The 57671-nt window shown below is 47.4% G+C and carries 53 protein-coding genes and 1 riboswitch (2 of these 54 only partly in view); of the genes, 38 read left to right on the forward strand and 15 right to left on the reverse strand.

Translation table 11 applies throughout. The features are described 5' to 3' along the window. On the forward strand, positions 1–254 hold the end of the coding sequence (locus tag CWI78_RS10850; RefSeq protein ID WP_126782829.1) for a TetR/AcrR family transcriptional regulator. It extends 337 nt beyond the left edge of the window; only the last 254 of its 591 coding nucleotides appear in the window; the start codon falls outside the window, past its left edge; it ends in the stop codon at positions 252–254. On the opposite strand, the gene CWI78_RS10855 is transcribed toward CWI78_RS10850, so the two are convergent. Next, positions 238–1425 (reverse strand): cyanate transporter, encoded by a 1188-nt coding sequence (locus tag CWI78_RS10855; protein WP_244213121.1) that lies wholly within the window; start codon positions 1423–1425, stop codon positions 238–240. The genes CWI78_RS10850 and CWI78_RS10855 overlap by 17 nt on opposite strands. Before the next feature lie 136 nt (positions 1426–1561). On the opposite strand from CWI78_RS10855, the gene gmk reads away from it, so the two are divergent. From gmk to CWI78_RS10875, 4 genes are all read left to right on the forward strand, one after another. Continuing rightward, positions 1562–2197 (forward strand): guanylate kinase, encoded by a 636-nt coding sequence (gene gmk / locus CWI78_RS10860; protein ID WP_126782831.1) that lies wholly within the window; start codon positions 1562–1564, stop codon positions 2195–2197. Positions 2198–2262: 65 nt separating this feature from the next. After that, a complete protein-coding gene (gene rpoZ, locus CWI78_RS10865; RefSeq protein ID WP_011235607.1) occupies positions 2263–2532 on the forward strand; it encodes a DNA-directed RNA polymerase subunit omega in 270 nt (89 codons plus the stop codon). A 103-nt stretch (positions 2533–2635) separates the two neighbouring features. Further along, positions 2636–4741: a bifunctional GTP diphosphokinase/guanosine-3',5'-bis pyrophosphate 3'-pyrophosphohydrolase gene (gene spoT, locus CWI78_RS10870; protein ID WP_126782832.1), complete on the forward strand. Its 2106-nt coding sequence runs from the start codon at positions 2636–2638 to the stop codon at positions 4739–4741. A gap of 1 nt (position 4742) precedes the next feature. Next, positions 4743–5135: a RidA family protein gene (locus CWI78_RS10875; protein ID WP_126782833.1), complete on the forward strand. Its 393-nt coding sequence runs from the start codon at positions 4743–4745 to the stop codon at positions 5133–5135. Here CWI78_RS10875 and CWI78_RS10880 read toward each other — a convergent pair whose 3' ends face one another. Further along, a complete protein-coding gene (locus tag CWI78_RS10880) occupies positions 5136–6476 on the reverse strand; it encodes a Na+/H+ antiporter NhaC family protein (RefSeq protein WP_126782834.1) in 1341 nt (446 codons plus the stop codon). 124 nt (positions 6477–6600) lie between these two features. Between CWI78_RS10880 and CWI78_RS10885 the strand changes: the two genes are divergently transcribed. Then, positions 6601–8130 carry a bifunctional GNAT family N-acetyltransferase/carbon-nitrogen hydrolase family protein gene (locus CWI78_RS10885; protein ID WP_126782835.1) on the forward strand — a complete coding sequence of 510 codons (1530 nt, stop codon included), beginning with the start codon at positions 6601–6603 and terminating at the stop codon, positions 8128–8130. A 7-nt stretch (positions 8131–8137) separates the two neighbouring features. Here CWI78_RS10885 and CWI78_RS10890 read toward each other — a convergent pair whose 3' ends face one another. After that, positions 8138–9346 carry an EAL and HDOD domain-containing protein gene (locus CWI78_RS10890; RefSeq protein ID WP_126782836.1) on the reverse strand — a complete coding sequence of 403 codons (1209 nt, stop codon included), beginning with the start codon at positions 9344–9346 and terminating at the stop codon, positions 8138–8140. Between the two features lie 96 nt (positions 9347–9442). Here CWI78_RS10890 and trmH point away from each other — a divergent pair, with 96 nt between their 5' ends. Genes trmH through hemB form a run of 11 tightly spaced genes read left to right on the forward strand, consistent with a single transcriptional unit; the run spans position 9443 to position 20187 of the window. Next, entirely contained in the window at positions 9443–10126 is a 684-nt protein-coding gene (gene trmH / locus CWI78_RS10895) for a tRNA (guanosine(18)-2'-O)-methyltransferase TrmH (protein ID WP_126782837.1), read from the forward strand. Between the two features lie 9 nt (positions 10127–10135). Next, on the forward strand, positions 10136–12217 hold the full coding sequence (gene recG / locus CWI78_RS10900) for an ATP-dependent DNA helicase RecG (protein WP_126782838.1): 2082 nt from the start codon (positions 10136–10138) through the stop codon (positions 12215–12217). A 41-nt stretch (positions 12218–12258) separates the two neighbouring features. Beyond that, positions 12259–13014, forward strand: a complete 756-nt coding sequence (gene ubiE, locus CWI78_RS10905; protein ID WP_126782839.1) for a bifunctional demethylmenaquinone methyltransferase/2-methoxy-6-polyprenyl-1,4-benzoquinol methylase UbiE — start codon at positions 12259–12261, stop codon at positions 13012–13014. Further along, entirely contained in the window at positions 13014–13619 is a 606-nt protein-coding gene (locus CWI78_RS10910; protein ID WP_126782840.1) for a ubiquinone biosynthesis accessory factor UbiJ, read from the forward strand. Before ubiE ends, CWI78_RS10910 begins: the two co-directional genes overlap by 1 nt. A gap of 2 nt (positions 13620–13621) precedes the next feature. Beyond that, complete coding sequence (ubiB, locus tag CWI78_RS10915) at positions 13622–15283, forward strand: ubiquinone biosynthesis regulatory protein kinase UbiB (RefSeq protein WP_208642051.1); 1662 nt, start codon at positions 13622–13624, stop codon at positions 15281–15283. Positions 15284–15303: 20 nt separating this feature from the next. Further along, positions 15304–15528: a twin-arginine translocase TatA/TatE family subunit gene (tatA, locus tag CWI78_RS10920; RefSeq protein WP_126782842.1), complete on the forward strand. Its 225-nt coding sequence runs from the start codon at positions 15304–15306 to the stop codon at positions 15526–15528. Further along, the gene (gene tatB / locus CWI78_RS10925) at positions 15529–15879 is read left to right on the forward strand and encodes a Sec-independent protein translocase protein TatB (protein ID WP_126782843.1); all 351 of its coding nucleotides are present in this window, start codon (positions 15529–15531) and stop codon (positions 15877–15879) included. It begins immediately after the preceding gene. Beyond that, positions 15876–16610 (forward strand): twin-arginine translocase subunit TatC, encoded by a 735-nt coding sequence (tatC, locus tag CWI78_RS10930; protein WP_126782844.1) that lies wholly within the window; start codon positions 15876–15878, stop codon positions 16608–16610. Before tatB ends, tatC begins: the two co-directional genes overlap by 4 nt. Then, a complete protein-coding gene (locus CWI78_RS10935) occupies positions 16600–17391 on the forward strand; it encodes a TatD family hydrolase (RefSeq protein WP_126782845.1) in 792 nt (263 codons plus the stop codon). Before tatC ends, CWI78_RS10935 begins: the two co-directional genes overlap by 11 nt. Next, positions 17384–19162, forward strand: coding sequence for a sensor domain-containing diguanylate cyclase (locus CWI78_RS10940; RefSeq protein WP_244213122.1), 1779 nt, complete (start codon positions 17384–17386; stop codon positions 19160–19162). The genes CWI78_RS10935 and CWI78_RS10940 overlap by 8 nt, the downstream gene beginning before the upstream one ends. A gap of 17 nt (positions 19163–19179) precedes the next feature. Beyond that, entirely contained in the window at positions 19180–20187 is a 1008-nt protein-coding gene (gene hemB / locus CWI78_RS10945; protein WP_126782846.1) for a porphobilinogen synthase, read from the forward strand. On the opposite strand, the gene CWI78_RS10950 is transcribed toward hemB, so the two are convergent. Together CWI78_RS10950 and rhlB are read right to left on the reverse strand one after the other, a co-directional pair. After that, positions 20184–21110 carry a Ppx/GppA family phosphatase gene (locus CWI78_RS10950; RefSeq protein ID WP_126782847.1) on the reverse strand — a complete coding sequence of 309 codons (927 nt, stop codon included), beginning with the start codon at positions 21108–21110 and terminating at the stop codon, positions 20184–20186. The two genes, hemB and CWI78_RS10950, sit on opposite strands and share 4 nt — an antisense overlap. A 1-nt stretch (position 21111) precedes the next feature. Then, positions 21112–22389: an ATP-dependent RNA helicase RhlB gene (rhlB, locus tag CWI78_RS10955; RefSeq protein ID WP_126782848.1), complete on the reverse strand. Its 1278-nt coding sequence runs from the start codon at positions 22387–22389 to the stop codon at positions 21112–21114. A 91-nt stretch (positions 22390–22480) separates the two neighbouring features. Between rhlB and trxA the strand changes: the two genes are divergently transcribed. The 9 genes from trxA to CWI78_RS11000 all read left to right on the forward strand — a co-directional run bounded on the left by trxA (position 22481) and on the right by CWI78_RS11000 (position 31804). Then, entirely contained in the window at positions 22481–22807 is a 327-nt protein-coding gene (gene trxA / locus CWI78_RS10960; RefSeq protein ID WP_126782849.1) for a thioredoxin TrxA, read from the forward strand. A gap of 249 nt (positions 22808–23056) precedes the next feature. Then, on the forward strand, positions 23057–24325 hold the full coding sequence (gene rho / locus CWI78_RS10965; RefSeq protein WP_011235587.1) for a transcription termination factor Rho: 1269 nt from the start codon (positions 23057–23059) through the stop codon (positions 24323–24325). Positions 24326–24332: 7 nt separating this feature from the next. Then, positions 24333–25805 carry a 4-hydroxy-3-polyprenylbenzoate decarboxylase gene (gene ubiD / locus CWI78_RS10970; protein ID WP_126782850.1) on the forward strand — a complete coding sequence of 491 codons (1473 nt, stop codon included), beginning with the start codon at positions 24333–24335 and terminating at the stop codon, positions 25803–25805. Further along, a complete protein-coding gene (gene fre / locus CWI78_RS10975; RefSeq protein WP_126782851.1) occupies positions 25806–26507 on the forward strand; it encodes an NAD(P)H-flavin reductase in 702 nt (233 codons plus the stop codon). It begins immediately after the preceding gene. Positions 26508–26557: 50 nt separating this feature from the next. Then, positions 26558–26656: riboswitch (TPP riboswitch) on the forward strand. 49 nt (positions 26657–26705) lie between these two features. Then, positions 26706–28835, forward strand: a complete 2130-nt coding sequence (locus CWI78_RS10980) for a TonB-dependent receptor (protein WP_126782852.1) — start codon at positions 26706–26708, stop codon at positions 28833–28835. A gap of 11 nt (positions 28836–28846) precedes the next feature. Next, positions 28847–29104, forward strand: coding sequence for a YkoF family thiamine/hydroxymethylpyrimidine-binding protein (locus CWI78_RS10985; RefSeq protein ID WP_011235583.1), 258 nt, complete (start codon positions 28847–28849; stop codon positions 29102–29104). Next, positions 29097–29723 carry a nicotinamide riboside transporter PnuC gene (gene pnuC, locus CWI78_RS10990; RefSeq protein ID WP_126782853.1) on the forward strand — a complete coding sequence of 209 codons (627 nt, stop codon included), beginning with the start codon at positions 29097–29099 and terminating at the stop codon, positions 29721–29723. The genes CWI78_RS10985 and pnuC overlap by 8 nt, the downstream gene beginning before the upstream one ends. Next, positions 29720–30463 (forward strand): phosphotransferase, encoded by a 744-nt coding sequence (locus CWI78_RS10995; protein ID WP_126782854.1) that lies wholly within the window; start codon positions 29720–29722, stop codon positions 30461–30463. Before pnuC ends, CWI78_RS10995 begins: the two co-directional genes overlap by 4 nt. 15 nt (positions 30464–30478) lie before the next feature. Then, positions 30479–31804, forward strand: coding sequence for an MFS transporter (locus CWI78_RS11000; RefSeq protein WP_126782855.1), 1326 nt, complete (start codon positions 30479–30481; stop codon positions 31802–31804). 14 nt (positions 31805–31818) lie between these two features. Here the strand turns inward: CWI78_RS11000 and CWI78_RS11005 are convergent, their stop codons facing one another. After that, positions 31819–32016, reverse strand: a complete 198-nt coding sequence (locus tag CWI78_RS11005; protein ID WP_126782856.1) for a DUF3185 family protein — start codon at positions 32014–32016, stop codon at positions 31819–31821. Positions 32017–32193: 177 nt separating this feature from the next. On the opposite strand from CWI78_RS11005, the gene CWI78_RS11010 reads away from it, so the two are divergent. Then, positions 32194–34650: a TonB-dependent receptor plug domain-containing protein gene (locus tag CWI78_RS11010; RefSeq protein ID WP_126782857.1), complete on the forward strand. Its 2457-nt coding sequence runs from the start codon at positions 32194–32196 to the stop codon at positions 34648–34650. 55 nt (positions 34651–34705) lie between these two features. Here the strand turns inward: CWI78_RS11010 and CWI78_RS11015 are convergent, their stop codons facing one another. Both CWI78_RS11015 and trhO read right to left on the reverse strand, forming a co-directional pair. Then, complete coding sequence (locus CWI78_RS11015) at positions 34706–35182, reverse strand: Dps family protein (RefSeq protein WP_126782858.1); 477 nt, start codon at positions 35180–35182, stop codon at positions 34706–34708. Positions 35183–35328: 146 nt separating this feature from the next. Next, positions 35329–36252 (reverse strand): oxygen-dependent tRNA uridine(34) hydroxylase TrhO, encoded by a 924-nt coding sequence (gene trhO / locus CWI78_RS11020; protein WP_126782859.1) that lies wholly within the window; start codon positions 36250–36252, stop codon positions 35329–35331. Between the two features lie 133 nt (positions 36253–36385). Here trhO and CWI78_RS11025 point away from each other — a divergent pair, with 133 nt between their 5' ends. Further along, on the forward strand, positions 36386–37144 hold the full coding sequence (locus CWI78_RS11025; protein WP_126782860.1) for a sulfite exporter TauE/SafE family protein: 759 nt from the start codon (positions 36386–36388) through the stop codon (positions 37142–37144). Here the strand turns inward: CWI78_RS11025 and CWI78_RS11030 are convergent. Next, positions 37073–38107, reverse strand: a complete 1035-nt coding sequence (locus CWI78_RS11030; RefSeq protein WP_126782861.1) for a CNNM domain-containing protein — start codon at positions 38105–38107, stop codon at positions 37073–37075. The genes CWI78_RS11025 and CWI78_RS11030 overlap by 72 nt on opposite strands. 15 nt (positions 38108–38122) lie before the next feature. Continuing rightward, a complete protein-coding gene (locus CWI78_RS11035) occupies positions 38123–38707 on the reverse strand; it encodes a YqaA family protein (RefSeq protein WP_126782862.1) in 585 nt (194 codons plus the stop codon). A gap of 133 nt (positions 38708–38840) precedes the next feature. Between CWI78_RS11035 and hemH the strand changes: the two genes are divergently transcribed. The 4 genes from hemH to CWI78_RS11055 are packed head-to-tail and all read left to right on the forward strand — an operon-like array spanning position 38841 to position 43684. Continuing rightward, positions 38841–39935, forward strand: a complete 1095-nt coding sequence (gene hemH / locus CWI78_RS11040) for a ferrochelatase (RefSeq protein ID WP_126782863.1) — start codon at positions 38841–38843, stop codon at positions 39933–39935. A 44-nt stretch (positions 39936–39979) separates the two neighbouring features. Then, a complete protein-coding gene (locus CWI78_RS11045) occupies positions 39980–40450 on the forward strand; it encodes a retropepsin-like aspartic protease family protein (RefSeq protein WP_244213123.1) in 471 nt (156 codons plus the stop codon). Positions 40451–40472: 22 nt separating this feature from the next. Continuing rightward, entirely contained in the window at positions 40473–40982 is a 510-nt protein-coding gene (locus CWI78_RS11050) for a type VI secretion system-associated protein TagO (RefSeq protein WP_126782865.1), read from the forward strand. A 26-nt stretch (positions 40983–41008) separates the two neighbouring features. Beyond that, positions 41009–43684: a bifunctional diguanylate cyclase/phosphodiesterase gene (locus CWI78_RS11055; RefSeq protein WP_126782866.1), complete on the forward strand. Its 2676-nt coding sequence runs from the start codon at positions 41009–41011 to the stop codon at positions 43682–43684. A gap of 2 nt (positions 43685–43686) precedes the next feature. On the opposite strand, the gene CWI78_RS11060 is transcribed toward CWI78_RS11055, so the two are convergent. Then, positions 43687–44316 carry a peroxiredoxin gene (locus tag CWI78_RS11060; protein ID WP_126782867.1) on the reverse strand — a complete coding sequence of 210 codons (630 nt, stop codon included), beginning with the start codon at positions 44314–44316 and terminating at the stop codon, positions 43687–43689. 127 nt (positions 44317–44443) lie between these two features. Between CWI78_RS11060 and CWI78_RS11065 the strand changes: the two genes are divergently transcribed. The 4 genes from CWI78_RS11065 to gdhA all read left to right on the forward strand — a co-directional run bounded on the left by CWI78_RS11065 (position 44444) and on the right by gdhA (position 50740). After that, the gene (locus CWI78_RS11065) at positions 44444–44887 is read left to right on the forward strand and encodes a YaiI/YqxD family protein (RefSeq protein ID WP_126782868.1); all 444 of its coding nucleotides are present in this window, start codon (positions 44444–44446) and stop codon (positions 44885–44887) included. Positions 44888–44889: 2 nt separating this feature from the next. Continuing rightward, positions 44890–46086, forward strand: a complete 1197-nt coding sequence (locus CWI78_RS11070) for a GGDEF domain-containing protein (protein WP_126782869.1) — start codon at positions 44890–44892, stop codon at positions 46084–46086. Between the two features lie 191 nt (positions 46087–46277). Beyond that, positions 46278–49250, forward strand: coding sequence for a TonB-dependent receptor (locus CWI78_RS11075; protein ID WP_126782870.1), 2973 nt, complete (start codon positions 46278–46280; stop codon positions 49248–49250). Between the two features lie 137 nt (positions 49251–49387). Next, positions 49388–50740, forward strand: coding sequence for an NADP-specific glutamate dehydrogenase (gdhA, locus tag CWI78_RS11080; protein WP_126782871.1), 1353 nt, complete (start codon positions 49388–49390; stop codon positions 50738–50740). A 2-nt stretch (positions 50741–50742) separates the two neighbouring features. Here the strand turns inward: gdhA and CWI78_RS11085 are convergent, their stop codons facing one another. Then, on the reverse strand, positions 50743–52359 hold the full coding sequence (locus CWI78_RS11085; RefSeq protein ID WP_126782872.1) for a serine hydrolase domain-containing protein: 1617 nt from the start codon (positions 52357–52359) through the stop codon (positions 50743–50745). Between the two features lie 21 nt (positions 52360–52380). After that, positions 52381–55254: an insulinase family protein gene (locus CWI78_RS11090; protein WP_126782873.1), complete on the reverse strand. Its 2874-nt coding sequence runs from the start codon at positions 55252–55254 to the stop codon at positions 52381–52383. A gap of 143 nt (positions 55255–55397) precedes the next feature. On the opposite strand from CWI78_RS11090, the gene CWI78_RS11095 reads away from it, so the two are divergent. Together CWI78_RS11095 and CWI78_RS11100 are read left to right on the forward strand one after the other, a co-directional pair. Further along, positions 55398–56072 (forward strand): hypothetical protein, encoded by a 675-nt coding sequence (locus CWI78_RS11095; protein ID WP_126782874.1) that lies wholly within the window; start codon positions 55398–55400, stop codon positions 56070–56072. 86 nt (positions 56073–56158) lie between these two features. After that, positions 56159–56497, forward strand: a complete 339-nt coding sequence (locus CWI78_RS11100) for a YnfA family protein (protein WP_126782875.1) — start codon at positions 56159–56161, stop codon at positions 56495–56497. Here CWI78_RS11100 and CWI78_RS11105 read toward each other — a convergent pair. Beyond that, entirely contained in the window at positions 56494–57009 is a 516-nt protein-coding gene (locus tag CWI78_RS11105) for an SRPBCC domain-containing protein (protein ID WP_126782876.1), read from the reverse strand. The two genes, CWI78_RS11100 and CWI78_RS11105, sit on opposite strands and share 4 nt — an antisense overlap. 23 nt (positions 57010–57032) lie before the next feature. Beyond that, positions 57033–57671: the 3' portion of a pirin family protein gene (locus CWI78_RS11110; RefSeq protein WP_126782877.1), read on the reverse strand. Its footprint extends 282 nt past the window's final position; 639 of the gene's 921 nt are visible here — the last part of the coding sequence; the start codon falls outside the window, past its right edge; the stop codon is at positions 57033–57035.

Below are 57671 nucleotides of genomic sequence, written 5' to 3' on the forward strand. Positions count from 1 at the left end.
TTACGCCAGAAGATAAAGCGTTTAGCGATCCTGTTCGCAGTTACCTGCAAGAATTTGAGCAGCTCTTTACTGACGCATTTGAATTAGCACAGCAGCGAGGAGAAGTGGGTCGCTCTCAATCGCCTGAACGTCTTGCGCGCTTATTGCAAACAAATGTTATTGGTTTGCGTACCATGGTCAGAAGAGATATTCCTCAGGAACAACTGGCGAACTTAGCCGACGATATTATTGCGAGGATTATTCCTGCAAGTTAAATAAGCCTTTGTAACTCTTGGGGTCAAAACGCCAGGTAATCAGCAGAATCAATAAGCCGACAAGAATGTGTAATTGCCAGCCCAGACTGTAGTTGCCTGAAACGTCTCTGAACCAGCCGGTTAAAAGCGGCATGAGACTGGCAAACATAAAGCCAATACCCTGCATAAACGAAACCAGGCGTCCGGCTTGTACTGGGTTGTCGATATGATCCAGTGCCATGACAATACACAGCGGGAAGGCGCCGCCTAAACCGAAACCACAGAGTGCTGACCAGAGCCAGGGCGCTTCTGTGGGAAACCAGCTTAACCCCGCAAAGCCTATCATTTGCGTAAGAACAGCAAGTATTAACCAGAACCGTCTGTCTTGTGTTCGTGATAAGGCGGGCAGCAACAAAGCGCCAATAACCTGAACTAATGAAAATAGCGCCAATAAGTTCCCGGCTTTTTGGGCTGGCCAGTCAAATTCTGCGTAGAAAGGCGCTATCCAGGCGATAAACCCTGCATAACCTGCATTGACCAAGGCGAAATAAATGCCTAACAGCCACGCCCGGGGATAACGGTGAGCGCGCAATAGCAGGTGTCTTGGAGGGATACTGGCTACCGGCACCCGGTTAAAAGGGAGGTACCAAATGACCAGTACCAGTAGAGCTAACAGGGACCAACTGCCCAGAGCCTGGAATCGTTCCGGCAGCAAGTTTGCGGCCCAGGGGGTGGCAACAGCACCGAGTGCAGCGCCGCCCATCAGTGCAGCAGACCAAAGACCAGTGACCATGCCTAAGCGGTTCAGATATTTTTGTTTGGTCAGCTCAGGGATCACAATATGGAGCAGTGCAATACCAACCCCTCCAACCAGAGCACTACTAATTAAGCTTATATTTGTCGGCTCAAATAAGCGTGTTACCAGGCCTGCGCAAAGCACAAGCAAACCAAGACCTATGCCCTGCTTATAACCTAACGCCGTGGTTACCCGACCAGCGAATAAAGCCATTAAACCAATCATTAAAATGGGCAGTGTGGTCAGTAGCGAAACTTCACTAAAAGACAGTTTGGTAATGGTTTGTAATTCGTCGGTAAGAGGCCCTACCGAGGTTAGCAGCGGACGGAGATTCAGCCCCAGCAAGACCAGCACCAACAGGCCGAAAAGTAAGGGGAGTTTTGATGGTTTCGCCACAGGCGCTGATGAAGTCTGCAAATGAGTACCGCAAGTTTGTAAAAGCCATACTCTACTCAATTTTCATCGCGGTGTGAAACCGTGTTATTATTTCGCGCCAACAGTGATCGTCCGTTTCATAAAAAGAGAACCCGTTATGACCGCGTCTCCGGTGTTAGGGAATTTGTTTATCATTGCGGCCCCCAGTGGCGCAGGCAAGTCGAGCCTGATACGGGCTTTGTTGGAAAAACACCCTGATCAATCTATGCAGGTATCTGTATCGTCGACCACGCGTGCTCCGCGTCCGGGTGAAGTCCAGGGTGTCCATTATCACTTCCTCAGTACTGACGAGTTTGAACAGCGTATTGATGCAGGTGAGTTTTACGAATGGGCGCGTGTATTCGGCAATTATTATGGTACCTCTCGTAAAGTCGTCGAGTCTTTATTGGCAGAGGGCAAGGATGTGTTTCTGGATATTGACTGGCAGGGTGCTCAGCAAGTTCGTGAACACCACCCTGAAGTGCGCTCGGTTTTTATTGTCCCTCCCAGCCTGGAAGTTCTGGAAGAGCGGCTGCGTATTCGTGGACAGGACTCCGATCAGGTTATTGCTGAACGTATGGCAAAGGCTCAGGCAGAAATGTCGCATTATCATGAGTTTGACTACTTACTGGTCAACGATGATTTTGAGAGTACGCTGGCCTCGCTGGAGCATATTGTTTTAGCGCAGCGGCAAAAAATGCCGCATCAACAAGTAAGATATTCAAAGGTATTGAAGGAATTGCTTGGATCATAGGGCTTAATTCCGTATAATTCTTAGCCTTTCGAAAAATACGACTCACGCTTTATTGGGAGTAAACCATGGCTCGCGTAACTGTAGAAGATGCTGTAGACCGTGTTGGTAACCGTTTTGATTTGATTTTGTTAGCCTCACGACGCGCGCGTCAATTGGCTAATGGTAAAGAGCCACTAGTTGAAACAAAAAACGAAAAACCAACTGTTATTGCTTTGCGTGAAATTGAGCAAGGTTTAATCGATAATGAACGTCTGGATATTGAAGATCAGGCGGCTCAAAAGCAGCAGGATGCTGAAGAACTGCGTGCGGTAGACGCGCTGCGCGGTATCGAATAAAAATTTCTTTTCGCCAACGGCACCACTGCCGTTGGCAATTCTGTCAAATCCCCTTATTCTGAAAGTATATTCATAAGTCCGGTGTGACCCGGGGAGTTAACTGGTGTACTTATTTGAAGGCTTAAAGGCTCAAGTTAGTGAGTATCTTCCGTCTGAGCAGGTGGAACGTATTCGTGATGCCTTTGTTGTAGCAAACGAAGCCCACAGTTCGCAAAAACGCAGCAGTGGTGAGCCTTATATTACTCACCCGGTTGCGGTTGCCAGTCTGCTTGCTGATATGAGGCTGGACTGTGAAACGCTGATGGCAGCCCTACTGCACGATGTGATTGAAGATACCGAAACCAGCCGGGAAGACTTAGCCGAGCGCTTTGGTGCTACCGTTGCCAGCTTGGTGGAGGGTGTGTCTAAACTGGATAAACTGCAGTTTAACTCCAAAGAAGAGGCCCAGGCCGAAAACTATCGCAAGATGATTATGGCGATGGTGCAGGATATTCGGGTTATTTTGATTAAACTGGCTGACCGCACCCACAACATGCGAACTATTCAGCATCTCCGCCCCGACAAACGTCGCCGTATCGCCCGCGAAACATTAGAAATTTATGCCCCTTTAGCCCACCGCCTGGGTATGCACGATATTAAAAACGAATTAGAGCAACTGGGCTTCTGGGCGCTGTACCCCTGGCGTGGAAAATTGCTGGAGTCGGAAGTAAAGCGCGCCCGTGGTAACCGTCGTGAGTTTACTGAACGTGTGCAAAGCGAAATTAACTCCCGACTTGACGGTAATAATATTAAAGCGCGGGTATTCGGCCGTGAAAAGCATCTGCACAGTATTTACCGGAAAATGCAGGCCAAAGAAGTTAAGTTTGAGCAGGTCATGGACATTTATGCGTTCCGGGTCATTGTTGACAGTGTGGATACCTGCTACCGGGTACTGGGGGCGCTGCACAATTTGTATAAGCCCATTGAAACGCGGTTTAAAGACTACATTGCGATTCCTAAGTCAAATGGCTATCAGTCTTTGCATACCTCGTTAAAAGGCCCGCACGGCGTGCCGGTCGAAATTCAGATCCGCACCGAAGAGATGGATCTGATGGCAGACCGGGGCGTCGCAGCGCATTGGATGTACAAACAATCGGATGACTCGAGTACCACCGCTCAGGTAAGAGCCCGTAAGTGGATGCAGAGCCTGTTAGAGTTGCAACAAAGTGCAGGTAATTCCTTTGAGTTTATTGAAAGCGTTAAATCTGATTTATTCCCCGATGAAATATACGTATTCAGCCCTGACGGGCGTATTACCGAGTTGCCTCAGGGGGCAACCGCGGTAGACTTTGCTTACGCGGTTCATACCGATGTTGGTAACACCTGTATTGGAGCGAGAGTTAATCATCGTACTTATTCGTTAAGCAAGCCGCTGGAAACCGGACAAACGGTTGAGATAAAAACCGCACCGAATTCTCGGCCCAATATTGCCTGGCTCAACTTTGTGGTAACGGGCAAGGCCCGCGCTAAAATTCGTCAGTACCTGAAAAGTCAGGAAGCTGACGAAGCGCAACAGCTAGGTGAGCGTTTGCTGCGTTCCGCCTTAGGCCAGGTGAGTTACGACGAGATACCAGAGTCGGAATTTAACCGGGTGTTGCAGGAAACAAAAATGGATACCCGTGAGAACCTGCTAAAGCAAATTGGCTTAGGTAACATGATGTCGATTGCCATTGCGAAGCGTTTACTGGGTGATTTACAACCGATAAAAGATGACAATGCATCGCAAAAAAGTTTATCAATAAAAGGGGCTGAAGGCCTGCTGGTAAGTTTCGCTAAGTGCTGCCGGCCTATTCCGGGTGATGATATTATTGCCCATGTGAGTCCCGGGAAGGGTTTGGTCATTCACCGTCGCGAATGCAAAAACGTGCGCGGACACGAAGATGACCCGGGCCGTTACTTCCCGGTTGAGTGGGATAACAAACCGGAAGCTGAATTTATTTCAGAAATTCGCATTGAAATTGTCAATAACCAGGGTGTATTGGCGAAGTTAACCTCGTCAATTGCAACCACGGGTTGTAATATTGATGGTCTGCAGACCGAAGAAATTGATGCCAACATTTATTTCATTGATGTGGCTTTAACGATAAAAAACCGTAAACATTTAGCGGATGTGATACGTCATATTCGTAAAATGCCGGATGTTCAGCGCGTGACGCGCTTAAGGAAGTAATATGTCTAAAGTAATTATTTCAACGGATAAAGCGCCCGCAGCTATCGGCACTTATTCGCAAGCGGTAAAAATTGGTACCACCGTTTACCTTTCGGGGCAGATCCCTCTGGTTCCTGAAACCATGGAGTTGGTCAGTGAAGACTTTACTGCTCAGGCTGAGCAGGTTTTTAAAAACCTGACGGCAGTCTGTGAAGCCTCCGGTGCTGAGCTACAGGATATGGTCAAGCTGCAGATTTATCTGACCGACCTGGGCCAGTTCGCGATTGTGAATGAAGTGATGGCAAAACACTTCAGACAGCCATACCCGGCTCGCGCGGCTATCGGCGTGAAGCAATTACCGAAAGGCGCGCAGATTGAAATTGACGGTATTATGGAATTACCTAGTACCAATTAATTAAGCCGATGCTGGTGTCGGCTCTCTGTCCTCCAGAGGGCGACGCCAGATGATAATGGCAATAGCTACGGCTGCCAGAATAAAACAATACCCCGTATGCAGACTGACCGATAACGGTGAAATTTTAAAGCTGGCCCCCATGAGCAAAGCTTGCGCCCCATAGGGTAATGCACCTTGTACGACGCAGGCAAAAATATCCAGTAAGCTGGCGCTTTGGCGCGGCGCTAAATTCCCCACTTTTGCCAGACGCTTGCTGACCTCACCGGCTAATAAAATGCTGACCGTGTTGTTAGCAACACAGAAGTTCGTCAGAGCAGTCAGTGCGGCTACCCCAATGGCGGAAGCGCGTTGCTTGTGTTTACTCACTTTGTTGGCTGCGCTTTCGACAAAAGCGGCTAAGAAAGCTAGCCCGCCCTGCTGGCGAATTAATGCCGATAAACCACCAATGAGCAATGACAGCAAGAAAATTTCCTGCATGCTGCCAAAGCCTTCGTAAATATCCTGACTGAAAGTGACCCACTCATAGCCGACGGTGAACATGCCAAAAGCGGCCGCTAAAACAATACCAAGGCCCAGTACAGCAAATACGTTAAGCCCCATCACCGCCAGTACAATAATGGCGAAGTAAGGCAACGACAGCCACAGGTTGGCTTCCGGTATTTCTAACGGTACCTGACTGGTATCGTAAGTAATTAACCAAATAACGGTGAAAATAGCGGCGGGTATCGCAATTTTTAAGTTGGCGCGAAACTTATCCCGCATGGTACAACCCTGTGTACGAGTTGCGGCAATAGTGGTATCAGAGATGATGGATAAGTTATCACCAAACATGGCACCACTGACTAAAACTCCGGCCAACAACGGCAGGCTGATATCGGTTGCTTCGCCAATACCCAGAACGACTGGCGCCAGTGCAGCTAATGTGCCCATAGAAGTTCCCATCGCTGTGGAGATAACACCCGCTATGATGAACAGTCCGGGTAACAGAAAAGACGGGGGGATAATGTTCAGGCCTAAAGCTACCATGGCGTCCACACCGCCGGTGGCTTCTGCTACCGTGGAAAAGGCACCGGCCAATAAATAAATTAAACACATGGTAATGATGTTGTTGTCGCCGACACCACCCACGAAAGTCTCAATGCGTTCTTCAAAAGCTTGCTTACTGAGCAGAATGCCCAGCACTATCGCTGGTAGAATCGCAACCGGGCTGGGCAATTGGTAAAACGCGTATTCGACCCCTTCACTTTGAAAGTACAGCCCGGTTCCTAAGAACAAAACTAAGAATAACGCTAGAGGTAACAGCGCTTTAGCGCTAGCCGGTTGTGGCGAAGCATTGGTCATGTGTCAGCCTTATTATTTTTTTATTTGGACGTCCAGAAGTTTATACAGCTAATTATCCTGATGCAACCTTATTCCAATTACGTGTAGACTGTCGACTAAGTTGTTTTAGATCAGGATAGAGATAATGAGCCCCGATGAACTGCATTTGCAAATACGAAATTTGCGGCTGGAAGATTACGAACAGTTAAAAGCGCTAATGGACGCTGTTTATAGAGATATAGGCGGTTCCTGGAGTCAGTTTACGATAGAAAAGCTGATAAAGGATTTTTCCGAAGGCCAGTTTTGTCTGGAGGATAATGGCCGTATTGTCGGGGTCGCGTTAACGGTTAAGGTTGAGTACACCAAGTTCTCTAACCCTCACGCTTATGACGACTTAATTGGTCACAGAGAAGCGATTCTGAATAACAAAAAAGGCGATGCGCTCTACGGTCTGGATGTGTTAATTCACCCTGAGTACCGAGGCTACCGTCTGGGCCGTCGTTTGTACGATGCACGTAAAGAGTTATGCCGTCAGGCCAATTTACGAGCCATTTTAGCCGGTGGGCGCATTGTTAATTACCACAAGTATTCTAACGAACTGACGCCAAGCCAATACTTGGATAAAGTGCAGCGGCGTGAAATTTATGACCCGATTTTGACCTTCCAGCTGGCCAACGATTTCAGTGTAAAGCGTCTGTTGGGTAAGTATTTGCCGGAGGATGAAAAGTCACGTGGGTTTGCGACTTTGCTGGAATGGAATAATTTTCTCTACGAACCTTCGGACAACATTCTCACCACCCGAATTCAAAACGTTCGTGTCGGTGCTGTACAGTGGCAAATGCGCTCGGTCGAATCGGTGGAAGAGTTGCTGAAACAAGTGGAATACTTTGTTGACGCCCTGTCGGGTTACCAAAGTGACTTTGCAGTATTTCCGGAGTTTTTCAACGCACCGTTGATGGGCTTAACCGATCAGAGTCAGCAGATGGATGCGATTCGTTTTCTGGCTGGGTACACCGAGCTGTTCAAACGTGAAATGTCGCAAATGGCCGTTAGTTACAACGTTAATATCATTACCGGCTCTATGCCAGTTCAGGATGGCGACACGATTTATAACGTATCGTATTTGTGCCGCCGCGATGGCTCGGTAGAAGAACAGTACAAGCTGCATATTACTCCGCACGAAAAGCGCGACTGGGTTATCGAAGGCGGCAATGAAGTTAAGGTTTTTGATACCGATGCCGGACGTATTGGCATTTTAATTTGTTATGACGTGGAGTTTCCTGAACTTGGCCGCATAATGGCAGATGAGGGTCTGGAAATTTTGTTTGTTCCATTCTGGACGGATACCCGCAATGCCTATTTACGCGTGCGCCATTGTGCTCAGGCTCGTGCGGTAGAGAACGAATGCTATGTGGTGATTTGTGGGAGTGTCGGCAACTTACCTGAAGTGGAAAGTCTGGATGTGCAATATGCGCAGTCGGCCGTATTCTCACCTTCGGACTTCGCCTTCCCGCATGACGCGATTATGTCGGAAACCACTCCGAATACTGAAATGCTGATGTTCTCCGACTTGAACCTGGATGAATTACGTTATTTACATCATGAAGGCTCGGTTACGAATAAAAAAGACCGTCGTACTGATATTTATGAAGTATCACGCAAGCTTTCAGGCTAAGGCTATTCTAGAATAGCGCTAAACGGCACCATTGGCTGGCATCAATGTAGAGCTGGCCAATATCGGTGCCGTTTAATTTCTGTTTTAAAGGGTGTTTATCCAGCGCATCCCACTCTCCGCGTTCATAAATTTCAGTCATTTGCAGCAAGTAACCCCAGACCCCTTCGCGGTGTTTCAAAGCTTTGGTTATTTCTGAAGAGAGTGGTAATTGCTTGAGGAGATCATCCATCGATACCCCCAGTATAATATCCAGTAACGAGAGCATGCCGGTCAAAAAAGCACTGGATCGGTGTTTTTCATTTAGGATTGCTGTGGTGACTAACTCCATAAAGCGGGCACGGGTAACCGACTTAATGGTGAGTTCTTCGGGTTGTCCTGACGAGACATTCGCTAACACAACCAAGGTCACAAAGCGGCGAATTTCTCCGTCGCCTAAATAAACTAAAGCGTGCTGAATATTCTCAATTTTCTTTCGGCCGCCATAAAGTGCGCTGTTAACCAGTTTCAGCAAGCTGTATGTCAGCGACAAATCCTGCTCGATGATCTCTCGTATGGTGGTTAAGTTGAGCTCCTTTTTATGAACCTCAGATAACAGTGTCAGCATGCTAATACGGTTAGGTGCCAATGACTTCTGTTGCACGACTTGCGGCTTTTCGAAGAAAAAGCCCTGAAAATAATCAAAGCCTAACTCCAGACAGCGTTCAAACTCATCGTGAGTTTCGACTCGCTCAGCTAACAGGGGAACCCCTTTATCTTTGAAAAATCGTATTTTGTCTTCAAGGTCCAGCCCTTGCTCCTGAATATCAACTTTGACCATGTTGATCATGGGAATAACCGGATCCCATTGTCCGTCAAAGTCGTGATCGTCCAGCGCAATACGGTAACCTTTAGCGGTGGTCGCGTTGCAGGCCTCAAGCAGAGGTGCGTCGACGCCGACGGTCTCCAGCAACTCGACCCAGACCGTTCGGGCATTTAAAAAAGAAGGGAAATCGTTTAACAAAGTGCGGGCGTGAAAATTGATAAAGGCCTGCTTGCCCATGCAAAGCGTCTGAATATCACCCAGTAAGTGTTGCTCCAGAAGCAGTTTGGAAGTGGCTTCATTTGGATCAATATTAGGAAAGCTATTGGCCGTGCTGTCCCGGAAAAGTAGCTCGTAACCATAAACTTTCTGGTCTCTGGTCAATATGGGTTGTCGTGCAATGTAGGAGTACGACATTGTTATTCTTGTCTTCCTTGATGAGGCATAGGGTTAGTTCTGACCGATTCTCTCGGGTATACTGCTTATATCTAGTCCTATTTTTATAAAAAAGCAATGAGTCCTGAACGATATCAACGAATTAATCAAATGTTGGATAAACGCCAGCCAGACCTGACCGTTGTCATGGAAAATGTGCACAAAAACCATAATTTGTCTGCGGTGGTTCGCTCAGCAGATGCGATAGGTGTGCACGAAATGCACGCGATATGGTTGACCAAAAAGGCGCGTTTGTCGGGTGGTACCGCATTGGGCAGTCAAAATTGGGTAAAAATCCATAATCACAAAACCGTTGGCGAGGCGCTGGCGGCCACTCAGGGGCAAGGCATGCAGGTGGTGGTGACTCACTTATCAGAGCACTCTGTCGACTTTCGCGAGGTTGACTATACCAAACCGACCGCCATTTTACTTGGCCAGGAAAAGTATGGAGTAACCGACGAGGCGCTGGATATTGCTGATCATCATGTGATGATTCCTATGGTGGGCATGGTACAGTCACTGAATGTATCTGTTGCTGGTGCGGTAATGCTGTATGAAGCTCAGCGTCAGCGCGAACTGGCGGGCTTGTACGACAAAGCACAGGTCAGTGCTCAAGAGCGACACAGAGTGTTGTTTGAAGGTGGTCATCCGATTTATGCCAAGGCGTGCAAGCGCAAGAATATGCCTTACCCGGAGCTGGATGAAAATGGACAAATTGTCGCTGATGAAGCCTGGTGGCTGGCGATGCGCGCAAAGAATTAAGGAGCAAAGGTGGCGGTAAAAGGGCTGCAGCACATTCCACTGACGGTACTTAAAGGTGTCGGCGATAAGGTGGCGGTTAAGCTGCGCAAGTTGGGCTTAGCCTCTGTCAGTGATGCACTGTTGCATCTGCCGCTGCGATACGAAGATCGCACGCAGGTGACTGATGTCGCAAATTTGCGTATGGGTGCGGCCACCAACGTGTTGGTGACGGTGCGACACGCCGATATTAAGTACGGCCGTAAACGCATGCTGATTTGTCAGGCCAGCGACGAAACCGGTAGTATCAGTTTGCGCTTTTTTCAGTTTAGCGCGGCTCAGTTGAAACAGTTTGCGCAAGGCACGCAGTTATTAGCCTTTGGTGAAGTACGTCGCGGCATGACAGGTTGGGAAATAATTCACCCGGAATACCGCGTGGTTAAAGCTAATGAGCCACTGAATATGCAAGAAACCCTGACACCGGTCTACCCAATGACAGAAGGTGTGACCCAGGGGCTATTGCGTAAGATTGTTGAGCAAGCACTGACGTACCTTCAGCCCGGATCTTTACCTGAACTGTTGCCTGAAAACCTAAGGCCCCATCAACTCTCCCTCGAACAAGCCATTTTAACCTTACACCGGCCGCCGGTCGATGTTCCTCTTGAACAGTTGGAGCAAGGCGATCATCCGGCGCAGCAGCGGCTGGCATCGGAAGAGCTTATTGCGCATCAACTGAGTTTGCTGCAACTACGCCAATCCCGACAGGCTCAGGCGGGTTTCACCATAAAGGGAAATGGCGCATTACAACAGTCGTTTTTGCAGCAACTCCCCTTTTCCCCTACCGGTGCTCAAGAAAGAGTTGTAGAAGAAATTACAGCGGATATGGCGCAGGGCCAGCCAATGATGCGCTTGGTGCAGGGGGATGTTGGCTCGGGAAAAACACTGGTTGCAGCGCTGAGTGCCTTGGCCGCGATTGAAGCCGGATACCAGGTCGCCCTAATGGCGCCGACTGAGCTACTGTCTGAACAACACGCCATTACTTTCAGTCAGTGGCTGATGCCATTGGGTATTCATGTGGCTTGGTTGAGCGGCAAGTCTAAAGGTAAGTCCCGTCAGGAATTACTGGAACAGTTAAAGCAAGGAGAAATTCAATTACTGGTTGGCACTCACGCGTTGTTTCAGGCAGATGTAGAATATCAGCGCCTGGCATTGGTTATTATTGATGAACAACACCGCTTTGGTGTGCATCAACGGTTACAACTGCGCGAAAAAGGCGTCCAGGCCGGTGTGCATCCGCATCAATTGATTATGACCGCAACGCCCATCCCGCGAACCTTAGCTATGACGGCTTATGCCGACCTTGCTACGTCGGTAATTGACGAATTGCCGCCAGGTCGAACACCGGTTACGACGGTTGCCATTCCGGACACCCGACGGGCACAAATAGTAGAGCGTGTGCGCGAGGTTTGTGCAACCGAAGGGCGTCAGGCTTACTGGGTGTGTACGCTTATTGAAGAATCAGACGTACTTGAATGTCAGGCGGCGGAAGACACCGCCAACGATCTGCAAGAGCAACTCCCGGGTTTAAGCATTGGACTGGTGCATGGCCGGCTTAAGCACGAGCAGAAAGAACAAGTCATGCAGGCGTTTAAATGCGGCGATATTGATTTACTGGTGGCCACAACGGTCATAGAGGTTGGGGTGGATGTTCCTAATGCGTCGCTGATGATCATTGAAAACCCGGAGCGGTTGGGCTTAGCTCAGCTGCACCAGTTGCGTGGTCGGGTTGGCCGGGGCTCGGTTGCCAGTCATTGCGTGCTGCTGTATCACAGTCCGTTGTCGCAAACGGCGCAGCAGCGGCTGGGCGTTTTACGAGAAAGTAACGACGGTTTCGTGATTGCGCAGCGAGATTTAGAAATTCGGGGCCCGGGTGAATTGCTAGGCCATCGGCAGACTGGATTAGCGGAATTGAAAGTGGCTGATTTAGAGCGCGATGAAGCGCTAATACCGGAAGCCCAAAATATAGCTCAGCACGTATTAGAGCACTACCCACAAAGCGCAGAGGCGCTAATCGAGCGTTGGTTACCACGTCGTGACCACTATGCTCAGGTGTGATCATCAAGTACACTAGTACAAAATCAGTTCGGGATAGTTGAATGAACGATAAAAACGAAGAGTCCATTGATTTCGGGTACCAAAAAGTTGCCCGCAGTCAGAAGAAAAGTTTGGTCGCCGATGTCTTTCAGTCGGTAGCGGCAAAATACGATGTCATGAACGACTTAATGTCGTTTGGCATTCATCGTTTATGGAAGCGTTACACTATTGATTGCAGTGGTGTTCGCCGCGGTATGAAGGTATTGGATATTGCCGGCGGAACCGGTGATTTAACCGCACAGTTTTCACGTCGTGTTGGTTCAGAGGGTGAGGTGGTACTGGCTGATATTAACGACGCCATGCTAAAAGTGGGGCGAGATAAACTGCGCGACAGCGGCGTTATCGGTAATGTTCGTTATGTACAGGCGGATGCCGAAGAACTGCCGTTTGATGACAATACGTTTGACGTTATTACTATTGCTTTTGGCTTGCGTAATGTCACCGACAAAGACAAAGCACTGCGCTCTATGCTGCGGGTATTGAAACCGGGTGGGCGCGTGTTGATTCTTGAATTTTCTAAGCCGGTATCGGCTACGTTGAATCAGGTGTACGACTTTTATTCGTTCAACATTTTGCCAAAAATGGGGCAGGTGGTTGCTAACGACTCTGACAGTTACCAGTATTTGGCGGAATCTATCCGCATGCACCCGGACCAGGAAACATTGAAGTCAATGATGAGTGCTGCTGGTTACGAGAAAGTCGACTACCAGAATATGACCGGCGGCGTGGTTGCACTGCACAGAGGGTATAAGTTCTGATGACGCTATTACCGCTTATTCCCATCTTGTTGGTCGAGAAGTTAGCAAACAATCTGCTGCATCGAGACCCGGAGTCAGCCGAGCGTCTGCGGCGTCTGGACGGGAAACGGCTGCGTTTCCATCTGAAAGAGTTACCTTTTGAAGTGACCGTGAGCGTAGACACCCACGGTGTGCAACTGAGTACTTCCGATGACAGCGAAGTGGACTGCCGTATTGCAACGGAGATGGGGGTGCTGCCTGAACTGCAGGACACAGCCAATCTGACGCGGCTGATCAAAGCGGATTTACTGGATATTGATGGTGACCCCATGCTGGCGCAACAAGTCGTCAGCTTGTTCAAATCACTAAACGTTGATTGGGAAGCTGAGCTAGCTAAAACCATTGGGGATGCTCCGGCCTACTGGCTGGGTAAACTGTGGCGCCGTAGCCGCGAACAGGTGAAGACACGATGGCAACAGCAGCAGCGCTGGGTGCATGGGGTGTTGACCGAAGAGAAGAAACTATTACCGGTAAGAGCTGAATTTGACCAGTTTAAAACCGATTTACAACAGCTGCGGGCTCAAATTGAGCGCCTTGAACGCCAGTGCCGTGAGAAGAAGGGTTAATGATGCGGACGCGTCGCTTTTACAAAATCACCAAAACACTACTGAGTTATGGTTTAGATGATCTTATCCCTGTGCGTTGGTTGCCCTGGACTATTCGTTTAGGCCGCCACGCTGTGTTCTGGATGCCCAATAAGCATAAAGACAAACCTGCCGGTGTGCGTTTAAGACTGGCGCTTGAAGAGCTCGGTCCGGTATGGGTTAAGTTTGGCCAAATGCTCTCAACCCGCCGCGACTTATTACCGCCTGATATTGCGATTGAGTTGGCACGCCTGCAAGACAAAGTGCCTCCTTTCGACGGGCATGCCGCACAGCGTATTATCGAAAAATCTCTAGGGTTGCAGAGTATTGATGACTGTTTTACCGATTTTGACACAACGCCTTTAGCCTCAGCTTCAATTGCTCAGGTGCACACCGGTAAACTGAAAAAAAGAGACGGTGAGTTAACGGATATCGTCATAAAGGTTATTCGTCCGGATATTCGAGAAACCATTAACGCGGATTTAGAATTGATGGAAACGCTGGCTTCGGTTGCAGCTAATCACTTGCCTGACGGGAGGCGATTAAAACCTAAAGAGGTCGTTAAAGAGTACCGAAAAACACTATTGGATGAGTTAGACTTAATGCGTGAAGCTGGCAATGCGATACAGCTAAAACGCAATTTTGAAAACTCAGATATGCTTTATATCCCGGTTGTTTACAGTGACTACAGTCGTCACAACGTGATGGTGATGGAGCGTATTGATGGTATTCCGGTGAGTGACATTGCTACTCTGCAAGCTCGTGGCGTGGATATGAAGAAGCTGGCTGAGCGGGGCGTTGAGGTGTTTTTTACCCAGGTGTTCCGCGACAGTTTTTTCCACGCAGACATGCATCCGGGTAATATTTTTGTGGCGAAAGATGACCCACGAAACCCGCGTTATATTGGCATTGATTTTGGTATTGTCGGAACCCTTAACCGTGACGACAAACGCTATTTAGCGGAAAACTTTCTGGCCTTTTTTAACCGCGATTACCGCAAAGTTGCCGAGCTGCATGTTGATTCAGGTTGGGTACCCAAGCATACCAATATTGAAGAGTTCGAGTCTGCCATAAGAACGGTTTGTGAGCCTATTTTTGAAAAGCCGTTGGCGGAGATCTCGTTCGGGCATGTTCTGATTAATTTGTTTAATACAGCCCGCCGTTTTGAGATGGAAGTTCAGCCGCAGTTGGTTTTACTGCAAAAAACCTTATTGTACATTGAAGGGTTAGGTCGTCAGCTGTACCCGGAGCTGGACTTGTGGAAAACCGCGAAGCCATTTCTAGAACGCTGGATGAATGAACAATTAGGCTGGCGCGCTATCGTTAGGTCAGTCAAAGAAAACGCGCCTTATTGGGCTGAGAAACTGCCTGAGATGCCGATGATGCTATATGAAAACCTGCGTCAGCAACATAATATTGATGAACGCGAAAGGCAGTTGCGAAAGCAGCAGTTGTTAACACAGAAGCAAGCCTCAACCTCTTTGTTCTGGACAGTATTAACCGGCAGTGGCTTAATTTGTACGACATTGCTTTGGAACCAGGCCGAATTATCTGAGGTTACCATTGGTTCGGGGATTATTACTGTTTTGTTGGGGATTATGGCCTGGCGAACCCGACCTAAAACCACACATAGTGAACTTATTTAACTCAAACGGTAGGAAATAAAATGGGTGTATCACCTTGGCAGTTACTCATATTGTTGGTCATTGTTGTCTTGCTGTTCGGCACCAAACGTCTTCGTAACCTGGGCTCCGACTTAGGTAATGCGGTAAAAGGCTTTAAAAAATCAATGGGTGACGAAACCGACAGTAAAGATAAAGACGATGATTCGCTGCAACACAAAGAAGAACATGACGACCAGTCAGATTCGGATAAGTCCGGGAAGTCGTAAATGTTTGATATTGGTTTCTGGGAGTTATTGCTTATAGCGATAGTTGGCTTGCTGGTACTCGGCCCCGAGCGCCTGCCCTCAGCCCTTCGTGGCTTGCAGAGAACCGTTTCCGGTATCAAACAGTATTCTCAGAAAGTGCAGAGTGAACTTGATCATGAACTGCGCATAAAAGAGTTGCACGAGCATTTAAAGAAAGCTGAAAGTCAGGATTTAGAGAACTTAAGCCCCGAGTTGCAACGTTCTTTGGTGGAGCTAAGAAGTGCCGCAGCCGATGTTCAGCGCCCTTATTCTAAGCCAGCTTCCGAGTCTGAAGAGAAGCCTAAAACGAACACGGATAAAGGTGCCGAATGAGTGATTCACCTTTACTGGATCATTTACTCGAATTGAGAAACCGACTATTACGCTCGGTGCTGGTTATTTTAGTCGTGTTTGCTGCATTGGCTTATTTTGCTAATGACATTTACCATTTTGTTGCACAACCTTTGCTCAGTAACATGCCGCTCGGCACGCAAATGATAGCGACAGACGTCGCAGCCCCTTTTTTCACTCCCTTTAAATTAACTTTGGTCGTGGCGTTGGCGTTGGCCGTTCCTTATTTGCTGTGGCAAGTCTGGGGATTTATTGCCCCCGGTTTATATGGGCGCGAAAAACGCTTGGTCATTCCGCTTTTGGCCACCAGTACACTGCTTTTTTATGCAGGGATAGCCTTTGCCTACTTTGTGGTTTTGCCCATTGCTATGGCGTTTTTTACCGGTGCAGCACCAGAAGGTGTCACAGTAGCCACCGATATATCTCGTTACCTCGACTTTGTTTTAGCCATTTTCGTCGCTTTTGGTATTGCGTTTGAAACACCAGTTGCCATTATGTTGCTTATTTGGACCGGAACCTGTAGTCGAGAGTCGCTAGCGAAAAAACGGCCTTATATTATCGTTGGCGCCTTTGCTATAGGAATGTTGTTAACGCCTCCGGATGTTATTTCTCAAACTTTGCTGGCAATACCCATGTGGCTGTTGTTTGAGTTAGGCTTACAAGTCAGTCGTTGGTATACGCCGGGTGAAAAGGAAGAGGACGATGTGGTTTGATGCGGGCGTCAATCTAACCAATAAGCGATTGCTGAAAGACCTGGATGGCGTCATGCTGAGGGCCCAACAGGCAGAAGTGCGGAAGCAACTGATCATATCAACCTCTATTGAGGAAGCCGAACAGGCGCTTGAGTTGTGTCAGCAATATCCTGAGCAATTGGTGATGACGGTGGGTATTCACCCTCATGATGCCGGTGAAGCGCCTGCCGATTACAAACAAAAGCTAAAAGAGTTAGCCCAGCATCCTGCCGTGGTTGCTATTGGGGAGTGTGGTCTGGATTTTAATCGTAACTATTCTCCCCGATCAGCGCAGGAAGACGTGTTTATTAAGCAAATTGAGCTGGCTAATGAGTTAGATTTGCCGTTATATTTGCACGAACGCGATGCAATTGAGCGACAAATTACATTACTGAACCAGTATTGCCTGGACTCTACCCCATGCCTAACTCATTGTTTTACTGGTGGTGCCGAGGCTCTCGCCCGCTATTCTGAGCGCGGCCACTGGTTTGGTATTACCGGGTGGGTATGTGATGACCGACGTAATCAGGAGTTAGTAGCGGCGTTGCCTAATTTGCCGCTCGACAGACTGGTGCTGGAAACCGATGCGCCGTTTTTGTTGCCCAGAGGGGTTAAGCCGCGCCCTAAAATGAATGAGCCGCGACTGTTACCTGCGGTTGGTGAAACCTTAGCGGGTTACCTGAATCTATCAACAGAGACGTTGGCAGAGTTAACTCGTGAAAATGCAGAACGCTTTTTTAGACTGGGAGAACGCAGTGACTAAAGCTTTTTCGCTTAAGGTGTTGATATGGTTAGCGACAGCTTTCACTGTCCTATTCATGCTAGCGCCTGCGGCTCAGGCGCAACTGTTGCCGACAAGCCAGTCGAAACTTGCAATTGAATACACTCACAGTGAAGAAAAACTGGATTTGGAAACCGCCAGAAATTTATCCGTTGCCCAGTGGTCACCGTTGGAAACGGATCGTGCATCCTTTGGTTACACCCGTGATGAGTACTGGTTCCGCTTTAAACTTGAAAGCAAACCCTACGACCGTATTTTGCATATTGCTTACCCGCTATTAGATGAGCTGACTATTTACCTGATTCAGTCTGAAGGGGTGAAAACCTATCATATGGGTGACACCATCCCCTTTAGTGAGAGACCGATACCGACTTCAGAGTTTGCCGTACCTCTATCCGAAAATACCAGCGGCGAGATTTATATCAAAGCAAACACGCAGAGCTCAATGCGGTTGCCCATAGCGGTAAGAACCGAAGTTGGCTTTTTTGAAACCCAGATGAATCGCCGTATTGCTGAAGGGATCTACTTTGGCGTTTTGCTCTGTATGGCCGTTTATAACCTGTTTGGGTTTATTGCTTCCCGTGAACCGGAGTTTGGGGTTTATTCGCTTTATACTTTATTTTTTGCCGGACTGATGTTGTCGTTAGAAGGGCTTGGGTTTCATTATTTATGGCCTAACTCTTTGTATTTGCAAGAAAAAGGAATTCCCATATTTGGGAGTTTAACGTTCTTAACGGCCGCCTTGTTTGCTTACCAGTTACTGGAATTAAAGCGCTACCGATATACCTGGGGCCGAGGACTGATGGTCATGGCTTTTCTTTCGGCTATCAGTTTGTTAATTGCCATTTTCGCGAGCTATCGAATCAGCATCCATGTTTTACTGAGCATGGCAGTACCCGGATGTTTGTTTCTGCTACTTGTTGGCGCCTATCTGTGGCGCAAAGGATTTTTGTACGCCCGCATTTTCACGTTAGCCTGGTGTAGTCTATTAGTGTCTGTTGTTGCCAACTCGCTGGGTTACCTTGGTGTTATCGATAGCATGTTCATTCAGCGCCACGCCATTATGATTGGCTCGGGTATTGAGATTCTCCTGTTATCCTGGGTACTGGCGGTGCGTTACAGCGAACAACGTAAAGAACGGCTGGAGGCAGAGCAGCGGCATAATCGCGAACTGGAAGAAAGCGTTGATGAACGCACGTTTGAGTTGCAGGTGGCTTTGCGGGAGCTGCAGGACGTGAATACTGAACTGGAGCAGAAGAACACAGAAGACCCACTAACCGGGCTTTATAATCGTCGTTACTTCCAGCAACACCTGGAGCGTGAATTAAGACGAACCTTACGTCGCGAGTTACCGCTGGCGTTGTTAATGATAGACGTTGATCACTTTAAACCGGTTAACGACACTCACGGGCATTTAGCCGGCGATCAAATTTTGCAACAGCTGGCCAGCTTAATGCAAAAACACGCGAAAAGAGCCGCTGATATTGTTTGTCGGTACGGCGGTGAAGAGTTTGCCATCATTCTTCCGGAAACCGACGTTGCAGATGCTGAAGTTTTTGCGGCGCAGTTACTTGAGCAAATTCGGGAAACCGAGTTTGAAACCGATGCCGGTTTGCTTAAGATCACATTAAGTATCGGGGTTATCTCCACCAGTGTACGTATTTTCGATAATGTTGATGAACTCTTTAAAGCCGCCGATGATGCGTTGTACGCAGCAAAACATGAAGGCCGTGACAGAATTGCGGTGCAGTAACTAATCAGGAGTCAAAAATGACAATCCAGGGTACTTTTCCGGGCAGACGCCTGCGACGTTTACGCCGCCACGATTTTAGCCGACGGCTTGTGGCGGAAAACCAGTTAAGCGTTGATGATCTCATTTATCCTATGTTTGTGTTGGAAGGTGAAAATCAGCGCGAACAGGTCAGCTCAATGCCTGGGGTTGAGCGTGTCAGTATCGATTTATTGCTCCTGGAGTGCAAGGAGCTGGTTGGTTTGGGCATTCCGATGGTCGCGTTGTTTCCGGTTACTCCCGCATCGGCAAAGTCAGAGTTGGCAGAGGCTGCCTATGACGATAATGGATTAGCACAGCGTGCGGTAAAAGCGATAAAAGCGAAGTTTCCTGAACTGGGTGTTATGACCGACGTTGCTCTGGATCCGTTCACGACTCATGGCCAGGACGGCATTATCGATGACAGCGGTTATGTACAGAACGATATTACGACCGATATTTTAGTCAAGCAGGCCTTGTCTCATGCGCGCGCAGGCGCTGACGTTGTGGCGCCGTCGGATATGATGGACGGTCGCATCGGTGCGATTCGAAGTGCACTGGAATCTGAAGGCTTTATTAACACACAAATTATGGCGTACTCAGCTAAATACGCCAGTGCGTTTTACGGGCCATTCCGCGATGCTGTCGGCTCTTCCGGAAACCTGAAGGGTGGCAACAAAAAGACCTATCAGATGGACCCGGCAAACTCAGATGAGGCTTTGCAGGAAATAGCACTGGATATCCAGGAAGGTGCCGATATGGTGATGGTAAAACCAGGGATGCCGTATTTGGATGTTGTGCGCCGGGTAAAAGATAACTTTGGTGTACCAACGTTTGCTTATCAGGTGAGTGGTGAATACGCCATGTTACAGGCCGCGATTGCTAATGGCTGGCTGGGACAGGACGTTATTGAAGAGAGCTTGTTAAGTTTTAAGCGTGCAGGTGCAGACGGTATTCTCAGTTACTTCGCAAAAGCGGTTGCTGAACGTTTGGCTGAGAAAAAACGTTAAGCCGTGATTTCATTAGCCAGCTGTGCGAGTAAGCCCTCGCGCAGCGCACCCGTAGTCACCTCAAATTTATCGACGTTAAGTGTTTTCAGTACGGCAAATAGTATGGTGATTCCACCAACTAAGACAGCGCGACGATCATCCCGTAACCCGGAAAAATTAAGACGTTCAACTTTCCCTTGTTCAATACAGCGTTGAATCAGTTTGCCTAACCACTGGCTGGTGAGTATTTGCTGCCCTTCTGCTGCCGCAATCTCACTAACCGCGCGAAAGGTACCGGATGCACCCAGCACTCTTAACCAGCCATGCTGTTGGTAATCATTAACGTGCGGCGACAGCAATTGCTCAGCCGACCGAATGGCTTGGTCAATGCTGTTGCTGTCAATGTGACCCTGCTTAAAGAAGCGATTTTGGAAAACCACACAGCCCATATCAAGGCTGTTGAGTATGTTAGCCTGCGATCCGTTACCGGCAATCACTTCAGTGCTGGCGCCACCAATATCAATGACCAGGACTTTGTCCCGGCATTGGGAGGCACTGCAAACGCCAGCGTAAATTAATTCAGCTTCACGTTCACCGGTAATGATTTCTATAGGAGAGCCCAGTACAGTTTCAAACTTTTCAAGAAGTTGGGCTTGATTACTGGCTTTACGCAACGCAGCGGTTGCCACCGCTTTAACTGCATGAGGCTGAAAGCGTTCGAGCTCATTTGAAAATAAGTTCAGGCAGTTAACCCCGCGTGAAATGGCGGCATCATCAATGCTGTCATTATCGTCCAGACCATCAGCTAGACGAACCTTCTGCTTATGGCGGGCAATAATACGGGGTTTAGGAAAGAACCCGGTCATTGAAACTTCTGCCATCAACAGGTGAAAACTGTTGGATCCCATGTCGATGGCAGCAAGTTTGCGCTTTTTGGCTGGCATATTACGACGCGTTGCGCGGAGGTCCCGAGCGACGGCCGCGAGGTTTACCCTTGCCTCCGCCTGAGTTATGACGACGACGGCGCTGAATTGGACGCGGACGTCGTAAATCAGAAAGCAAAGCATCGCCATCGTATTTGGTGACCGGAATGGTGTGACCAATGTAGTCTTCGATAGCCGGTAAGTTGTATACGTACTCTTCGCACGCCAGGCTTATTGCAGCGCCACTGGCACCGGCACGCCCGGTACGGCCAATGCGGTGCACATAGTCTTCGCAGTCATCTGGCAAGTCAAAGTTATACACGTGCGTCACTTCAGGAATATGCAGACCACGTGCGGCAACATCGGTGGCAACGAGAAAGTCGAGTTTACCTTCAGCGAAGTCTTCCAGAATGCGTAAGCGCTTTTTCTGCGGAACATCACCGGTTAATAACCCGGCTCTGTGTTCATTCGCAACCAGCCAGCCGTGTACTTTTTCGCAACCGTGCTTAGTGTTAGCAAAAACAATGGCTTTATCCGGCCAGTCTTCCTCGATAAGCGTAAGCAATAACGGAAACTTCTCTGGTTTAGAAGGGTAGAACAGCTCCTCGGTTACTCGTGTTGCCGTTTTTTGCGACGGTTCCACTTCGAGCTTCGTTGGTGCATTCATGTGCTCGTAAGCCAACTCCTGAACACGATAAGACAAGGTGGCTGAAAACAGCAGGTTTAAGCGCTTGGTCGGCTCCGGCATTTTCTGTAGCAGGTAGCGAATGTCATCAATAAAGCCAAGATCAAACATGCGGTCAGCTTCGTCCAGCACCACGACTTCGATATCGTTGAGACTGAATAAACCTTGTTTATAAAAGTCGATAAGGCGACCTGTGGTGCCGACCAGTATGTCTGGTTGCGCAGCCAGTTGTTCCTTTTGACCTTCGTAGCCTTCGCCGCCGTAGATAACGCCCATTTTCAACCCGCAATACTTAATTAGGGCCTCGGCGTCGTGCGCTATCTGAATAGCCAGTTCGCGAGTCGGAGCCATAATGAGTGCGCGCGGCCCTGATTCGGTTTTTTCGGACGACTCGTTCTGCATTAAGCGGTTGAAAGTAGCCAGCAGAAATGCCAAGGTTTTGCCTGTACCTGTCTGGGCTTGACCAGCAACATCGCGCTCAGAGAGAGCAACGGGCAGACTTAACGCCTGAATTGGAGTACAATACTCAAATCCGGCACTGGATATTGCTTGCTGGATTTTGGGATGAAGCGCCAAATCAGCAAAGCGAGTTTCAGTAAGATGTGTTTTAGTCATAAGTTATAAGCATATCAGTTTGCGCTTGTATTCAAAAACAGAAATAATACTATTCTAATATTTCCACGCGAAGAAAGTAGCGGAGAGTACCATGAGTGACGCAATAGTTCAGCTAAGTGATGACAGTTTTGATGCTGATGTCATTAATTCCGATAAACCCGTATTAGTCGACTTTTGGGCTGAGTGGTGTGGACCATGTAAAATGGTTGCGCCTATTCTTGATGACATTGCCAGTGAATACGCTGACAAATTGGTTATTGGTAAGCTGAACGTCGACCATAATGAACAGACACCACCTAAGTACAATATTCGTGGTATTCCAACCTTATTGTTATTTAAAGGCGGAGAGGTTGTTGGAACCAAAGTGGGGGCATTATCCCGCGCTCAATTGACCGAGTTTTTAGACCAGCACATTTAATGATGATCAAAAAACGGCGTGTTATGCGCCGTTTTTGTTGAGAAAACTGGACGAATCGCTTTTTTGGTGATAACTTCTGCTCATTAACTGTTCATACGGGTTCACCAACGCCACCGGTTAGCCTGTTTTTAAATGAAACGTCTGTTTCTGGTTTCGCACTTCGCGGATTCCGAATGTTCCAATTGTTTTACTTTCTAGAGTCAAATTAAAAAAGGCTTTGTGTTCAATCGATAACTCGAAAACCCTCCTATGAATCTAACAGAACTTAAAGATAAACCCGTAAACGAGCTCGTTCAGCTCGCGGACTCAATGGGCCTTGAGAATATGGCCCGCTTGCGTAAGCAAGACATCATTTTCGCTATTTTAAAAGCGCATGCTAAAAGTGGTGAAGACATTCATGGCGGCGGAGTGCTGGAAATTTTGCAGGATGGCTTTGGCTTCTTGCGTTCAGCCGACTCGTCTTACCTTGCTGGCCCGGACGACATTTACGTTTCGCCAAGTCAAATTCGTCGCTTTAACCTGCGTACGGGTGACACTATCGGCGGGAAAATTCGCCCACCGAAAGACAGTGAACGTTATTTTGCCCTGCTGAAAATTCGCGAAGTTAACTTCGACAAGCCTGAAAACTCCCGCAATAAAATCTTATTTGAAAACTTAACGCCGCTACACGCGGAAGAGCGTTTTCACTTAGAGCGTGGTAACGGCAGTAAAGAAGATATCACTGCACGAGTACTGGATTTATCAGCGCCTATCGGTAAAGGACAGCGTGGCCTTATTGTTGCACCACCCAAGGCCGGTAAAACGTTATTGCTGCAAAATATTGCGACTTCTATCGCGGCAAACCACCCGGATGCGGAACTGATCGTTCTGTTGATTGATGAGCGCCCGGAAGAAGTCACCGAAATGCACCGGTTGGTGCATGGTGAAGTGGTTGCTTCTACCTTTGATGAACCTGCCAGCCGCCACGTTCAGGTAGCGGAAATGGTCATTGAAAAAGCGAAACGTCTGGTTGAGCACAAAAAAGACGTAGTGATTTTGCTGGACTCAATTACTCGCCTTGCCCGCGCTTATAACACCGTGATTCCAAGCTCCGGTAAAGTGTTAACCGGTGGTGTGGATGCTAACGCCTTGCACAAACCGAAGCGTTTCTTTGGTGCAGCCCGTAATGTAGAAGAAGGTGGTAGTTTAACCATTATTGCAACCGCGCTTATTGATACCGGCTCGAAGATGGACGAAGTTATCTACGAAGAGTTTAAAGGTACCGGCAACATGGAGCTGCACCTGAATCGTAAGTTGGCTGAGCGCCGTGTGTTCCCGGCCATTGATTTCAACCGTTCAGGTACGCGTCGTGAAGAGTTACTGACTACGCCGGACGAGCTGCAAAAAATGTGGATCCTGCGCAAAATCATGCACCCAATGGGCGAAGTTGAAGCCATGGAGTTCCTGATTGACCGTCTGCAGATGACCAAAACCAATGACGAATTCTTCGAATCGATGAAACGTCAGCGCAACAGCTAATTCATCTATGAAATATCAAGATTTGCGTGATTTCATTGCGCTCCTGGAGGAGCGCGGTGAACTTAAACGCATCCAGCAAGAAATCGATCCCTACCTGGAAATTACTGAAATATCAGACCGCACATTAAAAGCCGAAGGCCCTGCCTTACTGTTTGAAAACGTGAAAGGCCATGATATGCCGGTATTAGCTAACCTGTTTGGTACGCCAGAGCGGGTGGCTTTAGGTATGGGCCAGGAGTCGGTCACCGCTTTACGGGATGTGGGTAAGTTACTGGCGTTTTTAAAAGAGCCGGAGCCTCCCAAAGGTTTTCGTGACGCACTAAATCTGCTGCCTAAGTACAAAAAAGTGCTGAGCATGTCGCCAAAAAGCATTAAAAAGGCGCCGTGTCAGCAAGTGGTGATGAGTGGCGACGAAGTTGATTTACAAAAACTGCCTATTCAGCACTGCTGGCCTGGTGACGTTGCACCGTTAATCACCTGGGGTTTGACCGTTACTCGTGGTCCGCATAAAGAGCGCCAGAACTTAGGCATTTACCGCCAGCAACTCTTAGGCCCTAATAAACTGATCATGCGTTGGTTATCACACCGCGGCGGTGCGTTGGACTTTCAAGAATGGTGTCAGCAGCATCCGGGCGAGAAGTTCCCGGTCTCAGTGGCTTTGGGTGCTGACCCTGCCACTATTTTAGGTGCGGTAACACCGGTACCCGATAGCTTATCAGAGTACGCCTTTGCCGGTTTGCTGCGCGACAGCAAAACCGAAGTAACACAGTGCCTCAGTAATGACTTGCAAGTACCAGCGCATGCTGAAATTATTCTGGAAGGTTACATAGAACCGGGCGAAATGGCACCGGAAGGGCCCTATGGCGACCATACCGGGTACTATAACGAAGTGGATGAGTTTCCGGTGTTTACTGTGACTCATGTTACCCATCGCAAAGACCCTATTTACCACAGCACCTATACCGGACGTCCACCGGACGAACCTGCCGTGCTGGGTGTTGCTTTAAACGAAGTTTTTATTCCTTTGCTGCAAAAGCAATTTCCGGAAATTGTCGATTTTTATTTGCCACCGGAAGGCTGCTCGTACCGTTTGGCCGTAGTCACTATGAAGAAGCAGTACCCGGGTCATGCAAAGCGCGTAATGATGGGTGTCTGGTCTTTCTTGCGTCAGTTTATGTACACCAAGTTTGTGATTGTGTGTGACGACGATGTAAATGCGCGTGACTGGAAAGATGTTATCTGGGCTATGACAACCCGGATGGATCCGGCACGTGATACGACCCTGGTCGAAAATACGCCAATTGATTACCTCGACTTTGCGTCACCGGTTTCCGGACTGGGCTCCAAGATGGGAATGGACGCCACCAATAAATGGCCGGGTGAAACCGACCGTGAGTGGGGCGAACCCATTGTCATGAGTGACGAGGTAAAACAGCGTGTTGACGAGCTGTGGGACGAACTGAATATTATGGAGTCGTGAATGAGTCAACAAATGACCTGTAAAGCTGAAATTTCGCGCCAGTTGGCGGATGCTGTGTGGGAAGTGCGTTTGCAACTACCTCAGCCGGTTGAGTTTAAAGCAGGCCAGTACCTTATGGTGGTGATGGGTGAACGCGATAAACGGCCTTTCAGTATTGCGTCGTGCCCGTCCAATAAAAGTGAGTGGTTACTTCATATTGGCGCTACGCCGGACAACAGTTATGCAATGGAAGTGTTGGATAAAGTGCGTGCCGATGGGGAATTAGAAATTGATGGGCCGGATGGTATTGCTTTTTACCGTCAGGAAAACACTCAGCCGGCAGTGTTAATTGCTGGTGGCACCGGTTTCTCTTACACCTATTCTATCTTGCAGCAACATTTACGGTTGTCGCCAGAGCGGCCTCTGACACTTTACTGGGGTGCAAAAAGCTTAAGCGACCTGTATTTGCATGACGAACTGGAACGCTTAGCAAGCCAGTACGAGCACTTTGATTATCACCCGGTGGTCGAAGACGCGGATAACAACTGGGCTTATTCTATTGGTTTAGTGCACCATGCGGTTATGGCTCGTGAGCAAAGTCTGCCGGAGTGTGAAATATACATGGCTGGGCGCTTTGAAATGATACGCGTTATTCGCGACGATTTTGTTGCTAAAGACGTACCGTTAGAAAACCTTTACGGCGACGCTCTGTCCTTTATTTAATTGCACTGAAAGTAAATTTGTTTAACTAACAAGCTGCGTTATACTGACGCCGCTTTACCAAGGGGTGCCGGCAACGGCTGAGATGCATTAGCGAACCCTTAAAACCTGATCCGGTTAATACTGGCGTAGGGATGGTAGAAAACCCGTCTAATACAGCCTTACCGGATCGTTTCTGACTTTGTTTTGAGGAAATGATCCATGAAAATAATCAATTCATACTTAGCAGCCAGCATTGCCGCTGCGTTATCCAGTGTTCCCGCTTTTGCCTTTGCAGCAGAGGACACACAGGATATAAAAGACATCGAAATTATTGAAGTGAGTGGTGACTTTCATCGCCGCACCTTAAATGAAACCACCAGCAGTGTTTCCATTATCGATAAAGACGCCATGCAGCAGCGTCACTCACAGCATTTACAAGACACTCTGAATAGTTTGGCCAACGTGAATTTCTCGGGTGGTACTTCCACGGCTCGTTTTATTCAAATTCGTGGTATTGGCGAACGCTCTCAGTTTGTTGATCCTGTAACGCCCTCGGTCGGTTTGATAATTGATGGTATTGATTACAGCGGATTAGGCAGTGCCGCGTCGCTTTTCGATATCGATCACGTGGAAGTGTTTCGCGGTCCGCAAAGTGGACGTTTTGGCGTGAACGCTATGGCCGGTTTATTGTTGCTGGACAGCACCGCACCGAGCAGCGACTTTAACGGCCAGTTTAAGCTATCAGCAGGCAACTATTCTGAAGCGATGGGCGGCCTTGCTATGGGTGGAAACCTCGGGGTATTAGGTAATGCCCGCTTCTCGGTCAGCCAGTTTCAGCAAGACGGCTATATGGAAAATACCTACCTTAACCGCGATGACACTGAACAGCGTGACGAGCTAAGTGCCCGCTTCAAGCTGGATACCGAGCTCAGTAAAGACTGGCTGCTGCAAACGGTTCTGCATTATAACGATGTGGATAACGGTTACGATGCTTTCAGTCTGGATAATACCCGCGAAACCTTGTCCGATGAACCCGGTTTTGACCGCTTAGAAAGTCAGGCGTTGCGCCTGCAGCTCAGTTACCTGGGTTTTGACAACAGCCGTCTGGAAATGTCTGTTAACTATCTGGATGCAGACACCGGCTACGCTTACGACGAAGACTGGACTTATGAAGGTATCGCTCCGGGCTGGGAATACTCGGCTTTTGACGCGTACTTCCGTGACCGTGACGACAAAACTGCCGAAGTTCGCTGGGTATCCGACGAGCCCGAAAGCCTGTTTGGTATTGATAGCGAATGGGTTTTAGGTTTGTACTATTACGACAAGTCGGTACAGCTGACACGTGACTATTTCAACTGGGACTTAGGCCAGCCAAGTATTTTCAGCAGCGACTATGATAGCAATCACGCTGCCATTTATGGTGAGCTTACTCAGCACTGGAGTGACCGGGTTAGCACTATAACTGGCTTGCGGGTAGAGCGTTACGACAATGACTACCTGGACAGTCGCGGTATTACCGCTGAACCTGAAGACACCATGGTGGGTGGTAATTTCAGTGTCCGCTATCAGGCGTCTGACGACAGTTACCTGTACGCGACTCTGGCGCGCGGATACAAAGCCGGTGGCGTTAATGGTGAAGCTTTAGGGAAAGCCGAAGATCAGGGGCTGGAAGAGTTAGAAAACTACTTACTAGACCGCTCGACCTTTGCCCCGGAAACGCTGTGGAGTACCGAGTTTGGCGTTAAAGGTAGCAGTGCCGATGGCCGTTTAACTTCAAGAGTGAGCGCGTTTTACCATTGGCGTGACGATGTTCAGCTCAAGGGTTGGGTAAACCGCGATCAATCCTTTGTTGGCTATATCGAGAACGCCGCAGAAGGCACAGGCTATGGCCTGGAAGCTGAAATTCGTAACCAGTTTACGGATTGGCTGGCGGTTTTTGCTTCGGCCAGCTGGTTAAAAACCGAAATTGAAGGCTTTGTCACCGAAGACGGCACCGATATGACCGGGCGGGAGCAAGCGCAGGCGCCTAATTACCAGTTGAATATTGGCTTTGAGGGTTGGTTAAGCGAGAACTTCCAGTGGGTGATTCAGGCCGATGCGAAAGACGAGTTCTATTTCTCTGACTCGCATAACCAGAAAGCGGACAGCATGGCAGTGCTGCACCTTGCGCTAAACTCTCATTATCAGGACTGGCACTTTAGCTTATGGGGTCGTAATTTAACGGATGAAGACTACGAAACTCGCGGTTTTTACTTTGGTAATGACCCGCGTAAGGAATATGTGCCGGAAACGTACGTTCAGTATGGTGAGCCACGTCGTTTTGGCATCACTGTCAGTAAATCGTTTTAAGGGAGCTTAATATGCAAGTTTCAGTAGAAATGTCGCTGTACCCACTGGCTGAAAATTATCTGGATACCATTAAAGATTTTATTGAGCGTTTAAATCAGCATTCAGAACTAACGGTTCTGACCAACACCATGAGTACGCAAGTATTTGGTGAAATGCAGGACGTTATGCGCATTCTGGGTGAAGAAATGGAGCTGCTTTTCCAGAATGTGCCTTCGAATGTTCTGGTTTGTAAGTTTATTAACAAAGACTTAAGGCCGGATAATGCCTGAGTCTTTGCTCGAATCCTGGCTTGAGCAGTTGATGGTCAGCTCCCCCTGGGAGCTGACGGCTTTAGTCATGGCTTTGGGGTATTTAGTGCTGGCGGCGCATCAGCGCCAGTGGTGCTGGGCTGCGGCGGCGGTCAGCTGTACTATTTACGCTGTCTTGTTCTGGCAAGGTAAGTTGTATATGGAATCTCTTCTGCAGACGATATACATTGCTTTGGCTGGGTATGGTTGGTGGCAATGGCAGCGTCAGCAAAGTGCAGCAAAGGAGAGCCCTGATGGCGCGAAATACCCGCTTCGCTGGCATCTGTTGCAATGGGCGTGGTTGGTTCCTCTGGCTGCAGGCATTGCTTATTTACTCTCGGTTTATACCGACGCAGACGCGGTATGGCTCGATACTTACACCACAATATTCAGTTTGCTGGCTACCTGGCTGGTGACCAAAAAAGCCTATGAAACCTGGTGGTACTGGCTGGTTATAGACAGTGTTTACGTTTATTTGTACGCCAGCAAAGGCTTTGTTGCCACCGCATTATTGTTTGTGGTGTATCTGATACTGGTGGTTTATGCCATGTGGCGCTGGCGTCACGATACTTCGTTGAAATCTGTGAGTGAAACCGGGTGATTGGTAAACCACGTGAAATACAGGTTTTAACTTCCGGACAGTCCAATCACACCTTAAGGGTCACAACGGACACCGAAGACTACGTCTTAAAACGCTGGCAACATGAACGGCTATTTGCTGTTGATAGAGAACTCGAAGTGACTGTGCAAGAGCAACTGGCAAAGAGTGCTCTTGCTCCAGAAGTTATTGACCACCACCTGGAGCAAGGGTGGCTTTTGCAGCCTTACTATCAGGCGCCGTCTTTGCAACAAGTCACTTTATCCCCTTTGATGAAAGCCTCTGTATTGGCTGAAATGCTGTCGAAAATTCATCATACGCGTATTGAAATTCCTGTCTGGTCAATGGCAGCACGAGTCGAGCATTATTTACAACAGTTGCAGTTGCTGGACTCATCGTTAGCTTCCAATATGCGCGCTGAATTGTTACCTATGCAGCCCCTTTTAGAGGACTGGCTTAGCTATCCGGTGTTATGCCATAACGATTTGTCCATGCATCATATTTTAATGACGGCTCCGATACGAGTGATCGACTGGGAGTATGCAGGTATCGGCCATCCTTTGTTTGATATTGCCAGTACGATAAAAATTAATAAGCTGAGTCATGAAATGATTAAGCGTTTAATTACGGACTACGAAAAACTGACTCACTATCAAGTTGACCCTGCTCGTTTGACGCAGTGGTGCGAGTTTGTGGAATGGCTGAATAAAGTATGGCAGCATTTGTTTCGACACACCTCTTAAAGTGAACCTATTACCATGACGGATAAGAAACTGACCGAGCGCGTTTACGGCTATTTAGCGGAAGACGAAGATGCTCGTGTATGCAAAGACATTCCTGAGTCTGCGTGCAGTGAGCAACCGCGATCTTTTGTTTTGATGTTGTTGTCGTTAACTCTGACAAAACTTGGTGACAGCCTGGTCAGTGCGCGCCTGGTCTTGCCCTGGATGCTGAGTACGCTTGGCGCCCCTGCGATATTCATTAGTGCGCTGGTACCGCTACGCGAATCGTTAGCTCTGTTACCTCAGCTTTTTGTTGCTCAAAAGCTTCGTGAACAGCCTGTACGAAAATGGTTTTGGGTTGCTGGCAGTATCGGGCAGGCACTGTCACTGTTTGCCATGTTGTTTGCGGTAGCGACCTTAGATGGCGACATATTGGGTTGGTCCGTCGTTACCCTGCTGGCGCTGTTTAGTTTGTCACGGGGCATTTGTTCTGTCGCCAACAAAGATGTGACCGGAAAAACGGTGTCTAAAACTCGGCGTGGACGAATGTCCGGTATTGCCGCTTCTGCTGCCGGACTACTGACTCTGTTAACCGCACTGGTTATTATTTTTTCCCCTGAAATGGAAGGTCAGCGGTGGCTGTTTGTCGGGTTGTTGGGAGCTGGAGTTGTACTTTGGCTCCTCGCCGCTGCGTTATATGCAGGAATTCCCGAGGTTGCAGGTGCGACTGAGGGGGGCGGTAATGCGTTAACGGAAGCATTGAAGTCAATGTCACTGTTATGGCGCAATAAGCAATTTGGGCATTTTGTGATTTCACGGGCGTTATTGGTCGCTGCCGCTTTTGCTATTCCTTATATTGTGGTGTTGATTCAGCGCGAAGGTGAGTCTGAACTGACCAGCCTGGGTAGTTTAATGCTGGCAAGTGGACTCGCTGGTTTGTTGGCAGGACGTTTCTGGGGGCGTTGGTCAGATTCTGCCAGTCATCATGTGATGGCGGCGGCCTCCGTCATGTCAACGCTGGTCATCTCGGCTGCGCTGGCGCTTTATTACTGGATACCCGAGGCACTGGGCGCGCAATGGATTGCGGCATTACTGTTATTCATTTCGGCGGTTGCGCATCACGGAGCACGAGTTGGCAGAAAAACGTATCTGGTCGATATGGCAACGCAAGAAAACCGGGCGCAACTCACCGCGGTGTCTAATACCGTAATGGGGGTTGTACTTTTAGCGGGCTTATTACTGGGCTGGGTTGATTCTTCTCATGGGGTTGCTGCTGTTTTATGGGTGCTGGGAGCGATTGGCGTACTTGCTACTTTTACAGCGTTAAGATTGCCAGACGTATCAGGTGACACGTCTGGCTAATCAGACTTACTACTTTATTTTCCGCGAATAACCGCGTAAAGACCAACAATGACGGCGGCAACACCACCAATTAAATACCAAATGGTGTTGTCAGTTGGTTCGTTTGTTGCCACTTCTGATACGCTAGAGGCTAATGATTGCGAGGCTTCATAAGAAAAATATAATAAAATAACGCCCACAACTAATAGAACAATACCTACGATACGATTCATACAGTCTTCCTTTTTTGTGTTAACAACTTATCAATATAAAGCAGTGAGCAGGATCTTCAAGTTTCCTTACTAATTTTTGATTTATGTCATCTGATATATTCCCAAACGAAAAAATGTCGGTAATTGTTAAAAGGCGGGTCGCGTTTAAAACGAAAATAACAAAAGTAAGGCAAAACTATGAGCAGAGCATCTTTCAAGTTGGGGTATCTAGCGCTGTCATTATCTGCAGCGTTTGCGGTACCGAACACCGTCTTAGCTCAACAAGCGGACGTTAATGCAGAATCTGATGAATCGATGGAGCGCATCGTAACACTGGGCTCACGGGTCAACGGTCGCACGGCGACCGAATCGGCGTCGCCTATTGATATTATCTCTGCAGAACAACTGGTTAACACAGGGGCAACAGAATTAGGTAAAGCTCTGCAAATGAGTGCGCCTTCTTTTAACTTTTCCAGTACGACCATTTCGGATGGCTCTGACATTATTCGTCCAGCGACGCTACGCGGGCTTAACCCCGATCAGGTATTGGTTTTGGTTAACGGCAAGCGTCGTCATCAGCAGGCCCTGGTGAATGTTCAGGAGACTATTGGTAAAGGTTCTGCGGGTTACGATATTAATGCTATTCCTATCACTGCCGTTGAGCGTGTTGAAATTTTGCGTGATGGTGCGGCTGCTCAATATGGTTCTGACGCTATAGCCGGCGTTATCAATATCACGCTGAAAAGCTCTGATGGCGGCAGCATTTCTGCTGAGGTAGGACAAACTTACGAGGGTGACGGTGAAGTTAATACCGTTGGCTTCAACTATGGTGTTGAGTCAGATAATGGCTTTTTCAACGGTACGCTGGAATACCGCGACCGGGGAATGACGAATCGGGCATCGCCGGCTGAAGCGTCATTAATAGGCGACTGGTCATCACCTGACGGTGAACCTGTGGTTCGTCTGCACATTGGTGATGCTGATTCAGAAAATATTTACGCCTGGTTTAACTCGGGCTATAACTTAGGCTCGACCACAGAGCTCTACGCATTCGGCGGCATTTCAAGCCGTGATGGTGGATCGTCAGGTTTTTTCCGCGGACGCGGCCACCCAAGAACCATTGAAACAATTTATCCAGATGGCTTTTTACCTAAGTTAGAAACAGAGGCAGATGATCAGTCTCTCGCTGTTGGTATTCGCGGGGATCTGCCTAACGCCTGGTTGTGGGATGCCAGTGTTGTTTACGGAAAAAATGAGTTTGGCTTTAATTCCTCAAATTCAGCTAACGTAAGCTGGTATTACGAACCACATCCTGATGGCGGTATTTACGGTGAAACGCCAACGGAAGCCTTTGATGGTGAGCTGGTTTTCGAGCAAACGACATTTAACTTAGACTTTAACGGTACGATCGATATTGGCAATGAGCTGCTTTACTTAGCTGTAGGCGCGGAAATGCGTCAGGACGGATACGAAATTAATCCGGGTGATCCGGTTTCCTGGGCATACGGTCGAACAAACGATCCAAGCGTTGAAATAACAACACCTTCCGGCGCCGGGGCAGAAGCCGGTATACAAGGCTTTCCGGGATTCAGTCCGAGCCAGGCGGTAGATGCAACTCGTGATAGTTATGGTGTTTACGCCGATGCGGAATACTATGTTACGCCGGACTTTTTATTAGCCGGCGCGGTACGTTACGAAGACTATGATATTGCCGGTGATAATATCTCGGGTAAGTTGTCAGCACGTTATGACATCGACAGTGATTTTTCTGTTCGCGGCACAGTGGCTACGGGATTCCGGGCGCCTGGTGTGCAGCAAATTTATTACAGTCAGGTTTTAACCAATATTGTCGACGGAACGTTGGTAGAAACCGGAACGATTGCTAACGAAGATGAGGTAGCGCGTCAATTTGGTATCAATGAATTGGAAGAGGAAACCTCTGAAAGCTTGAGTTTAGGCCTGATTAAACGCTTCGACAGTGGCTTTGATCTGACCATGGACTTTTATCAGATCAATATTGATGACCGCATCGTTTTGTCAGAATCTCTGACCGCGAGTGTGGGCGCAGAGTTTGGCGAAATTCTGGAAGATAATAACCTGGGTGCGGCTCAGTTCTTCACAAACTCTGTTGATACGAAAACAACCGGTCTGGATATTATCGCGTCTTACCCGACAGAACTGCTGGATGGTAGCCTGAACTTAACTGCCGCCATGAGTTTTATGAATACGGATGTTGAACAGGTTAATTCGGTGTCTTCATTAATTCCGGGTGATCAAATCTTTAACGATACTCAGGTTCTTCGCCTGGAAGAAGGGCAACCGAGTGAAAAAGCGACTTTGAGTGGTGACTGGACTCGCGATGCCTGGAACGTCAACTTAGCCTTTAATTACTTTGGTGCTGTTGAAGGACAAGCGTTTACAGGCGTTCGTCATGAATGGAGCGGAAAGTGGTTAACGGATCTCTCAGTTGGCTATGACTTTACTGACAACCTAAATGTTCGTATTGGTGCGAATAACCTGTTTGATACTTACCCAGACGAATGGGGCAGTGCAGGCTCGCCTTTTTCTGACGCCGGCTTTAAATACGGTTGGGAAACCTTCCCGTTTGGTGTTAACGGGGGGTATTACTACGCCCGTCTGAACTATACATTTTAATAAAAAATGGTATAAAAAACGCCCCATTGGGGCGTTTTTTATTCGCTAAACAAAATTAATTGCCCATGTACGAAGTCAGCATCCAGGCCGTTTTCTCTTGTTCTTTAATGTAATCACTCATTAGAGCGTTAGTTCCTTCATCACCCGCTTCATCAGCAAGTTCAAGAATTTCGCGCTGCAAGCGAATCGTTGTCTGATAGCTGTCCAAAATGTTGGCAACGCAGGCACGACCTTCGTGTACATCTTTTACTTCTTCAATTTCGCTGTTTTTAATGTATGTCGAGTACGCGTGCTGAGGGCGTTGACCTACGGTCAGAATGCGCTCTGCAATTTCATCAATTTTAAGCAGCAGGTCATCGTAAGTTTCTTCAAACTTAGCGTGCAACTCAAAAAAACGTTCGCCTTTAATGTTCCAGTGGAAGCCACGAACATTCATATAAAAAACCTGATAGTTTGAAAGTAGCTCGTTGAGCTTATCACCAAGTTTTTCTGCCTTTTTTTGGTCTAAACCAATAACGCTTAACTGTTTCATAAAACCCTCCTTTGTCATCGTTATGCTTTAACCATAGTTGAAGCAAACAGTTAAAGAAAGCGATGAAAATCGATAAGGCTGACAGTTAAATTCGATAGCTGTCAGCTAATGCTTACATAAGGAGTACGAGAGTGCAGTGAGTTAGATCAACTGAGGCTTTCGACTTTACCGTCGCGAATATGTTTTTCACCGCGGGCTCTGGCCAATTGAATTTGGCGCTCGCGTTCAGCGAAGCGTTCTTTCTGTTCCGCTGAGGTTTTGTCGTAGCAATGTGGGCAGCTTACGCCCTTTTGGTAGTGTTCTGACTGCATTTCTTCTTCGGTAATAGGCATGCGGCAGGCGTAGCACTGGTCGTACTCGCCTTGTTCCAGACCGTGTTTTACCGTAACGCGTTGGTCAAAAACAAAACATTCACCGTTCCAGCGGCTGTTGTCTTCCGGCATCATTTCCAGGTACTTCAGAATGCCGCCTTTCAGGTGGTAAACTTCATCAAACCCCTGCTCTTTTAAGTAGGCAGTTGATTTTTCGCAGCGGATACCACCGGTGCAAAACATAGCGACTTTCTTATGCTTTTGCGGGTCAAGGTGCTGTTTAACGTACTGCGGAAATTCGCGGAAAGTATCCGTTTTGGGATTCACGGCACCTTCAAAGGTTCCGACAGCGTATTCGTATTCGTTACGGGTATCGATAACCAGGACTTCCGGGTCGGCAATCAGGTCGTTCCACTTTTCAGGATCAACGTAAGTCCCTGCTGAGCTTTTAGGGTCAACCCAGTCAACGCCTAACGTGACAATCTCATTTTTCAGCTTAACCTTAGTGCGGTAAAAGGCTTGCTCGTCGCTGGGGGATTCTTTATGTTCAATATCGGCAAAACGGTCATCTGAACGTAAGTAATCCAAAACATTGTCTATGGCTTCGCGGGTACCGCAAACGGTACCGTTAATTCCTTCACGAGCTAATAGCAATGTGCCTTTCACATCGTTTGCAATAAGCGTTTGATAAAGCGGTTCGCGGAGCTCTTTATAGTCATTGAGCTCAACAAACTTATACAATGCCGCACAAATATACATATCATGTTACCTTTTTCAGCAGTCCGGAACGTAAATCCGGAGCTCTTATTTAAATCGCGTTTGAAAACCGCGCGGATTATACCGTTTTGATCCTGATCAGCGCAAATCAGGGTTGCAGGGAGCAGTAAAAAGTATGATCAACGACGCTTTGTTTTTCGGGTTGGTGTTATTGTCTGCCGCAACTTCATTGCTAACGGCCGTTGCAGGCGCAGGGGGTGGTGCCGTATTGATTGGCATGATGGCATTGGTGTTGCCCGGGAGTGCGGTCATTCCGGTACACGGGCTGGTACAAATGGGCTCTAATATTGGCCGTACTGGGTTGTCATGGAAACATATTCATTGGCCAACGGTTGCCTGGTTTGTGCCTTTTGGCTTGCTGGGGACCTTTATTGGCAGTTTGTTGCTGGTTCAGCTTCCTACTCATTTTCTGCAAATTACCATTGCGCTATTTTTAATTTGGTTAACCTGGGGACCTAAGTTGCCGCAAAGCTTTCGTGGCCGAGCTGGTTTGGTTGGTGGTGGTCTGGTCACCGGCTTTATATCGCTATTTGTTGGGGCCTCAGGACCATTGGTCGCCGCTTTCGTTAAAGCGCGTTTTAGTGAAAGACTGCAAACTGTCGCGACGTTTTCTGCGGTGATGACCATGCAGCACGCACCTAAAGCACTGGTGTTCGGCATGGCCGGGTTTGTATTTCAGGATTGGTTACCACTAGTATTGGCAATGATTGCCGCCGGTTTTGTCGGTACCTGGGTTGGTCTGCATTGGCTGAAGAAAATCACCAACCAACGCTTTGACCAGTTGTTTCGGTTAATTATTACTTTACTGGCTCTTCGTCTGCTTTGGGTCGCGCTTGAGCCGTTTATCCCAGCGTTGACGGGCGTAACGACGTAAACTCGCAATGTTATCGGTTTCATCCATGATAGGCGTACCCAGGATGGTTTCGATGATATCTTCCAGGGTAATGAGCCCGAGCCAACTTCCGTGTTCGTCGTAAACCAGAGCCATATGCTGACGCTCTTTTATCAGGTGGCTCATCAGGGCTTCAACACTGACTGTTTCGGTCACAATTTCAACGGGCCGTACAATGTCTTTCAGTAAATCTGCTTCGCTGGCATCGAGAACGTCACTGCGAAAAACGATACCTTGAGGCTCTTCATCGTTATCAATAACCGGGTAACGTGAAAACGGCATCTTTCGAATTTTTTCGCTCACCTCAGTCATGCTCAAATCGGGTCGAACAGACTCGCACACCGTACGGGGTGTCATCACTTCACGAACCCGAATTTCATGCAAATCGAGAATGTTCAGAATAACGCGACGTTCGTCATCATCTAATGCGTTTTCTTCATGGCCTATGGTCGCCATAGCTTTAATTTCCGAGCGTACATCAATGTCCGCTTCCTCGCTGCCAATGCGTTTTGTGATTTGATCAGAAAGCCAGATAAACGGCTTAAGTGAGAAAATCAAAAAATTCAGTACGGGAGGAAGTATCGGAGCTATGCTGCGCCAAAATTTAGCACCGATAGTTTTCGGGATAATTTCTGAGAGGATCAGAATCAGCAGCGTCATTACGGCTGAGGCGGCACCCAGATATCCATCGCCGAATACCACTCCCACCTGTGCACCAACGCCGGCAGCGCCTGCTGTGTGGGCGATAGTATTCAGCGTTAATATAGCCGCCAGCGGTTTATCAATAGAGTCTTTTAATTTGCGCAATTGCTGATGGACTTTTGGTCTGGTCTCTTTTAGCTGTGCGATGTAACTGGGCGTTACGGACAAAATAGCAGCTTCTAAAACCGAGCAAATGAACGAAACGCCAATAGCGATAATGGCAAAAACAACAAGTAGAAACATTGGTACCTTAAATGCTTACAGAAATTGCGTTAGTAATAACATAGTTCCAGCCATAATCAGAATAGACCAACCGACAGGACCTGCGTATTTACCCCATAGACGTTCAGTATAAGGCCCTAACCACAAAACGATAAGTGCTAATACATAATAACGTAAAGCACGCGCGATTCCGGCTGCCAGCAAAAACAGTGACAGTGGGTAATCTCCCGCCCCGGCAGCCAACATGGCGACCTGAAACGGCACTGGTGTAACTCCAACTAAGAAAATTGCAGCGAAACCATCTTCTTTCAGCGTTTCCTGAAACTCCTGATAGTAGTCCTGAATGGATAAATAATTGATAAACCATTCACCAGCGGTATCAAATAGTGCAAAACCAATGTAGTAGCCTCCAATAGCACCCGCTAAAAAGCCTGCCAGAGCAACGGTTGAAACCAGCCAGATACGTTTGCGCTCTAAAACCATGTAAGGGACTAAGACCAATTCTAGGGCAATGGGCAGTAAAGTGGCTTCTAAGGCCGAGAGGAAAAATAGAAGTACCAGTGCATGGGGCGATCTGGCCAGTTTCTGATACCATTGTTGCGTCTTTGTATTTTCTGTCATTGGCGCGTCAACATATTATTTTCGATAGCATTTATCGGTCCAGTTTAGCGTTATTTTTTTGCAAATAGGGATCGAAGCCGTTAAAACTTACGTAAACTTTGCACTTAGCTGTGTTGTTAGAAGGTAACTCAAAATGAAGTATCGAGGAAGTCCGACATTTTCTCATGGACAAGCGGACAAAATTGGTGTGCTGGTGACTAATCTGGGGACTCCGGAAGCGCCGACAAAAGCAGCGTTGAAGCCTTATTTAAAAGAGTTTTTATCAGACCCCCGGGTGGTGGAGGTGCCTCGGCTGCTGTGGTTTTTGATATTAAATGGTGTGATTCTTCGCTTTCGGCCTAAGCGTTCAGCCGCAGCTTATGAAACCGTCTGGACAGAGCGCGGCTCTCCGTTGTTATTTCATACTCAGGATCAGGCCTCTGCTATTGAGAAAAAACTGAAAGAGAGCTGGGGCGATAACATTGTCGTTGATTTTGCGATGCGGTATGGCAACCCGGCCCTCGGTCAGGTTGTGGAAAAGATGATGCAGAAGGGCGTCCGAAAGCTTCTGGTACTTCCTTTATACCCTCAGTATTCGGCTTCAACAACCGCTTCTACTTTTGATGCATTAGCTAAAGACTTTACGAAACGTCGCTGGTTGCCTGAGCTGCGTTTTATTACTCATTACCACGACTTTCCCCCTTTTATTGAAGCGGCAGCAAAGCGTATTGAAAGGCACTGGGAAGAGCATGGGCGTGCCGATAAACTACTGTTGTCTTACCACGGCATTCCGCTGCGTTACTTGAAAAACGGTGACCCTTACCACTGTGAGTGCTACAAAACTTCGCGTTTATTGGCTGAACGTCTGGGGCTTGGAGAGAACGACTACTTGACCACATTCCAGTCTCGCTTTGGGCGCGAAGAGTGGCTGCAACCCTATACTGATATGACCATGAAAGCGTTACCAGAAAAAGGCGTTAAATCGGTTCAGGTATTTTGTCCTGGTTTTTCTTCTGACTGTCTAGAAACGGTTGAAGAAATTGGCGAAGAAAACCGCGAATACTTTATGGACAGTGGCGGTGAGCGATACGAATATATATCTGCGCTGAATGCTGAGAGTGAGCACATTAATGCGCTGACTCAGCTCATAGAGAGAAATATGCAGGGCTGGTCGGTTGACGAGGTATCCGGTCGACGTCAGCAACGGGCTGATGCGGTTAAAGAGCAAAGCTTGCCTTATGATAATTAACGGGGGATGTTTTGGCGCGCACTAGTTCATTCGGCAAGCCGTTTATGTTTATTGCATGGGGGCTTGCGTTAGCTATGCTGGTTTGGTTTTTCGAAGACAAATTACAGCAGCAGTTTAACCCTAACGAGCAAGTTCAAAGTCATATCGACAATGGACAAGTGACTGTTATGCTGGAACAAAACCGCATGGGTCATTATGTTGCCCGGGGCAAAGTGAATGGGCAGGCTGTTACATTTCTTCTGGACACAGGGGCGACACTGGTGGCTGTGCCGGAAGCCCTGGCTCAAAAGTTGGGTCTACGCAAAGGCCGACAGGGTATGTCTCAAACGGCTAATGGTCGTGTCATAACCTACCGAACGGAAATTGACAAGCTACAATTGGGCGACATTACGATGACGAATGTTGCAGCATCTATTACTCCGGGTATGGATGGTGATGTCATACTTTTGGGGATGAGTGCTCTGAAAGAATTTGAGTTAACGCAAAAAGGCGATACTCTTACTTTACGTTATTAAAAAAATTAAGCAGGAATGATGTATGTATAGAACATTACTTGGAGCGACTTTATTTTTTGTCGCAAGCAGTGCCGGTGCTCAACAAGGAGCGCTGAAACAATGTGCGGAAATTGAAGACTCACTGGAGCGACTGGTGTGTTATGACAACCTTGCTAAACAGCAGCAGCCTGAAAAAGCGGAAACAAAAGTCAAAGAAAAAGAAATGACTAAAAAGCAAAAAGATTCAGGCCAGAAAGCGGCTGAGCAGAGCACTAAAAATTCTTCAGAGCAATCTTTTGGCATGGAACATAAAGAAAAAGAAGAAGGCCAGCTGGATCGCATTGAAGTGGAAGTCGTTGCTAAAGAGAAGGGACCTTATAAAAAGTGGCGAATTGAATTGGCCAGCGGTCAGGTCTGGAAACAAACGGATGGCCCTAACTATTTCTCCTGGAGCGAAGACGACACTTATTTTATCGAGCGTGGCGCATTCAACTCATTTTCTTTTGGGCGCGAAGGCTCCAATCGGCGTATGAGAGTGCAGCGCGTTAAATAAGTAGGGAACGATTATGCAGCGGACTTATGCAAGATAACTTACTTGGATACAGCCAAATAGCAACAGCCGTCGTCTTGCTCCTTATCGCTGCGACGGCATTTGTCAGTGTCGTTCGCAAGCAAGCCCGAAAAAAATACCAGGGGTTGGATCAATTAATTCAGTCCCATTACGAAACATTTAATTCCTTAGCGCAACAAAAAGAGCTCGAGAGTTCGTTGCGGGGGATTTGTAATTTAATAGAATCACAAATTGATGGATCAAAATGCGCCATCATGGTGGTTGATCACGAGAAAAACACCTTATCAACTGCCGCCACGGTTTCCTTACCCTCTTCTTTTTCCGAAGCGCTTGATGGTTTAGACGTTGCTGATGGTGTTGGTGCCTGCGGCACTGCAGCGGCAATAGGCGAGCCTGTATTGGTTGCCGATATGAGAAAAGATCAGCGTTTTAATCAATTTAGCTCATTAATTGAGCAATATGGTTTAGTCAGTTGCTGGTCTCATCCCATCTTTTGTGCCGCAAAAAGTGAGGTGATCGGAACCTTCTCGGTGTATTTTTCTGAGCCGAGAATGCCTGTTGGGCGTGACCTTGAATTGATTGTGCGTAATCGTGACTTGGTTGCTTTATTAATTGAACAAGAAGACCAACGAAAAAAGCAAGCTCGGCTGGAACAACATCAGCGCTCACTCTTTACCTATAATCCAGATGCGGTATTTACGTTGGATTTAGCGGGTCATTTCACCAGTGTTAACCGTGCGGTCTGTGAACTTTTATTACTCGGTGAAGAGAGTTTGCTGGGCAAGCACTATGAACTGGCGGTTATCGAGGCCGACCAAAGCCGGACCTTAAAGCATTTTGAAGCAGCCAAAGCGGGCACTCCGCAGTCGTACGAAATAAAAATACATGACCGAACCGGTCAGTTGCATGACTTATCGATAACCAATATTCCTATCATTATAGATGGTGAAATTACGGGTGTGCATGGTATTGCGAAGGATATTACGGAGCACCGTGCTAATGAGGCCAAGCTTAAAGTTTTTCAAAGTGGTGTGCACGCCAGCGTTAATGGCGTGGTTATTAGTGAAGCCAATGAAAAAGGTTATCCGGTTATTTATGTCAATCCAGCCTTTGAAAAAATGAGCGGTTATAGCCTGACTGAAATAAAAGGAAGAAGCTGCCGTTTATTGCAGGGGAATGACACCGATCCGAACGTTCAGTCTGAGATCCGTTCCGCGTTGCGGGCAAAACGAGAAATAAAAACCATTATTCGCAACTACCGTAAAGATGGCAGCATGTTTTGGAATGAGCTCCTGATTTCCCCCGTTAAAGGCGCCAAAGATGAGGTTACCCATTTTATTGGACTACAAAGCGATATCACTGAGCGTATTCAGAGAGAGGAAGCTCTAGAGTTTTACGCTTCCCACGACAGCTTAACGAAATTAGCTAATCGAAGTGCAATGGAAACGCGGTTACAGAAACTGCTGGGTCACGAAAACGAAACATCGATATTTGTGCTCTTTATTGACCTGGACGGGTTTAAGCCTATCAATGACAGCTTGGGGCACTACCTGGGCGATGAGGTACTCATTGAAACGGCGCAACGTTTGCAACAGGTGATTCTAGAGCCGAACTTACTCTGTCGCTTTGGTGGCGACGAGTTTGTGGCCGTTATTGAGGATATGAGTGCCGCGGAACAAGTTGATGCCCTGTGTACCGAAATATTGGCGGTGTTTGAAAAGCCCTTTCGTATTGGTGAAGTTGAAGTGTCCTTATCGGCCGCTATCGGCGTATCCGCAAATGATATTCAGTATGGCCACCCGATGGAACTGACTCAGCGTGCAGATGTTGCCATGTATGAGGCTAAGAAACGCGGGGGGAACTTTGTTTGTTGGTACTCTTCCAGGCTCGACGAAGGCTTGGGGTATAAGGTTGCGCTAAGAACTAAAATTCAGGAAGCCCTAGCGCAAGAGCAGTTTGAGCTGTTTTATCAGCCGATTATGACCGACAAAGGAAAGGTGTCCGGTGTAGAAGCCCTTATTCGTTGGCAGCACCCAACCAAGGGCTACGTTTCTCCCGGCGACTTTATTCCCATTGCTGAGCGCACAGGACAGATTATTCAAATTAGTGAGTGGGTTTTGAAAAAGGCTTGCCACGATCTGACTCAACTTAAGCAATACGGCATCAAATCTGTTTCGGTAAACTTTTCACCGATTCAGTTCTACCGCGATGACTTCGTTAGTAAAACAAAAGCCATTCTCGAGCAGTTCGATATTCAGCCCGGCGAAATAACCGTCGAGATAACCGAGAATGTTCTGGTCAATGATACCCAGCGTATTGCGGAACTGTTGCAGCAGTTGCGGGACCTAGGTATGGATGTTGCCATTGATGACTTTGGTAGTGGCTTTGCCAGTTTGCGTTACTTGAATGTGTTGCCGGTTAATAAGCTCAAAATTGATCGCAGCTTTATTGAAGATATTGATCAAAACGCACACAACGCAGCGATAACCTGCGGTATTCTAAATATGGTCGCAGATATTGGTATTGAAACGGTGGCAGAGGGCGTGGAGACTGAAGCCGAATGCAAGTATTTAGTCGAGCATGGTTGCCACTTTATGCAGGGCTTTTTGTTTTGTAAGCCGAAACCGCTGGACGAACTGCTCAAATGGGCAGAACGCCAGCATTCTTTCGAAAACGAAGATTAACGCTATTTAATATCTGTAAGCCTCAAATAAGGACGCAGGGTTTTCCAGCCCTGCGGGAATTTTGTTTTTGCATCCTCGTCACTTACGGTCGGGCGGATGATCACTGAATCGCCGGGTGCCCAGTCTGCCGGACACGCCACTTCATCACGGTCGGTTGTTTGCAAAGCATCAATAACACGTATAATTTCATTGAAGTTACGCCCTACTGTCATTGGGTAAGTCATAATCAGCCGGATTTTTTGGTTGGGATCGATAATAAAGACCGAGCGTACGGTCGCTGTCGCGCTTTCGTTTGGGTGGATCATGTCGTAAAGCTCGGCTACTTTCAGTTCCTTATCAGCAACGATTGGGAACTCCAGAGTGGTGTTTTGAGTGTCATTGACATCGTTGATCCAACCTTTGTGAGCATCAACCGTGTCTGTCGATAAACCGAGCGGCTTAACATTCCGTTTCTCAAATTCCGGTGCGAGCTGTGCGGTTCTGCCCATTTCTGTGGTACAAACCGGCGTATAATCAGCTGGGTGGCTGAAAAAGAACACCCATGATCCTTTGGCCCAGTCATGAAATTTTATCGAACCCTGAGTGGTATCAATGGTAAAGTCTGGTGCAGTATCGCCAATACGTAGTGTCATAAAGTGACTCCTGAATTTGTAGTTGAAAACCTTTTCTGGTACTAGCTAAATAATAGCTTACTCATAACATTACAAGGCAATAGGCTTAGAACCTTTTACTCTAATATAGATGCATGGACTATTAGCAATGACCTTATTTATCGATGCCGATGCCTGTCCGGTGGCCATACGCGAGATTCTTTTTCGTGCGGCACAACGCAAACAATTGCACCTTTATTTAGTCGCAAATCAGCGTATTCAAACCCCTCCTTCCAAGTTTATTCATATGATTCAGGTCGGTAGCGGCTTTGATGTGGCGGATCATGAAATTGTTCGCCGCTGCGAGGCTGACGATTTAGTGATTACCAGTGACATTCCCCTGGCTTCTGAAGTGATCGATAAAGGCGCTAAGGCACTGAGTCCCCGCGGTGAACTATTTACCCCTGACAATATCCGGCAACGGCTGAACATCAGAGATTTCATGGATACTATGCGCAGTAGTGGCATTCAGTCGGGTGGGCCGCCGCCATTATCCAATGTCGATCGCAAAAACTTTGCTGATCATTTAGATAGACTGCTGGCCGGGAGCTAAGCGTGGCTATTTTTGCGGCATTACCGGCAATTATCTGGGCCCTGGTGGTCTGGTGGTTTCCCAGTTGGCTGCAGCCAATGCCGCTTCCGGTCCCCGGTGCAGTTTCGGCTGCGCTGGGTTTGGTTTTTTTAATTGCCGCCTTTTTTCGTCAATGGCATTGGTTTTACTGGTGCGCCTGGATTGGCGGTATTTACGCGACGATTCAGCTTGGTCTGCAGCAGCCACTGGCGCAGAAAGAAGTTTCTCAACTTTACGAAGCTCTGCCGGTATGGCTGTCGCTGAGTGGGTTACTCTTAGCTTTTGTAAAAAAACCTCTGCTATTAACCGCTAGAGGCGTTCTGGCATTTGTCACCATCGGAATTTTGCCCCTACTGTTGCTGTTACCAGCGGTGGCTGATGTGTTTGTTTTGCTCAGTCCGGTGGGTATTTTGACTTTACCCAATTGGAAAGAAAGCTCATTTCCTGTGGGTTTACTGCTTTGGACTTTAGCAATGGGGGGCGTTTGGGCAACCTACCTATTTTATAAGGCTACCTCGGCTTTTGCCTGGAGCCAATGGGCGGCCTGGTTGGCAATGATGATTTTCCTGCTCGTTGTGCAGCATCAACAGGCTTCCACCTGGGCTGCATTAGCGGCTGCGTCGGGATTATTGCTGGCGCTGGCTGACCAGATGTTAAAGCTGGCTTATATTGATGAACTCACCGAGTTACCGCAGAGGCGAGCATTGATGAGCCAGTTACAGCATTTACGTAAACGTAGTGCTGTTTGTATGCTCGATGTTGACCACTTCAAAAAGTTTAATGACCGCTATGGGCACGAGGTTGGTGATCAGGTTTTGCGGCTGCTGGGCAGTATCCTGAAAAGCCACCGAGGTTTTAAAGCTTATCGCTATGGCGGCGAAGAATTTACATTGGTGTTTTTTCACAGCGATGAAGCTAAGTTAAAAGACGTATTAGAAAGTGTACGAAGCGAAGTTGCAAACTACCCGCTTAAATTGCGAGAGCCCTCGCGACCGAAGAGCAAGAGTAAGGGCAAAGAAGAGCGCGGTAAAAAAGATGAAACAAAAACTGTAAAAGTAACGGTTAGCTTAGGAGCAACAATAAGAAAACCTGACGATACAGCGGATAGCATTTTAAAGCGCGCTGATGAAAATCTTTACGCCGCTAAGAAAGCCGGGCGCAATCGGGTCCTCGTTAAATAAGTTCCATTTTGTGTACGATTCACTGACTCTCCTCTTATTCATTTTGTAACGTTTTGTTAATAATTGGACAAAATAGATACAAAAAGTTAACGTCTAAGTGAGGTTAACCTCAAAAAATCGAACGTTTCAATAAAAATAACAAGAAGTACGTGCACTTTTGTTAGTGGCGTTTGTTTAAGGGGAGAACAAGAATGCTAAGACTTAAAAGAACGTTGACAGCGTTGTCGGTTGCGGCAGCTTTGGGCGTTGCGTCCTCAGCTTATGCGCAAGACACTGGTACGCTGCGTATTCAAATTACAGATAGTCAGGGTAACCCTGTTCCTAATGCGACGGTAAGCGTTAACGCCCCGGATACATTAGTCTCACGCACAGCAGAAACCGATGAAAGTGGTTACGTCCGTTTAGGCGGTTTGCAGCCATCTCGTGAGTATCAGGTTGAAGTTGTTGAAGAGGGTTACTCAGACTTTGAATCTGGAAATGTTCGTGTTTCGTCGGGCCAGACATTCGAGCTTAACTATGCGTTGAGCCGCGGTGGCAGCGATATTGAAACCATTGAAGTGACTGGCCGGGCGATGTCGACAATCGATACGACTTCGTCGACGACGGGTACCTCAGTTACCTTAGATATGACTGAGTCACTACCAACAGCCCGTAGCTTCCAGGATTATCTACAATTAGCGCCTAGTACTAAGCCGTCATTGGATGGCAACCCATCGTCTAAATCTGGTGTGAACTACTCTGATATTGGTGGCGAGTATGGTTCGTCTTCGGATAACGTCTATTATCTAGATGGTGTTAATGTAACTGATAATGCGACGGGCACTTTTGGGGCAAATATTAACTCTGAAATTATCCAGGAACAGAGGATTTTAACTGGGGGTATTCCAGCCGAGTACGCTGGTGGTCAAGGTTTGGTTACTCGCGTTATTACCAAGTCAGGTAGTAATGAATGGAGCGGTTCGGTTAACTATTACTTCCAGAACGATAGCCTGGTTGCAGACAATGAAAACCTTTCACAAAATAGTTTTGATACTTTTGATACAGCGGTGACTTTAGGTGGTCCAATTATCGAAGACGAGCTGTGGTTCTTCGGGTCCTACCAAATCAAAGAACGTGAGGAAGACGTGACGGATCCAGTGACCGACACTAAACTTCGCAGTGTCAGTGATGAACAAGATCTTGGCTTTTTCAAGTTAACCTGGCAGCCGACTGTAAATGATCGCTTTGTTGCTAGCTGGTTTAATGACCCAAGAGAAATCAGCGGTTCTGATGACCCGCGGACTTTGAACAATCGAGATCGGGCTCAGGAACAAGGTGGTGACAACTACCGCATAGAATACTCGCGCTATTGGGATAATTTGATTTTAACCTTGAAAGCTTCAAGCCACGAAGGTGAAGTATCTAATATTGCTGCAGATAACTCTACACGAAATGATGTAGCGTATCGCACGGCGGACGGGTTTGAGCCGACGAATGCGGATACTGATAAAGGTGGTTATGGTGTCAATTCGATTAACTTTCGTAACAAAGACCAATATCAAGCCACATTAGAGTACTTTCTTGATACCTACGACTACGGTAGTCATGAGCTTAAAGCTGGCTTTGTTTATACAGTGAATGAAAACATTCAGGATAGCCGTTATACCGGTGAAGGCGCTCAATACACATCAATTGGAGCAAGAAATTCCGGTTCTACTATTGGTGATTACTTAAGTGCTGATGACTGGGTGGGTACTCGTGATTTGTCGGCGGATGATTTATCTCGCCTAATTGACAATATGTCTGCTAGTGAAGACTCGTCGCTTTACTTAAGCCGTTATGATGCGAACGCCGATGGTGCCATCAGTCCTGATGAGCTAAGAAGTGGTGTTTCGTTTGACTCTACTGAAGGTAACCCGAATGGCGATGTGAATGTATATCGTATTCAGGAGCAGCAAACCGCTCCAATTAAAATGGAAACGAAAGGCAAGACATTCTTCGTTCAAGATACCTGGACTATCGATCAGTGGACGGTAAATGCAGGTCTTCGCGCTGAAACCTGGGAACACTTTTCTTCGAAAGGCGAGAAGATTGCTGAATTTGATTGGGAAGTCGCCCCACGTTTCAGTGTTGTATATGACATAAACGGTTCAAGTAAAGTTTGGGGGTTTGTTGGTCGCTACTATGATCCAATTCGTACCAATATGACAGACTTTGCGGGGAACCTGACAGGACCTGTCTTACATGAGCAGATTTATTTAGAAGATCGCTGGTTAACTTATCGTGTTCGCGGTGGTGAGCAGGTGCAAGATGCGTTTTTTGCGCCAAGCACGGAAACACCTTATACCGATGAAATCTTGTTAGGTTATGCCACTAACATTGCTGATGACATGAGCATTGAAGTGACATATACCGATAGGAAAACAAGAAACCTTTTAGAAGACTATGATTTAGGTGTTTATGCTAACGATCTAGAAGGTACAGATTTCTACTTACCTCTTTCTTACTTTGGCTACGATGAAAACCCTGGCTCAAACTACGTTATTGCCACTTTGGAAGGTGGTAAGCGTGATTATCAAGGTTTGCAGGTGGCTTTCACTAAACATAGAACGGCTTCAAATAACTGGTTTTTTAACGCGTCGTGGACATATAACGATGCAAAGGGTAACTCAAACTCAGATAGTAACGCTGATTTACAAGGTGACTTTGTCTGGTTAGACCCTCGAGCTCCAGGTGTTTATGCCGATCAGCCTGGTAACATGGAGCACCTTGTAAAACTGTTTGGTAGTTACCGGTTTGATAACGGCATAGAAGTTGGTGCTGTATACAACTGGAATTCAGGAACGGTTTACAGTAAAACCAGAGCGCTCTACGGTCGTCATGCCCCATTGTCTGACGAACCTTATGAGTACGGTGGTCACACCGACACTTGGGTTCAGGAGGGGGCCATTGGCTCAGAAGAGTCGCCCGCTTATGGTACGTTAGATCTGCGAGTTAAATATACTCATAAGTTCAATGATGATTACAAAGCTGAATTCTTCCTAGATGTCTTTAACGCACTGGATGATCAAGCGGTGCGTCGTGAACAGGATCTGTTCGCAGGCGATGGAGTTTACGCATTTGGTGAAGGCGTCGACTGGGTCCAGCCTCGTCGCTTTTATCTAGGCGCTCGCTTATCGTTCTAACCTTCCCTGGAGGAACGTTTAACAACCCGGAGGCTTTCTCCGGGTTTTTTTATTTGTGGCGATCTAAACTCACTGGTATACGTTACTAGTAGGTACGAATCGTAAATCATGCGCTGTACACAATAACAGGTAGGTCAATGAGCTACATAAAAGAAACCATTGAAAAATTAAAACAAACGAGTCCCGCTCAAGTTGAATTCTACCAGGCGGTAGAAGATGTGCTGGAGTCGATAGAACCGCTTCTGGAAGAGCGGCCTAAATATCGTGAACATTCTATTATTGAACGCTTGGTTGAACCTGAGCGACAGATCATGTTTCGGGTTCCCTGGATGGATGACGATGGCAATATTCAGGTGAATAAAGGCTATCGAATTGAGTTTAACTCGGCGCTTGGACCTTACAAAGGTGGTTTACGTTTTCACCCAAGCGTTAATGCCGGCATTATTAAATTTCTTGGGTTTGAGCAAATTTTTAAGAACGCATTAACCGGGCTACCCATTGGTGGCGGTAAAGGTGGTGCCAACTTTAATCCGAAAGGAAAGTCCGACGCTGAAATTATGCGATTTTGCCAGTCTTTTATGAGCGAGCTTTACCGTCACATTGGGCCCAATACGGATGTTCCTGCCGGTGATATTGGTGTAGGTTCACGCGAAATTGGGTATTTATTTGGCCAGTATAAACGTCTGGCAAACCGTTTTGATGGCGTATTGACCGGTAAAAGCCTTCTATGGGGTGGCTCACATGCCCGCAAAGAGGCGACAGGGTATGGTGCAGTCTATTTTGCACAGTGCATGATGGATGACAAAGGTGACTCGCTAGAAGGTAAGCGCTGTTTAATTTCCGGCTCTGGCAACGTTGCTATATACGCTATGGAAAAGCTGTATGACTTAGGAGCGAGACCGATAAGCTGCAGTGATTCCAGCGGCACCATTTACCATGAACAAGGTATTGATCTAGACCTGGTTAAGCGCATCAAAGAAGAACAAAAGGGGCGGCTGGAAGAGTACCTTGAAACTCATAATAACGCGGAATATACGCCCAGAGACGATTACCCCAAAGATGGCCATTCGGTTTGGCGTTATAAAGCCGACTTAGCTTTCCCTTGTGCAACTCAGAACGAGCTGACCGCAAAAGATGCGCAGTCACTGTTGGAAAATGGCTGTAAATGCATTGTAGAAGGGGCGAACATGCCGTCAACGCAAGCGGCGGTTGATCTCTTTATTGAAAGTGGTGCCGCATATGGCCCCGGAAAAGCAGCGAATGCCGGCGGTGTTGCGACAAGTCAGTTAGAAATGGTGCAGAATGCTAGTATGCTGCGCTGGGACTTTGACGAAGTGGATGAAAAGCTTAAAGGTATTATGAGCAATATTTATCATGATGCGAAACGTACTGCCGAAGATTTCGGGCACCCGTCCAACTTAGTCCTTGGTGCTAATATTGCGGGCTTCCGCAAGGTAGCCGATGCGATGATAGAGCAAGGTGTGGTTTGAACTTATTGGTTTCCTGCATTCTGGGTCAGTCGTTTAATGGCTTCATCATTTACCGGTATCGATTGTGCGTTTAGCATAACGACAGCCCTTGAGCCATCGAGGTAAAAGCCAATAAAGCTACTGAACCCGGCTGTTTGTCCATTGTGCCAGGCGTAGGCCTTACCGTTTTCGTCTTCGCTAATAAGCCAGCCTAAAGCCTGCTGGCAGCAGCCTTCAATGTTTTCCTGAGGGGTAAGTAATTGCTCGACAGTGGCATCGCCTTCTGCACCTTTTCGCATGAGTGCTTTGGTGTAGTTGGCCATATCACTCAGTGTAGAAACAACAGCTCCGGCGCCGGCCAGAGACTGAAAATGCCAGTGAGGTACTACGTCACCCAGAACATTATGTCCTTTTGACAGGGAGCCTGAAGTATTTTCTTTACGGGTTGCCACATAAGTATCCGGCATACTGAAAGTTTCAAACACAACGTCATTTAACAGTTCAGGAAAAGGTTTTTCCGCACTCTTAGCGAGTGACTCCGCTAGTAAGCCATACCCGAAGTTGGAATATTCGTAATTGTTGGCACCGGGCTCTACCTCAGCCAAAGCACTTTCTAATTCTGACTGACCAAAATGAGCGTAAGGGTCTGTCTGGTCGGCCTTGCTTAATAAATTTTCAGGAAGTCGGGGCAGCCCACTGTGGTGCGTGGCAAGTTGTCCCAGAGTCACTGTATCGGGTGCTTGCGGCCAAAACTTGTTGATCGAAGTATCAAGGGCTGTAGACTCATTAACTACTGCATGGGCCAGTAGATAAGCCACCATGGTTTTTGTGACCGAGCCAATTTCGTATTGTGTATTATGATCATGCTCGCCATAAAACTGCGTTTTGATATCATCTTGGTCAATGATTGCAACTGCTGCACCGTGCTTGCCCAACTCGGGTGTCGGGGTGCTGGCCTGTTTATCATCCGAACCGGATTTTTTGAAGGTGAGAGGAAATTCCTGCCCCTGTTTGAAAGTTCCTTCGTAGCCTTCTGTTGTCTTTTTCCCGTTAAAACTCGCCTGAATCATCGGCGACTTAAAGCTGAGTGTGTTGTTATCAATATGAACGTCAGTCAAAGGTATACCAAAGCTTTGCTGAGCCGGACTGTCTAAAGTCGCAATATACCCGTCGTGCACAACGGCTATATTCACTTGTAAGGGTAAACTCGAGTTTTCACTGACGGGCAAATCGCCTTTGTAGGCTGCTTCGTAAGTAAGACGGGCTTTGTCTTCCTGAGTCAGCTTATGCATGGTAATACTGCGTTCTTTACCCTGTGTGAAAGTGCCCTCTAACTGGCCATCATTCAGAGCACCCTGATAACTGGCCTTGAGGCTTGTATCGGTGAACTCTATCTTATTACCCTTAACTGAAAACTTGGTGGGTTGGTGGTCAAACATGCCCTGATTCGGGCTATCGAGAGTTAGCTGGCCGTTATCGACATTAATACCAAGCGCAATGCTAACACCCTCTTGAAGGACAAGCTCTCCGCGCCATGCGCCTTCCAGTTCCTTCTGGTACTCTTTAGCTTGTAAAGCATGGTGGCAGAAAGCTGCCACCACAACAGTTGAGTAAATAAACCACTTAATGAAAGTTTTCATCTTAGTAGCCTCGTTGTTCAATTATTGTTTCTTCATCTCCTGCTGGAATTCCGCCAGGTCAGAAATGACTTTCTGATTGGGGAGATCCGCGTAGGGTTGATCAGCGAATTTATTGCCGCGCAACTGTACGGAAATGCGCGCCGCGTCCGGGTTTAACATGGTTTGCTGATAGAATGCTTTAGCATCATCCAGAGTCACACCTTCCACTGCGTCAATTAGCTGTTCTTTACTGTCGAACTCGAAGCGTTGCAAGCTTAAATCTGCAAGGAAAGGGGAGACTTCCTCTCTGAGATTCTTAGGTTTTTCGTTCAGAGTAATCAAGGTGCTTTGCTTGATTTGGTTAAACTCTTCTTGTGTCATTTCCTGCAGGTCTTCCCAGTATTCCTGTTTGAAGCTGTCAAAACGTGCCTGCATGTCGGCAACACCTTTCACCGGAGTCTGAATGTACAGTCCGAAACCTGCGTAATGATCCAGGTTTGGTGCAAAAGCACCCACAGCATAGGCAAGCTGCTCTTCTGTTCGCAAGGTGTCAAAAGCGACAGTGCGGAAATGACTTTGCAGAACGCTTCCGGCGGCTAACGCTTCAAAGCCAGGCTGTGGATGAATATGAGCATCAACCAGGGCGACGTCGGCAACGTCTAAGTCACGGCGTAATACAATCGATTGGCCTGGCTCTGGTTTCCAGAACTGCGCTGGCTCAAACTCTGTGACGTCGCGATTGTCCGGCAAACTGGTTTGGATACGTTTGACGGAGTCTTTCAGGTCAGCGTGATCGTAGTTACCAAAAGCGAAGATGCGAATGGCATTATTGCTCAATAGAGTGCCAATAAAGCCAGACAAGTCTGCCGGCGTTAGCGTCTTAGCTGTCTCAATTAAGTCGTCCTGGTTGAAGCCACCTTCGCGAATTAGCTGTCCGTAGGCATCAAAACTTTGATAAATCGGGAATTGCTGCCCTTTGTTCTGAAGCTCTCTGACATAACGGTCAACCGCTTGGTTAAAGGCTTGCTCTTCAACATCGAAGCTCAAGTTACCAATGGCCCGCTCAAGCAGCTGCGACTGTTTATCGGTAAAGCCTGATACCGTCAGGGTGAGCCCGGTACCGTCGCTAAGGTCAAGGTTCATACCCGCAATATTGGCCTCGGTATCCAGAGCGCTAATGTTCATATTGTATAAGTCGCGCCACAATGCGGTTAAGACACTCGCCTTCACGTTTTGCAGCGGCGCAGCGTTATTCAGCTGAATATTCAATACACCACGGGGTTGGTCACTGTATAACTGGCTTGGGTACTGCCAGACTTGAATACCCGTTTCTTCGATAACCACTTTGGGTTTATCGAAAGCGTCATTTTGTTTAATGGCAAAGTTTTCCGGTAAGAGCGTATTTACTTTAGGCAGATTAATGGCCATTTTCGGCTCTTGTTCCCAGCTTGCGACTTCCTCATTCGGGATATCGACAACTTTGTATTTACCTTCGTAAAAATCAAGTTCGCTATCGTGAGGTTCGTCCTGGCTGATGTACCAAACACGCAAATGCTCCGGAGTTAGTTGAGACAGCACGGACCGAATTGCCTCAGGGTCAAACTGCTGGTACTCATAAGGCGCACTGATAGCGTACTCAGCCGGGAAGTTTTGCATGGCTTCAGCTAAGTTAGAAACGTAGCTGAATTCGTCGCCTTTTTCTAAGAAGCGGAAACGATTGCTCAGGCTGGTTTTTATTTCATTAAAGTATTTCTCATCAACGCCTTTTTCTCGAACTTCATCAATGTATTGCATGATAAGTGCGAGGATATCTTCACGTTGCTGCATGCCGGAATCTGTTAGCTCAACGTCAATTGTCAGTACACCGTAGTTACCGTAGAAAGTTGGCTGCGCCGATGCATTTAAGTTGGCGATAAGACCGGCATCTTTCAGCTGCTGTGCTGGTGTGCCCGGCATTTCAGAACCAAGCAAATAGCTGACATAACGGTTTGGTTTAACCGCGAACTGGTCCTGGTTGTCGTTAATAATGAACTCAAGTTTCAGCTGTTTAACATCTTCATTAGGCACATAATGAATGCGTTTTTTACCGACATCGTCGAAGTTAATTTGAGCACTGACTTCCGGCTCATCAATACCGTCATCTTCAATACTGGCAAAGTGTTTGCGGGCAAGTGTTTCCATTTCTTCTAACGAGCGGTCACTGATCATCGCAACTTTCATGATATTGGACGAGTAGAAGCGGTTATAAAAATCGACGGTTTCTTTATGCAGTTCACTGTTTTCTTTGTCGCTCAGGCTATCCAGGTTCCCAATAAGGAAACGGTTAGACGGGTGATCACCCAAAAGCAGACGGCCTAGTTTAAATTGCCCAAAGAAGTCCATTTCGCGGCGCATTGACCATTCAGCATTGACCGCATTACGCTCTTTATCAACGTACTCTGGGTATAATTTAGGGGCTTTAAAGAAGTCAGAAAAACGATCCAGACCCTCATCATAGGCATCGTTATTGACCTTAAACATGTAGTTGGTGATATCCAGCCAGGTATAAGCATTCTGACTACCACCGTTATTACTCATAAACTCGCTGTAACCATTCGTGTCAGGGTATTTCTCGGTGCCCAGGAACAGCATGTGCTCTAAATAGTGTGCCATGCCTTGTTGAGTTTCAGGATCCTGTAGTAAGCCAACACCGACGCTTAAAGAAGCTGCTGATTTATCCGTATTCGGATCAGACACCAGCATGATCTCTATATTGTTATCCAGCGTCAGTACGCGATACTCCCGTTGGTCGTTCGGGCTTTTAATGACTTCGCCGGCTACCGCATTTTGAGCCGTGTTGGTTTCGGTAACAGGCTGGCTGCAGCCTGCTGCTAATAGGGCTGAGCTAATAGCGCTCGCGAGTAGTAACTTTTTCATAGAGTAGGTTCCCTTTAATAATTATAGAACCATAATAGCGAGGATTGCCGGCGTTATTAAAGTACGCCTGTTAACTATTTGTTGACTAATTTGTAACAGATTGTGAGAGTTAAATCACTGAGTTGGATACAGGGATGTTAAAAATGAAATGGTTTACTTTAATAGGGGCATGCATAGTACTCATCGGTTGTGCCTCTCCGACTGTATTTTTAACGATTGAACGGTTGCCGGAAAAAGATAGGCAAGAATTGGTGACTGCGTTATCTGAGAATGACTTTCAGGTCAAAATAACTTCCAATGTGAGAATTCCGGAGGAATTTCCGGATGTCGTTGTCGCGACTAACCCTGCGAATGAAGATTTGGCGTTTTTCGATAAACTCGAGCAAGTTATTCGTCAGCAGAATTACTCTCCAGTAAGTTATAAAAAGTTTTATCAGCAAAAGCATTATTACAAAGGTCGTAATGTGGGGCTTTATATAAGAGGAGACGCTGAAGAGTTAGTCCTTCCTCCTGTACTGCGCGGCAGCGAGGGAACCTGCAATGGTCAACGCATGATTCTTGAGTTTCAAAGTAAAACAGAAGTTAGCCTGGACATTGAAGGTGAAGAAATTATTTCTTATACGGGAAGTTATCAACCGATATTGCCTGAGACAGTCTACGCTAACTTTAAAGGCGTCGAAGAGCCTGTGACATTTAAGTTTTCGCAGGTTGAGGTAAAAACTTATGCCGGTATGAAAACAGCCGATAAACTGGTGGTGACTAAAAGCAAAAACACCATACTACCGGTAGGTTGTGAGTTTATGATTATTAACTACTAACAACCAATTTTATCCATTAGTCGCCAGAGGTTTGGTATTGTAGTAAATAATGCGTCTTTATTCCCTGCTAACGGAAGGCTCTGAACATGTCTCTTTTGCTAATAGCCAAAACGCTTGGGCTCTTTTTTATTACAGCAATTGCTGAGATTATAGGCTGTTACTTACCCTACCTGTGGTTGAAAAAAGATGGAAGCATGTGGCTATTGATTCCCGCGGCTATTAGTTTGGCATTATTTGCCTGGCTGCTCACCTTGCACCCGGCCGAAAGTGGCCGAGTTTATGCCGCTTATGGTGGTGTGTATGTGGTAACAGCATTACTTTGGCTAAAAGCGGTTGAAGGGGCATCGTTATCTACTTACGATGCCATAGGTGCGGCTTTCACTTTAACCGGAATGGCCATAATAGCGGCAGGCTGGAATCATTAGTTTTTCTCAATATATTGGCTTAAAGAAGCCAGCTGTTGAGACAGAACGTTGTCCACAATAGGAGCAAGCTTGGTAAAGTCAGTGCTTGGATAACCGCCGACAATATATTCCAGGGTGACGTTGTTACCTGAAAATTGCAGAGTCATGGTGCCGCTCATGCCCAATGATTGTAACGGACCTAACCCTCCAACTAACCGCAGTGTTTTGTTTGGCTGTACGTAAGTCACTTCCATGTGCAGTGCTTCATGATCACCGTTAACCTCACAGAAGCAGCCGCCGGCGGTTGCATCAATTGAGAGCTTTGTGGCGTCACCGAACCAGGTGTGATCGCTAAGCCACCAGTTGCCAACGCTATCGACAAAAGCGTTGTATCCTGTTTTTGCACTCCCTTCAAAGGGTTGCTCAAGTTTTAATTGAAAGCCGTTCTCTGAAGAGGAAATAACCTCTGCCTTTGTGTTCACTGAAAAGAGAAGTGGGGCGGCTATAGCAGTAACGATAAGTAAATTTTTCATGAGTTATACCCGTAGGATTATTATTAAAGTGTTGGCAGAGGAATGAATTCATCTTCATCGCCAACGACTTTATCGAACCGTTGATTCTGCCAATCCTTTCTTGCTTGCTCTATACGCTGTTTGTCAGACGACACAAAATTCCAGTTAATAAAGCGGTTACCCAGTGAGCTGCCGCCAATAATGACAATATGCGACGGCTCTTGCGCTTTAATCACTGGCTGTGCCTCAGGCTTAAATACCACCAATGTTCTTGCGTTTAGTTGTTCACCGTCTGAATTTAGGCAGCCAGAGACGATATAAACAGCTAATTCTTCCGCTGCTGGTAACGTCAGTTTTTGACCGGAATCGAAACGTGCTTCCGCATACAAAGTCTCAGATGGGGTGGGTACTGGCGATTTGACTCCGTAAGCTTCACCTATCATGATTCGAAGCGAAACTCCGTCTGCGTTAACCGACGGAATATCGGCCGATGGGACATGATAAAAGGCAGGGTTCGTCTGTTCGTGGTGCTCAGGTAACGCTAGCCAGAGTTGCAGGCCATGAAGGCTATGGTCTCGGGCGGTGACTTCCGGGTGTTCTCTTTCCGAGTGCGTCACCCCTTTGCCAGCGACCATCAGGTTGATATCGCCGGGCTTAATCACCTGATAGCTGCCAATTGAGTC

It is taken from the genome of Idiomarina ramblicola (genome assembly GCF_003987255.1).
GTDB classification, from domain to species: domain Bacteria; phylum Pseudomonadota; class Gammaproteobacteria; order Enterobacterales; family Alteromonadaceae; genus Idiomarina; species Idiomarina ramblicola.

Coding starts and splice junctions, on each gene's coding strand:
- gmk (WP_126782831.1), top strand. CDS start 1,562: ATGACCGCGTCTCCGGTGTTAGGGAATTTGTTTATCATTGCGGCCCCC.
- rpoZ (WP_011235607.1), top strand. CDS start 2,263: ATGGCTCGCGTAACTGTAGAAGATGCTGTAGACCGTGTTGGTAACCGT.
- CWI78_RS10875 (WP_126782833.1), top strand. CDS start 4,743: ATGTCTAAAGTAATTATTTCAACGGATAAAGCGCCCGCAGCTATCGGC.
- CWI78_RS10880 (WP_126782834.1), bottom strand. CDS start 6,476: ATGACCAATGCTTCGCCACAACCGGCTAGCGCTAAAGCGCTGTTACCT.
- CWI78_RS10885 (WP_126782835.1), top strand. CDS start 6,601: ATGAGCCCCGATGAACTGCATTTGCAAATACGAAATTTGCGGCTGGAA.
- CWI78_RS10890 (WP_126782836.1), bottom strand. CDS start 9,346: ATGTCGTACTCCTACATTGCACGACAACCCATATTGACCAGAGACCAG.
- trmH (WP_126782837.1), top strand. CDS start 9,443: ATGAGTCCTGAACGATATCAACGAATTAATCAAATGTTGGATAAACGC.
- ubiE (WP_126782839.1), top strand. CDS start 12,259: ATGAACGATAAAAACGAAGAGTCCATTGATTTCGGGTACCAAAAAGTT.
- CWI78_RS10910 (WP_126782840.1), top strand. CDS start 13,014: ATGACGCTATTACCGCTTATTCCCATCTTGTTGGTCGAGAAGTTAGCA.
- ubiB (WP_208642051.1), top strand. CDS start 13,622: ATGCGGACGCGTCGCTTTTACAAAATCACCAAAACACTACTGAGTTAT.
- tatA (WP_126782842.1), top strand. CDS start 15,304: ATGGGTGTATCACCTTGGCAGTTACTCATATTGTTGGTCATTGTTGTC.
- tatB (WP_126782843.1), top strand. CDS start 15,529: ATGTTTGATATTGGTTTCTGGGAGTTATTGCTTATAGCGATAGTTGGC.
- tatC (WP_126782844.1), top strand. CDS start 15,876: ATGAGTGATTCACCTTTACTGGATCATTTACTCGAATTGAGAAACCGA.
- CWI78_RS10935 (WP_126782845.1), top strand. CDS start 16,600: ATGTGGTTTGATGCGGGCGTCAATCTAACCAATAAGCGATTGCTGAAA.
- hemB (WP_126782846.1), top strand. CDS start 19,180: ATGACAATCCAGGGTACTTTTCCGGGCAGACGCCTGCGACGTTTACGC.
- CWI78_RS10950 (WP_126782847.1), bottom strand. CDS start 21,110: ATGCCAGCCAAAAAGCGCAAACTTGCTGCCATCGACATGGGATCCAAC.
- rhlB (WP_126782848.1), bottom strand. CDS start 22,389: ATGACTAAAACACATCTTACTGAAACTCGCTTTGCTGATTTGGCGCTT.
- trxA (WP_126782849.1), top strand. CDS start 22,481: ATGAGTGACGCAATAGTTCAGCTAAGTGATGACAGTTTTGATGCTGAT.
- rho (WP_011235587.1), top strand. CDS start 23,057: ATGAATCTAACAGAACTTAAAGATAAACCCGTAAACGAGCTCGTTCAG.
- ubiD (WP_126782850.1), top strand. CDS start 24,333: ATGAAATATCAAGATTTGCGTGATTTCATTGCGCTCCTGGAGGAGCGC.
- fre (WP_126782851.1), top strand. CDS start 25,806: ATGAGTCAACAAATGACCTGTAAAGCTGAAATTTCGCGCCAGTTGGCG.
- CWI78_RS10980 (WP_126782852.1), top strand. CDS start 26,706: ATGAAAATAATCAATTCATACTTAGCAGCCAGCATTGCCGCTGCGTTA.
- CWI78_RS10985 (WP_011235583.1), top strand. CDS start 28,847: ATGCAAGTTTCAGTAGAAATGTCGCTGTACCCACTGGCTGAAAATTAT.
- pnuC (WP_126782853.1), top strand. CDS start 29,097: ATGCCTGAGTCTTTGCTCGAATCCTGGCTTGAGCAGTTGATGGTCAGC.
- CWI78_RS11000 (WP_126782855.1), top strand. CDS start 30,479: ATGACGGATAAGAAACTGACCGAGCGCGTTTACGGCTATTTAGCGGAA.
- CWI78_RS11005 (WP_126782856.1), bottom strand. CDS start 32,016: ATGAATCGTATCGTAGGTATTGTTCTATTAGTTGTGGGCGTTATTTTA.
- CWI78_RS11010 (WP_126782857.1), top strand. CDS start 32,194: ATGAGCAGAGCATCTTTCAAGTTGGGGTATCTAGCGCTGTCATTATCT.
- CWI78_RS11015 (WP_126782858.1), bottom strand. CDS start 35,182: ATGAAACAGTTAAGCGTTATTGGTTTAGACCAAAAAAAGGCAGAAAAA.
- trhO (WP_126782859.1), bottom strand. CDS start 36,252: ATGTATATTTGTGCGGCATTGTATAAGTTTGTTGAGCTCAATGACTAT.
- CWI78_RS11025 (WP_126782860.1), top strand. CDS start 36,386: ATGATCAACGACGCTTTGTTTTTCGGGTTGGTGTTATTGTCTGCCGCA.
- CWI78_RS11030 (WP_126782861.1), bottom strand. CDS start 38,107: ATGTTTCTACTTGTTGTTTTTGCCATTATCGCTATTGGCGTTTCGTTC.
- CWI78_RS11035 (WP_126782862.1), bottom strand. CDS start 38,707: ATGACAGAAAATACAAAGACGCAACAATGGTATCAGAAACTGGCCAGA.
- hemH (WP_126782863.1), top strand. CDS start 38,841: ATGAAGTATCGAGGAAGTCCGACATTTTCTCATGGACAAGCGGACAAA.
- CWI78_RS11045 (WP_244213123.1), top strand. CDS start 39,980: ATGTTTATTGCATGGGGGCTTGCGTTAGCTATGCTGGTTTGGTTTTTC.
- CWI78_RS11050 (WP_126782865.1), top strand. CDS start 40,473: ATGTATAGAACATTACTTGGAGCGACTTTATTTTTTGTCGCAAGCAGT.
- CWI78_RS11055 (WP_126782866.1), top strand. CDS start 41,009: ATGCAAGATAACTTACTTGGATACAGCCAAATAGCAACAGCCGTCGTC.
- CWI78_RS11060 (WP_126782867.1), bottom strand. CDS start 44,316: ATGACACTACGTATTGGCGATACTGCACCAGACTTTACCATTGATACC.
- CWI78_RS11065 (WP_126782868.1), top strand. CDS start 44,444: ATGACCTTATTTATCGATGCCGATGCCTGTCCGGTGGCCATACGCGAG.
- CWI78_RS11075 (WP_126782870.1), top strand. CDS start 46,278: ATGCTAAGACTTAAAAGAACGTTGACAGCGTTGTCGGTTGCGGCAGCT.
- gdhA (WP_126782871.1), top strand. CDS start 49,388: ATGAGCTACATAAAAGAAACCATTGAAAAATTAAAACAAACGAGTCCC.
- CWI78_RS11085 (WP_126782872.1), bottom strand. CDS start 52,359: ATGAAAACTTTCATTAAGTGGTTTATTTACTCAACTGTTGTGGTGGCA.
- CWI78_RS11090 (WP_126782873.1), bottom strand. CDS start 55,254: ATGAAAAAGTTACTACTCGCGAGCGCTATTAGCTCAGCCCTATTAGCA.
- CWI78_RS11095 (WP_126782874.1), top strand. CDS start 55,398: ATGAAATGGTTTACTTTAATAGGGGCATGCATAGTACTCATCGGTTGT.
- CWI78_RS11100 (WP_126782875.1), top strand. CDS start 56,159: ATGTCTCTTTTGCTAATAGCCAAAACGCTTGGGCTCTTTTTTATTACA.
- CWI78_RS11105 (WP_126782876.1), bottom strand. CDS start 57,009: ATGAAAAATTTACTTATCGTTACTGCTATAGCCGCCCCACTTCTCTTT.